The organism is Kitasatospora sp. NPDC004615 (assembly GCF_042873545.1).
Classification (GTDB): Bacteria; Actinomycetota; Actinomycetes; order Streptomycetales; family Streptomycetaceae; genus Kitasatospora.
Window position 1 is genome coordinate 595899 of the sequence record NZ_JBIALQ010000004.1, and the last position, 56247, is coordinate 652145.

Annotated in this window: 56 protein-coding genes and 2 pseudogenes (1 of these 58 cut by a window edge); 36 read left to right on the plus strand and 22 right to left on the minus strand. The window is 73.1% G+C overall.

From position 1 onward, the window contains the following. Positions 1-378 precede the first annotated feature (378 nt). The 4 genes from ACFYS8_RS17400 (at position 379) to ACFYS8_RS17415 (ending at position 5030) form a co-directional block, all read left to right on the plus strand. Positions 379-960 carry a flavodoxin family protein gene (locus tag ACFYS8_RS17400; protein ID WP_387641924.1) on the plus strand — a complete coding sequence of 194 codons (582 nt, stop codon included), beginning with the start codon at positions 379-381 and terminating at the stop codon, positions 958-960. A gap of 1358 nt (positions 961-2318) precedes the next feature. Then, positions 2319-2765, plus strand: coding sequence for a hypothetical protein (locus ACFYS8_RS17405; RefSeq protein WP_387641926.1), 447 nt, complete (start codon positions 2319-2321; stop codon positions 2763-2765). 698 nt (positions 2766-3463) lie between these two features. Beyond that, a complete protein-coding gene (locus ACFYS8_RS17410; RefSeq protein ID WP_387641928.1) occupies positions 3464-3838 on the plus strand; it encodes a hypothetical protein in 375 nt (124 codons plus the stop codon). A 70-nt stretch (positions 3839-3908) separates the two neighbouring features. Further along, positions 3909-5030 (plus strand): NADAR domain-containing protein, encoded by a 1122-nt coding sequence (locus ACFYS8_RS17415; protein ID WP_387641931.1) that lies wholly within the window; start codon positions 3909-3911, stop codon positions 5028-5030. Positions 5031-5533: 503 nt separating this feature from the next. On the opposite strand, the gene ACFYS8_RS17420 is transcribed toward ACFYS8_RS17415, so the two are convergent. Continuing rightward, positions 5534-6178, minus strand: a complete 645-nt coding sequence (locus tag ACFYS8_RS17420; RefSeq protein WP_387641933.1) for a DUF4232 domain-containing protein — start codon at positions 6176-6178, stop codon at positions 5534-5536. 446 nt (positions 6179-6624) lie between these two features. Here ACFYS8_RS17420 and ACFYS8_RS17425 point away from each other — a divergent pair, with 446 nt between their 5' ends. The 4 genes from ACFYS8_RS17425 to ACFYS8_RS17440 all read left to right on the plus strand — a co-directional run bounded on the left by ACFYS8_RS17425 (position 6625) and on the right by ACFYS8_RS17440 (position 9235). Beyond that, positions 6625-6786, plus strand: coding sequence for a hypothetical protein (locus ACFYS8_RS17425; RefSeq protein ID WP_387641936.1), 162 nt, complete (start codon positions 6625-6627; stop codon positions 6784-6786). Positions 6787-7345: 559 nt separating this feature from the next. Further along, positions 7346-8254, plus strand: coding sequence for a lipase (locus ACFYS8_RS17430; RefSeq protein WP_387641939.1), 909 nt, complete (start codon positions 7346-7348; stop codon positions 8252-8254). A gap of 85 nt (positions 8255-8339) precedes the next feature. Continuing rightward, positions 8340-8831, plus strand: coding sequence for a hypothetical protein (locus ACFYS8_RS17435; RefSeq protein ID WP_387641941.1), 492 nt, complete (start codon positions 8340-8342; stop codon positions 8829-8831). A 68-nt stretch (positions 8832-8899) separates the two neighbouring features. Continuing rightward, positions 8900-9235 carry a hypothetical protein gene (locus ACFYS8_RS17440; protein ID WP_387641943.1) on the plus strand — a complete coding sequence of 112 codons (336 nt, stop codon included), beginning with the start codon at positions 8900-8902 and terminating at the stop codon, positions 9233-9235. Positions 9236-9461: 226 nt separating this feature from the next. On the opposite strand, the gene ACFYS8_RS17445 is transcribed toward ACFYS8_RS17440, so the two are convergent. The 5 genes from ACFYS8_RS17445 to ACFYS8_RS17465 form a co-directional block, all read right to left on the minus strand. Then, entirely contained in the window at positions 9462-10283 is an 822-nt protein-coding gene (locus ACFYS8_RS17445; protein ID WP_387641946.1) for a CHAP domain-containing protein, read from the minus strand. A gap of 189 nt (positions 10284-10472) precedes the next feature. Next, positions 10473-11363, minus strand: coding sequence for a peptidoglycan-binding protein (locus ACFYS8_RS17450; RefSeq protein WP_387641948.1), 891 nt, complete (start codon positions 11361-11363; stop codon positions 10473-10475). 425 nt (positions 11364-11788) lie between these two features. After that, complete coding sequence (locus tag ACFYS8_RS17455; protein ID WP_387641951.1) at positions 11789-12250, minus strand: hypothetical protein; 462 nt, start codon at positions 12248-12250, stop codon at positions 11789-11791. Positions 12251-12686: 436 nt separating this feature from the next. Further along, entirely contained in the window at positions 12687-12956 is a 270-nt protein-coding gene (locus ACFYS8_RS17460; RefSeq protein WP_387641954.1) for a hypothetical protein, read from the minus strand. A gap of 9 nt (positions 12957-12965) precedes the next feature. Continuing rightward, positions 12966-13118 (minus strand): hypothetical protein, encoded by a 153-nt coding sequence (locus tag ACFYS8_RS17465; RefSeq protein WP_387641956.1) that lies wholly within the window; start codon positions 13116-13118, stop codon positions 12966-12968. Between the two features lie 276 nt (positions 13119-13394). Between ACFYS8_RS17465 and ACFYS8_RS17470 the strand changes: the two genes are divergently transcribed. Next, entirely contained in the window at positions 13395-14369 is a 975-nt protein-coding gene (locus ACFYS8_RS17470; protein WP_387641959.1) for a LuxR C-terminal-related transcriptional regulator, read from the plus strand. 999 nt (positions 14370-15368) lie between these two features. Then, entirely contained in the window at positions 15369-15836 is a 468-nt protein-coding gene (locus tag ACFYS8_RS17475; RefSeq protein WP_387641961.1) for an OsmC family protein, read from the plus strand. 634 nt (positions 15837-16470) lie between these two features. Here the strand turns inward: ACFYS8_RS17475 and ACFYS8_RS17480 are convergent. Beyond that, positions 16471-18069 (minus strand): serine protease, encoded by a 1599-nt coding sequence (locus ACFYS8_RS17480; protein ID WP_387641964.1) that lies wholly within the window; start codon positions 18067-18069, stop codon positions 16471-16473. Between the two features lie 150 nt (positions 18070-18219). Here ACFYS8_RS17480 and ACFYS8_RS17485 point away from each other — a divergent pair, with 150 nt between their 5' ends. Both ACFYS8_RS17485 and ACFYS8_RS17490 read left to right on the plus strand, forming a co-directional pair. Further along, positions 18220-18972, plus strand: coding sequence for an RNA polymerase sigma factor (locus ACFYS8_RS17485; protein WP_387641967.1), 753 nt, complete (start codon positions 18220-18222; stop codon positions 18970-18972). Beyond that, positions 18969-20069 (plus strand): CU044_5270 family protein, encoded by a 1101-nt coding sequence (locus ACFYS8_RS17490; RefSeq protein ID WP_387641970.1) that lies wholly within the window; start codon positions 18969-18971, stop codon positions 20067-20069. Before ACFYS8_RS17485 ends, ACFYS8_RS17490 begins: the two co-directional genes overlap by 4 nt. Positions 20070-20720: 651 nt before the next feature. Here the strand turns inward: ACFYS8_RS17490 and ACFYS8_RS17495 are convergent. Beyond that, entirely contained in the window at positions 20721-20909 is a 189-nt protein-coding gene (locus ACFYS8_RS17495; RefSeq protein WP_387641973.1) for a hypothetical protein, read from the minus strand. A 419-nt stretch (positions 20910-21328) separates the two neighbouring features. Beyond that, positions 21329-22225, minus strand: a complete 897-nt coding sequence (locus tag ACFYS8_RS17500; protein WP_387641976.1) for a hypothetical protein — start codon at positions 22223-22225, stop codon at positions 21329-21331. Between the two features lie 903 nt (positions 22226-23128). Between ACFYS8_RS17500 and ACFYS8_RS17505 the strand changes: the two genes are divergently transcribed. The 4 genes from ACFYS8_RS17505 to ACFYS8_RS17520 all read left to right on the plus strand — a co-directional run bounded on the left by ACFYS8_RS17505 (position 23129) and on the right by ACFYS8_RS17520 (position 27483). Then, positions 23129-23398: a hypothetical protein gene (locus ACFYS8_RS17505; RefSeq protein WP_387641979.1), complete on the plus strand. Its 270-nt coding sequence runs from the start codon at positions 23129-23131 to the stop codon at positions 23396-23398. A gap of 341 nt (positions 23399-23739) precedes the next feature. Beyond that, positions 23740-25110 (plus strand): FG-GAP-like repeat-containing protein, encoded by a 1371-nt coding sequence (locus ACFYS8_RS17510; RefSeq protein WP_387641981.1) that lies wholly within the window; start codon positions 23740-23742, stop codon positions 25108-25110. A 1163-nt stretch (positions 25111-26273) separates the two neighbouring features. Continuing rightward, positions 26274-27026: a hypothetical protein gene (locus tag ACFYS8_RS17515; RefSeq protein ID WP_387642201.1), complete on the plus strand. Its 753-nt coding sequence runs from the start codon at positions 26274-26276 to the stop codon at positions 27024-27026. A 25-nt stretch (positions 27027-27051) separates the two neighbouring features. After that, on the plus strand, positions 27052-27483 hold the full coding sequence (locus ACFYS8_RS17520; RefSeq protein ID WP_387642184.1) for a hypothetical protein: 432 nt from the start codon (positions 27052-27054) through the stop codon (positions 27481-27483). Positions 27484-27819: 336 nt separating this feature from the next. On the opposite strand, the gene ACFYS8_RS17525 is transcribed toward ACFYS8_RS17520, so the two are convergent. The 7 genes and pseudogenes from ACFYS8_RS17525 to ACFYS8_RS17555 form a co-directional block, all read right to left on the minus strand. Continuing rightward, positions 27820-28860 (minus strand): hypothetical protein, encoded by a 1041-nt coding sequence (locus tag ACFYS8_RS17525; RefSeq protein WP_387641984.1) that lies wholly within the window; start codon positions 28858-28860, stop codon positions 27820-27822. 628 nt (positions 28861-29488) lie between these two features. Further along, positions 29489-29677: a hypothetical protein gene (locus ACFYS8_RS17530; protein ID WP_387641987.1), complete on the minus strand. Its 189-nt coding sequence runs from the start codon at positions 29675-29677 to the stop codon at positions 29489-29491. 367 nt (positions 29678-30044) lie between these two features. Beyond that, positions 30045-30590: pseudogene (locus ACFYS8_RS17535) on the minus strand (LacI family DNA-binding transcriptional regulator); the annotation flags it as partial. Positions 30591-30852: 262 nt separating this feature from the next. Next, positions 30853-31686: a hypothetical protein gene (locus ACFYS8_RS17540; RefSeq protein WP_387641990.1), complete on the minus strand. Its 834-nt coding sequence runs from the start codon at positions 31684-31686 to the stop codon at positions 30853-30855. A 119-nt stretch (positions 31687-31805) separates the two neighbouring features. Next, positions 31806-31934: a hypothetical protein gene (locus tag ACFYS8_RS17545; protein WP_387641992.1), complete on the minus strand. Its 129-nt coding sequence runs from the start codon at positions 31932-31934 to the stop codon at positions 31806-31808. Between the two features lie 550 nt (positions 31935-32484). Next, positions 32485-32991, minus strand: a complete 507-nt coding sequence (locus tag ACFYS8_RS17550; RefSeq protein ID WP_387641995.1) for a hypothetical protein — start codon at positions 32989-32991, stop codon at positions 32485-32487. Positions 32992-33668: 677 nt separating this feature from the next. Beyond that, positions 33669-34040, minus strand: coding sequence for a hypothetical protein (locus tag ACFYS8_RS17555; RefSeq protein WP_387641997.1), 372 nt, complete (start codon positions 34038-34040; stop codon positions 33669-33671). 207 nt (positions 34041-34247) lie between these two features. Here ACFYS8_RS17555 and ACFYS8_RS17560 point away from each other — a divergent pair, with 207 nt between their 5' ends. From ACFYS8_RS17560 to ACFYS8_RS17605, 10 genes are all read left to right on the plus strand, one after another. Continuing rightward, entirely contained in the window at positions 34248-35615 is a 1368-nt protein-coding gene (locus tag ACFYS8_RS17560) for a tetratricopeptide repeat protein (protein WP_387641999.1), read from the plus strand. A 415-nt stretch (positions 35616-36030) separates the two neighbouring features. Further along, the gene (locus tag ACFYS8_RS17565) at positions 36031-36414 is read left to right on the plus strand and encodes a hypothetical protein (protein ID WP_387642001.1); all 384 of its coding nucleotides are present in this window, start codon (positions 36031-36033) and stop codon (positions 36412-36414) included. A 557-nt stretch (positions 36415-36971) separates the two neighbouring features. After that, positions 36972-37742 (plus strand): NUDIX hydrolase, encoded by a 771-nt coding sequence (locus tag ACFYS8_RS17570; protein ID WP_387642187.1) that lies wholly within the window; start codon positions 36972-36974, stop codon positions 37740-37742. Positions 37743-37936: 194 nt separating this feature from the next. Further along, the gene (locus tag ACFYS8_RS17575) at positions 37937-38284 is read left to right on the plus strand and encodes a cupin domain-containing protein (RefSeq protein WP_387642004.1); all 348 of its coding nucleotides are present in this window, start codon (positions 37937-37939) and stop codon (positions 38282-38284) included. A 14-nt stretch (positions 38285-38298) separates the two neighbouring features. Next, positions 38299-39909, plus strand: a complete 1611-nt coding sequence (locus tag ACFYS8_RS17580) for a methionine--tRNA ligase (RefSeq protein ID WP_387642007.1) — start codon at positions 38299-38301, stop codon at positions 39907-39909. 13 nt (positions 39910-39922) lie between these two features. Then, positions 39923-41005 (plus strand): NAD(P)/FAD-dependent oxidoreductase, encoded by a 1083-nt coding sequence (locus ACFYS8_RS17585; protein WP_387642009.1) that lies wholly within the window; start codon positions 39923-39925, stop codon positions 41003-41005. Then, entirely contained in the window at positions 40933-42063 is a 1131-nt protein-coding gene (locus ACFYS8_RS17590) for a hypothetical protein (protein WP_387642012.1), read from the plus strand. Before ACFYS8_RS17585 ends, ACFYS8_RS17590 begins: the two co-directional genes overlap by 73 nt. Then, on the plus strand, positions 42063-42524 hold the full coding sequence (locus ACFYS8_RS17595) for a DUF4178 domain-containing protein (RefSeq protein WP_387642015.1): 462 nt from the start codon (positions 42063-42065) through the stop codon (positions 42522-42524). The genes ACFYS8_RS17590 and ACFYS8_RS17595 overlap by 1 nt, the downstream gene beginning before the upstream one ends. A gap of 34 nt (positions 42525-42558) precedes the next feature. Next, positions 42559-43371 (plus strand): class I SAM-dependent methyltransferase, encoded by an 813-nt coding sequence (locus tag ACFYS8_RS17600; protein ID WP_387642017.1) that lies wholly within the window; start codon positions 42559-42561, stop codon positions 43369-43371. Positions 43372-43376: 5 nt separating this feature from the next. Then, positions 43377-44369: an SIS domain-containing protein gene (locus ACFYS8_RS17605; protein ID WP_387642020.1), complete on the plus strand. Its 993-nt coding sequence runs from the start codon at positions 43377-43379 to the stop codon at positions 44367-44369. 287 nt (positions 44370-44656) lie between these two features. Here the strand turns inward: ACFYS8_RS17605 and ACFYS8_RS17610 are convergent. Then, positions 44657-44929 (minus strand): annotated as a pseudogene (locus tag ACFYS8_RS17610) (DUF1330 domain-containing protein); the annotation flags it as partial. A gap of 528 nt (positions 44930-45457) precedes the next feature. Here ACFYS8_RS17610 and ACFYS8_RS17615 point away from each other — a divergent pair. Continuing rightward, positions 45458-46048 carry a hypothetical protein gene (locus ACFYS8_RS17615; RefSeq protein ID WP_387642022.1) on the plus strand — a complete coding sequence of 197 codons (591 nt, stop codon included), beginning with the start codon at positions 45458-45460 and terminating at the stop codon, positions 46046-46048. A 183-nt stretch (positions 46049-46231) separates the two neighbouring features. On the opposite strand, the gene ACFYS8_RS17620 is transcribed toward ACFYS8_RS17615, so the two are convergent. After that, positions 46232-46462: a hypothetical protein gene (locus ACFYS8_RS17620; protein ID WP_387642024.1), complete on the minus strand. Its 231-nt coding sequence runs from the start codon at positions 46460-46462 to the stop codon at positions 46232-46234. Positions 46463-46867: 405 nt separating this feature from the next. Next, positions 46868-47113: a hypothetical protein gene (locus ACFYS8_RS17625; RefSeq protein ID WP_387642204.1), complete on the minus strand. Its 246-nt coding sequence runs from the start codon at positions 47111-47113 to the stop codon at positions 46868-46870. Here ACFYS8_RS17625 and ACFYS8_RS17630 point away from each other — a divergent pair. After that, entirely contained in the window at positions 47031-47741 is a 711-nt protein-coding gene (locus ACFYS8_RS17630; RefSeq protein ID WP_387642027.1) for an ATP-binding protein, read from the plus strand. The two genes, ACFYS8_RS17625 and ACFYS8_RS17630, sit on opposite strands and share 83 nt — an antisense overlap. 165 nt (positions 47742-47906) lie before the next feature. Here ACFYS8_RS17630 and ACFYS8_RS17635 read toward each other — a convergent pair whose 3' ends face one another. Continuing rightward, positions 47907-48686: a cytochrome c biogenesis CcdA family protein gene (locus tag ACFYS8_RS17635; protein WP_387642189.1), complete on the minus strand. Its 780-nt coding sequence runs from the start codon at positions 48684-48686 to the stop codon at positions 47907-47909. A 1143-nt stretch (positions 48687-49829) separates the two neighbouring features. Between ACFYS8_RS17635 and ACFYS8_RS17640 the strand changes: the two genes are divergently transcribed. After that, positions 49830-50294 (plus strand): hypothetical protein, encoded by a 465-nt coding sequence (locus ACFYS8_RS17640; protein WP_387642029.1) that lies wholly within the window; start codon positions 49830-49832, stop codon positions 50292-50294. Between the two features lie 244 nt (positions 50295-50538). Here ACFYS8_RS17640 and ACFYS8_RS17645 read toward each other — a convergent pair whose 3' ends face one another. Then, complete coding sequence (locus tag ACFYS8_RS17645; RefSeq protein WP_387642032.1) at positions 50539-51288, minus strand: transposase family protein; 750 nt, start codon at positions 51286-51288, stop codon at positions 50539-50541. A 229-nt stretch (positions 51289-51517) separates the two neighbouring features. Between ACFYS8_RS17645 and ACFYS8_RS17650 the strand changes: the two genes are divergently transcribed. From ACFYS8_RS17650 to ACFYS8_RS17670, 5 genes are all read left to right on the plus strand, one after another. Beyond that, on the plus strand, positions 51518-51670 hold the full coding sequence (locus ACFYS8_RS17650; RefSeq protein WP_387642034.1) for a helix-turn-helix domain-containing protein: 153 nt from the start codon (positions 51518-51520) through the stop codon (positions 51668-51670). Positions 51671-51842: 172 nt separating this feature from the next. Further along, on the plus strand, positions 51843-52160 hold the full coding sequence (locus ACFYS8_RS17655; protein WP_387642037.1) for a restriction endonuclease fold toxin-2 domain-containing protein: 318 nt from the start codon (positions 51843-51845) through the stop codon (positions 52158-52160). An 11-nt stretch (positions 52161-52171) separates the two neighbouring features. Beyond that, a complete protein-coding gene (locus ACFYS8_RS17660; RefSeq protein WP_387642039.1) occupies positions 52172-52561 on the plus strand; it encodes a hypothetical protein in 390 nt (129 codons plus the stop codon). Between the two features lie 182 nt (positions 52562-52743). Beyond that, positions 52744-53559, plus strand: a complete 816-nt coding sequence (locus ACFYS8_RS17665; RefSeq protein WP_387642041.1) for a hypothetical protein — start codon at positions 52744-52746, stop codon at positions 53557-53559. Positions 53560-53608: 49 nt separating this feature from the next. Then, positions 53609-54235 (plus strand): hypothetical protein, encoded by a 627-nt coding sequence (locus ACFYS8_RS17670; RefSeq protein ID WP_387642043.1) that lies wholly within the window; start codon positions 53609-53611, stop codon positions 54233-54235. Positions 54236-54291: 56 nt separating this feature from the next. On the opposite strand, the gene ACFYS8_RS17675 is transcribed toward ACFYS8_RS17670, so the two are convergent. Next, a complete protein-coding gene (locus tag ACFYS8_RS17675) occupies positions 54292-55098 on the minus strand; it encodes a hypothetical protein (protein ID WP_387642046.1) in 807 nt (268 codons plus the stop codon). Between the two features lie 271 nt (positions 55099-55369). Between ACFYS8_RS17675 and ACFYS8_RS17680 the strand changes: the two genes are divergently transcribed. Then, positions 55370-55990, plus strand: a complete 621-nt coding sequence (locus ACFYS8_RS17680) for a DNA-binding protein (RefSeq protein WP_387642048.1) — start codon at positions 55370-55372, stop codon at positions 55988-55990. Between the two features lie 5 nt (positions 55991-55995). Beyond that, on the plus strand, positions 55996-56247 hold the start of the coding sequence (locus ACFYS8_RS17685; RefSeq protein ID WP_387642051.1) for a hypothetical protein. The gene runs 1959 nt beyond the window's last position; 252 of the gene's 2211 nt are visible here — the first part of the coding sequence; the start codon lies at positions 55996-55998; its stop codon lies off the right edge, out of view.

Genomic DNA, 56247 nt, shown 5'->3' on the forward strand with positions numbered 1-56247 from the left:
GCCCCGCCCCGCCGCTGCGCCGGCCGAGCAGCCCGCCCCTGCCGTCCGAGGCACCCTCACCGGACCCGGCGACGACCCCGCCCTCCGTCCCGGCACTCGGCCGCGCGAACAGCGAAAGGCCCGCGCCGCGCGTCCACCGCCCGACGGCGGGCCGGGCGCACAAATGCCGCCGCCCGCCGCCTACGTCCACGCCACACCCACGCCATATCCGAGTCGTGCGCGGCCAACTACCCCAGGCCGGAGCGCTGTTGACGGCGCGGAACGCCACGCGGATCACGGAGCCGCCCGCCGGCCGGGGCCCGCGCGTCACCAAAATGCCCCCCGTCCGGCCGGGGTTGGACAGGCGGAACCGACCCGCCGCACCCCCGGAGGCACGCCATGGACCGCTCGTTCCTCTTCCTGCTCGGCAGCTCCCGCACGGGCGGCAACACCGAACTGCTCGCCCGGGCGGCCGCGGACCAGCTCCCGGCCGGCGTGGAACAGCGCTGGCTCGACCTCGCCGCGCTCCGCCTGCCCGACTTCCGGGACGAACGCCACGACACGGACACCCCACCGGCGGGGGACAGCGACGAGACGCTGCTCTACGAGGCGACGACCGCCGCCACCGACATCGTGATCGCCTCCCCGCTGTACTGGTACTCCGTCTCCGCCCCCACCAAGCGCTACCTCGACTACTGGAGCAAGTGGCTGCGCACCCCCGACCCCGGCTTCCGGGCGAAGATGGCCGGCCGCACCCTGTGGGGCGTCACCGCCATGGCACACGCCGAGGAGGAACTGGCCGATCCGCTGGTCCTCACCCTCCACCACACCGCGGCCTACATGGGCATGCGTTTCGGCGGCGTCCTGCTCGGCAACGCCACACGCCCCGGCCAGATCCTCACCGACGAGCCCGCCCTCCTGCGCGCCAAGACCTTCTTCACCCCGACCCCGCCCCTCGCCCACTTCCCCCGCACCCCCTGACCCCACCGGCCGCCCCCGGCGCCCCGCGCGCACCACCACCGGGCGCGGCCGGGAGCGCGGTGACGTCCGGGATCCGCGGCTCGGACGCGGTCCGGGCCCGCGACACCCACCCCGACCCCACCGGCGAGCGGGCCGCCGCCCCGGACCCCGCCGGGGACGACAGCGAGGCGCGCCCGGTGATCGGCCGGGCCCTCGCGGACTGCTTCACCCTCGCGGACTGCTTCAACGGCGGCCCCTGCGGCGGGTTCCCGGCCGGCGACTCCGCGAGATCGCCGGGTTCCGGGTACACCACCTGGTCAGGCGCGATGGTGACTGGGCGTCAAGGCGAAACCCGCCGCTCCGACAACCCTCTCCTCCTCCTTCCCCTTCCCTGTCCTGCTCCGCGGCCGGCCGGTGGGGCGGGACGGGCGGCGTCCGGCCGGCGCCGGCTGCACGATCACCAGTCTCGGCCGCGAGCAGGCCGAGCAGGGGAGATGTTCGCCCCGCCGGTGACCCTTCGCCCCCGTAGCACCTCGCGCCGCGGCACGTCCTGCCCCGACCGGCGCGATGCCCCGCCCCCGCGTGGCGCGGATCCGGACCTCCCGGTGCCGCCCGGCCCGCGCACCACCGGCACCGGGTCCGCACCACCCGCCGTGCCGGCACGGCCGCGGCCCGCGGGGAACCCTCCTCCGCTGTCGTTCACGGCGCCGACCGCCCGGGTTCCTCGACGGCCGCCCGTGTGATCCGCGGGCCTCAACAACCCGTCACCGAGGCCCTCTTGACGGTGGTTCGGGACACCGTGCGGCTACGCACCCCCGGACGGAACCTGCCGGGCGGCACGACGGTAGCCTGCCCTGCCACTTTGTTCGAATGAGAGAACCCCCGTGACCACTCCGCCCATGTCCGACGCCACCACCGACCCCCTCGAACCCGCCGGGCCGGGGGACAGGACCAGAACCCGGCCCGCGCCCGGAGCCGGGTCCGAGCCCGCGTCTGAGTCCGTGTCCGAGCCCGGAGCCGGGTCTGAGTCCGTGTCCGTGTCTGAGTCCGCGTTTGAGCCCGAGCCCGGAGCCGGGTCCGAGCCCGCGTCCGGGGCAGAGCCGGGATCCGGGACGCGAACCGCGCCGGAGTCCTGGGCGGCGGCCGGAGCCGTGTCCGAGCCCGGAGCCGGGTCTGAGTCCGTGTCCGTGTCCGAGCCCGCGTTCGGGTCCGCGCCCGTGTCCGGGTCCGCGTTCGGGGCAGAGCCGGGATTCGGGACACGAACTGCGCCGGAGTCCTGGGCGGCGGCCGGAGCCGAGCCCGAGCCCGGAGCCGAGTCCAGGCAGGGCGTCGGGCCGGAGCCGGTCGAACCGGCCGCCGCGCCCAGGGGCCGCCGCTGGATGTCCGGCGTCCTGAAGTACGGGGGCATGCTCGTGCTGATCGTGGCGGCGCTCCTGGGCGCCGCCTACTTCGCGCGTGACACCCCGGCCGCCGCCAAGGCGGGCGACTGCGCACACAACGCGGGGACCGAGAGCAAGCCCGACGTGAGCCTGGTCGACTGCGGCTCGGCCGATGCCGAGTTCACCGTCCTCAAGGTGGTCCACGGCGCCGACGAGCACGAGTGCGAGACGGAACCGGCGCTCGTGGCCACGTACGTGGAGACACGCCGCAGTTCCGTCCTCGTCCTGTGCCTGGGCATGCGCGAGCGACCCACCGTCACACCGGGCCCCGGAAACGCCCGCCACCGCAGCCCCACGCTGGAACCGGCCCCGCCCGGCACCGGCCGGACCACGACCCCGGCGGACGGGGCCGCCACCCCCGGCGACGACGACCGCGCCGACGCGTAACCGCCCGGGCGGGCGGGCGGGCGTCACCGGCGCCCGCGAACACGGCCCGCAACCGGCATGAGACGTGACCGCCGCGGCCGACACCCCACAGACCCGCCCCGCCCTCCCGTCGCAGACCCCGCCCGCCTGCCCGTCACACGCCGCGCCGCGGTCCGTCCCGGCCGGACCCGAGTACCTGCGCTCAGGCCGGCCGGGACACCCGTCCGTAGCCTCGCGACCGACGCCGGAACGAAGACCGGCCACGAGGCCACGGACGGCACAGATACAGACCGGCGACCGCCCCACGGCCCGCGGGACACCGGCCGCGGCCGGCGCCCCTCCTGCCGCCGGCCGGCACGGCCGTGACCGGAGCGTGGCTCCACCACAGCCACAGCCACAGCCACGGCCACAGCCACGGCCACAGCCACGGCCACGGCCCGCTCGCCGGGCACGACCGGCCCAGAACGGGACGCGGGGAAGGCCCGGGACAGCATCCGGAGCGCCCTCGCCGGGCGCCGCCGGCGCCATCACCCCGCAGGCCGCGCACTTCGACGACCGGCACTACGTGGTCCACCGTCCACCGCACATGGCCGCTCCGGGCCCGGACCGACCCGTCGAAGTACCGGCTCCCCACCGACCGGCCCGCCCAGTACGGGAAGGCGCACGGCTGCAGCGCGGGGCCGTTCCAGAACTTCGCCGGCGCCGACACCCACACCTCCGTGACCGACGAACGCCGGATCTCCGCCACCCCACCCGACGGCGTCCTCCCCACCCCGGAGCCGGACACCCCGGAGCCGGACACCCCGGGCGTGAGCCTGCGGGCCACCCTCGACGGCGTCCGGTACGCGGGCACCGAGGCGTCCGGCAAGGACCCCGCCCGGCCCGGCCGCCGGCCGGGCCGGGCACCCACCCGTACCACCCGGGCCCGCCCTCCCCGCCCGCGGAAGACCCGTACCACCCGGGCCCGCCCTCCCCGCCCGCGGAAGACCCGTACCGGCCGCACCGCCCGTGGCCGCACCGCCCGTGGCCGTCCCGCCCGTGACGGTCCCGCCCACACCCCCCACAGCAACACCGCCGCGACACACCGGACCTGACGACCGCGAGCCACGGCCCGCCCGGAAAAACACGGCGCCCGCACGGCCGGCGCTGCGGCACAATCCCGGGATGACCGGCAACCGGATCACCCATCGCACAGCGGACGGCGTCCGCATACCCGGAACCTGGCGGCACGCCTTCATCCGCAACGGCGGCCACTACTTCCTCACCGACCTCTTCATCTACGCCGACGGACTCGTCGACTGCTGGGGCCTGGCCACCCTCGAGGAGTTCGAGGAGAAGCTCCGCACCGGCTGGGTCGCCACCAGCTTCCCGGAAGGCGGCGAGGCGTCCGCGCACGATCTGGCGGACTGGAAGTTCAACGAGCCGGAGAGCTGGATCACCCCCGAGCTGCTGGTCGCCGAAGTCCGCGACAGCATCGACCAGTTGAACGGCCGGCCCGACTCCACCGGCCGCTGCCTGGCCGCCGTCGACACCTTCCTCGCCGACCGCACCGAAACCAACCGGGCCGCCGCCCGCGCCGCCTTCCTCGCCGTCCCCGAGTCGCAGCGCCGCTACGCGCTGGGCGACATGGACCGCAAGGACTGGCCGCTGCGCGTCCTGGTGGCAGGACCCGGCGGCCGGACCTACCTGCCGTTCGACCAGGCAGTCACGCAGAAGGACTACGACGGCGCCCTCGCGTACTTCGAGGAGAGGGCCCGCTGGATGGCCGAACGGGCCACCAGCGTCCCCGCCGACGGACCGGCGACACCGCACGCACCGGCCCTCCAGCTCTACCACTCCTACCCGAGCAAGCCGGTGGCCGACCCGGGCAAGACCGCCCTGCGCCACGACTACCCCGCCCCGATCACCGTCGCCGACACCGACTACCCCTCCGCCGCCCACGCCTACTGGGCCCTGTCGGCCGCCGAACCCGAGACCCGGCACGCCATCGCGGCCGCGAAGAACGGCGCCGCCGCACGCGCACTCGCCACCCGGGCCCCGCGCCGCGAAGGCTGGGAGGACGCCCGGACCGCCGTCATGACACACCTGCTCCGCGCCAAGTACGACCAGCACCCCGACCTCGCCGAGATCCTGCTGGCCACACACGACGCCACCCTGATCTACGACGACGCGAACTCCGCCTTCTGGGGCGACAACGCCGGCCGCGGCCGCAACTGGGCAGGGCGCCTCCTCGAACTCGTCCGCTCCGAACTCCGGATGCGGCACGCCGGAATCCTCGACACCTGAGCGGACCGGACGCACGACCCCCCAGGCCGCGCGCCGGGCCCCGCCGCCGCGCCCTGCCCGCCGCCGCGCCCTGCCCGCCGCCGCGCCCTGCCCGCCGCCGCGCCCTGCCCGGTGCCCGCCCGCCGGGCCTGGTCCCGCCCGAGCCTCCTGGACGGCCGTCAGGCCACCGCTCCGTCCCGGCCGTCCAGGCCCGCACCCCCGCCGCGGGGGGCCGCCGGGCGCCCGCCGGACCTGCGCCCGCGCGCCTTCCCGCCCCTGCGCCGCGACGACCGCCGCCGGGCGTCCGCCGGACCGTCCGCTGCGCCCGCCGGACCGTCCGCTGCGCCCGCGCGCCTTCCCGCCCCCGCGCCGCGACGACCGCCGCCGGGCGTCCGCCGGACCGTCCGCTGCGCCCGCCGCGGGGGGCCGCCGGGCGTTCGCCGGACCGTCCGCTGCGCCCGCGCGCCTTCCCGCCCCTGCGCCGCGACGACCGCCGTCGGGCCCGGAAACGGGCGCCCGCGGCCCTACTGGCCCTGGCCGGCGCTTCCCATCGGTCCGATCTTCACCGGGGACCCGCCGCCGTCCGTGACGGGCAGTGAGGCGGCGCCGGGCCAGGGCAGGGTGACGGACTGGGTCTCGTCCGGCGGGGTCACCACCAGGCCGGTGATCCGGACACCGGAGCCGCCCGAGGTGTTGGCCGGGTAGCTGATGCCGAAGTAGGTCGACTTGCCGGCCGCCACGACACCCGCGACGACCGGCTCGCCGGAACGCTTCGCGGACAGCGTGCCCGCGGAGGTCTTCAGATCGACGCCCGCGTATCCGGACAGCGTGCAGTCCTTGCCACCGCGGTTCTTCAACTCGACCACGACGGTGTTGTCGGCGTCACCGGTGATGGTGCGGTCCGCGGCGGTGATGGCCAGGTCCGCGGTCCGGCACTTGCCGGCCTTCCCGGCCTCGGCGGCCCCGGCCGGCGCGGTGGCGGGCGGCGTACTGCGGCCGCCCGGCCCGCCGGAGACCGGCCCGCCGCTGGGGGAGGCACCGGTGGACGCGGCCGGAGCGGCGGTCGGGGCGCCTTGCGCGCCGCCCGCCTCCTCGCCGCTCCGGCAGGCGGTGAGCGAGAAGGCGGCAGCAACAGCCAGGGCGGCGACGGCGAACTTGCGGACACGCACGGTGATTTCCTCCGGATCGGACGGCGGTGCCCGGGCCCTCGGCACGAGCGGGTTTCCGAAGACCACCACCGCCCTCCCGGACGAACCGTTCCACCCGCACCACCCCCAGGACAGTGCTGTGACACACACACCCGGACACCCCCGCGCCACACCGCGCCGCACCCCGCCGCCGACCTGCCCGGACACCGCCCCACACCACCACGCCCCCCGCCCACACCACCACCGGCCGCCGGTACGGACCCGTGACCCGGACGGCCTTGACCACACACCGCGACAACCCCGGCCGCCAGGCCCGGGACCGCGCCCCGGCCGGCCCGGCCGGGGGAGCCGGCCGGCCGCCAGGCCTCGCGCGGGCGGGTCGGGTCGCTGCCGGGCGGCCCGGAGCGAGTGCTCATGGCGCTGCCGGGGAATGAACCGTCCCCGAGACGACGAACGGAGGCAGGACGATGCCCGAGTGGCAGGGAGGGGGCGCCGACCCCGGCACGGGCGAACTCCACACCGCAACAGCGGAGAACGAGCCCGCACAGGCCGAGGAGCGCCTCGCCGCCGATCCCGCGACGGACACCGCCGAGCAGACCGACAACGGCACAAGCACACCGACCAGTTGACGCGCCGCCAACCTGCGCAGAACCGGCCGCCCTCCGCAGGCCGGCCGCCACCCCACCCGCCAGGCACCGCAACCGCTGCCCGGACAGCAGCCGCCAACCCAGGCACCGGCCACGCAGCGCCCTCGGAACTGCCGGATCCGCCGGTGCCGCGCCCCCCGGACGGCGGCCGTCCCCGGCCGCGGTGCCGGGCCACCCCCGCCGCGCCAGGAGCCGCCGGCCGCACCCGTTCCCGGCCCCCGCGCTGCCGCGGGTGGGGACAGCCACAGGACGGATACGCCCGCTGGCCGTACTGCGGCACCAGGATGACCGTACGTAGCGTCGGCGACATGAAACCCACCCGCCGGGCAGGCACATCACGGCCCGCGCTCCGCCGCCGCCCGAACCCCGGCACAGCCCCACCCGCCCCACCCGCCCTGGCCGTCCTGGCCGTCCTGGCTGTCCTGGCCGCCGCGACCGCGACCGCGACCGTGACCGTGGCCACGGGGACCCCGAAGGCCGGCCGGCCACCGCCGGCGGGCTGCTGGTACTGCCCCGCGGCGGCGGACACGAACTGCGGACGGTGTCGTTCGCCCACGGCACGACCAGCTACCGCGCCGACGCCCCCTCCGTCATGACCACAGCGGGCTTCGTGTCCTCACCCGCCCTCGCCTACGCGTCCGCCGGGTTCGCCACCGTCGCCCCGGACTACCTCGGCCCGGGCCCCGGCCCGGGACCGCACCCCTGGATGGACGTACCGTCCGAGACGACCGCCTTCCTGGACATGCTTCGCGCGGCCCGCGCCTTCGTCCCGGGCACGGGCCGCACGCTGCGTCACGACGTACTGGTCACCGGGTTCTCCCAGGGCGCGTCGGCGGCGATGGGACTCGCCCGGACACTCCAGGCCGGCGACGACCGCTGGTTCCGGCTCCGGGCCGTCGCACCGGTCAGCGGCGCCTACGGCTTCCGGCACGCCGAACTGCCGGCACTGCTCGACGGCTCCCTCGATGCGAAATCGAGCGTGCTGTACTCCGCGTACCTCCTGGTCGCGTGGAACCGGCTGCACGACCTGTACGACGTGCCGGACGAGGTCTTCCGGGCGCCGTACGACACCACGATCGAGGCACTGTCCGACGGCTCGCACACCGGCCCGCAACTCTTCGCCGGCACCCCCGACACCATCGACGCCCTGCTCACCCCCCACGGCTTCGACCTGCTGCGCCACCCGACCGGCCGCCTGGCCAGGGCCCTGCGGGTGGCCGACAGCACGTGCGAGTGGACACAGGCCGTCCCGGTCCGCCTGTACGCGGCCGACGCGGACGAACAGGCGGCCACCGCCGACACCGGCCACTGCGAGGCCGCCCTGCGCTCGCACGGGGCGAACGCCGAGGTCGTCGGCCTCGGCACCCCCGACTTCGCCGGCTTTAGGCACCTCGGCTCCAACGTCGCCGCGACGGCGGCCGTCGTCCGCTGGTTCGGCCGACTGCCCTGAGCACCGCCGGCCTTGACCACTGCCCGCGCTCTTTTGATCCGGCCCCGGCGGGGGCGGGGTCCGGCCGGGTGCCTAGGGTGCGGTCATGGCTGTTCCCGAGATCATTCCCATCGCCTACGAGCCGGACTTCCGGACGAGTACCGTGGGCCGTTTCCGTGGCGGCCAGTTCCTGGCGTCGATCACCTACGCGTTGCCGGAGGGGTTCGCGAGGGGGGACGGCTGGCAGGAGCGCAAGAGGCTCTTCGTCGTGGTCCACACGTTCGACGATGACGGGTACCACCGGGAGTCCGACATCTGGTGCGCCGGTAGCTGGGCGGAGCAGATGGAACGCCCGTACGGCGAGTGTTCCGTGGTGGCCCGGGCGGAAGCGCGGCTGGCCGCCGCCCTTGCCGGCCTCGCGGAGCGCGAGTACGGCGACATCGCGATCCGCCCGTTCCGCGTCACCGTCGACGGTGTGCTCTTCGGCCTTGTCACGGAATGCCACGCCGATGACGCGGACGGCGAGGAGGACTGGGCCGAGCTGTATCCCGACGGGCTGGGGTTCTCGGCCCCGTGGAACGGCGGGTACGACACCTGACGGACCGGACGCGCGCGGCCCTCAGGCGTCCGGCAGCGGGGTGCGCGGCAGGGCGTGGGGTGTCGGCGGTGTTCGTTCTCGCCGCGGCGGGCATCGTCTGCGGCGACGTCCGGGTGACCGAGACGTGGTACTGGTGTCTGACCCGGAGCCACGAACGCGATCCCGCGCCGGCGGCGGCCACCCGCTCCGTGTGGGCGGTCATGGTGGTTGCGTTGCTGGTGTTCGGCGCGGTGTTCTCTTTCCTGCCGCGCGGCCGGTGGTGCCTGTTGCCGGTGCTGTTCGCTGTTGCCGCGGTGCTGACCTGGTTGTACGTGGTCGGGATGGGATCGCCCGCCCCGTTGCGGCCGGGTGATCCCGGGGAGGGCGCGTGCTGGACCGTGCCGGTTTTTCCTTTCCTCGGTTGAGCCGTTCTCGAAGTCGCCCGGCGCGACCCGGTCCGGCCCGGCGCGACCCGGTTCGGTGGCATGCCGAAGCCCCGTCGGGTGGAGGTGACTTGGAGGGGTCACCTGCCTGACGGGGCTTCGGCGCGTACCGCTGCGGTGCGGGCGGTCGGTGTCATACCGCTGTGGCCCGTGCACTCATGGGATCGCCCTGTGGCCCGGGGTGTGCCGGTGTCGTGCCGGGGGTTGCTCAGAAGTGGATCATCCACTGGAACTCGGACGACGAGCCGACGTGGACGTGGCTGCGGGTGCCGTAGCCGAGGGGGTTGTTCCAGTTGTATTCCTCGACGTCGAAGGAGCCGTCGGAGTAGACGGCGTTGACGTAGGCGACGTGGCCGTAGGAGCCGTGGATGTCGTTGACGGCGATGGAGCCGACGGTGGGGGTGGTGTCGACGGAGATGCCGAGGCGGCGGGCGGCGTCGTCCCAGGTGTTGGCGTTGCCCCAAGTGGTGCCGCCGTAGGAGTTGGTGAAGTTCGGGACGCCGAGACGGCTGGCGATGCGGTACGCCGCGAAGGCGGTGCAGTTGTTGGCGGCGAAGCCGCGGGTGCCGTGGTCGAAGTCGTCGGTGGGGGACTGGTTGGAGCCGCCGCCGCTGCTGAGGAACTGGTGGGAGGCGTTGTTGTTCTTCAGGGTGGTGTTGAGGTTGCCCTTGGCGCCGGGGGCGAAGTCCTGGCTGGCGCCGCCGAAGTTGCTGTTGTAGTAGACGCGGACGGTCTGTCCGGTGCGGTTCCACACCGATGCGGCGTTGTTCTTGACGCAGACGCCCTGGCCGTTGCCGGCGCCCTTGAACTCGTAGCAGGACGGCTGGGTGGCGCCGTAGTCGCCGAGGGAGCCGCTGAAGTCGGAGATCGAGCCCGCGTTGTCGCTGTTGTAGTAGTAGCAGAACTCCCCGGCGTCGCAGACTCCGTCGCGGGACGCGGCGAACGCGGTGCCGGAGGTGGCGCCGACGAGGGGAAGGGCCATGGCCAGTGCGGTGCCGGCGACGGCGAGCGTGGTGCGTATGTTCTTCAAGGCTCTCTCTTTTCGTGGCGTGTCATCGACGGGCGCCCCGGTCGTGCTGGGGCGCCCGTCGTGCTGGGGTGGTGCTTCGCGTGCTGGGGTGGTGCTTCGGCGGTGCTTCGGTCGTGCTGGGGTCGTGCTTCGCGTGCTGGGGTGGTGCTTCGGCGGTGCTGGGGTGGTGCTGGGGTGGTGCCGTGCGCGTCAGTGGGTGCGCTGGTACTGCTCCCAGGTCTGGATGGGGATGCGGGGGCCGTCGTCGGCGCCGTGGTTGGCCAGGCCGTTGAGGCCGAGGTAGTAGTCACCGGTCTGGTTCTGGGCCTGGGTGGCCAGGTCGGTGTCGCTGATCGCCGCGGCGTGGATGTGCCACGGCCAGTTGCCCTGGGTGGGGTTGCGGACCCAGGCGGCGAATCCGACCTGGCGCAGTGCCTGGGCGACGGCGGTGCGGGTGCTGGCGGACATGCCGTCGACGTTGATGTCCACGACGCCGCCGCCGTCGTGGGTGCCGGCGGAGGTGGGATCGCCGCCGGGGTTGTAGGAGCCCTGGTCGAGGGTCAGGTGGGTGCCGCCCAGGAGGCGTTCGGCCTCGGTGAGCATGTTCTGGGTGCGGGTGTTGACGGTGTATCCGTCGCGCTGCAGCTTCGCGCCGGGCCCGATCTGGTGGGTGAGGGTGAAGCGGCCCTGCCCGAGCGCGGTGAGGGAGGTGGTGCCGGGCAGCCCGTTGGCGTCCAGGCCGCTGAAGCCGAGGGAGCGCTGGAAGGCGGCGTAGGCGGAGACGGTGGTGGTGCCGAAGTAGCCGTCCACCCAGCGGGCGTCGAGGAGGCCGCGGGCCTGCAGTGCCTGCTCGACGGCCAGGACCGAGTCGTGGGCGCCCGGGGTCTGCGTGCTGTCGGCGCGTCGGGGGTCGATCTGGGCGGCCAGCACGGTGGCTTCCATGTCCACCACGGGCAGGACGGCGGCGGTGGCCGCGGGTGCCTCGGCGGGGGGCGGGGTCGCGGCGTGGGCCTGTGCGGCGCTCAGCACCAGGCCGCTCAGGACGGCGATGGCCGTGAGCAGTCGGGTGGCGGCGTTCCGGGTCTTGATGACGGATGCCATGCGGTGCTTCCTTCTGGTTCGGTGGAGGGTCGGGCCCGGCCCCGTCCCGTTGCCGGGCAGCGGGCGGGTGGGGCTCCGGCGGAGGGCTCCCGGCCGGGGCGGCGCCTGGCCGTGGCGGCGCCCGGTCGCGCCGCCGGCCGGTGCGGCCGTCGCCGTCGCCGTCGCCGTCGCCGTCGCCGTTGCCGGCGTGGTGGCCGATGCGGTCGCTGACGCGGTCGCCGCGCGGAAGGGCGGCGCCGGGGCGGGTGCGCTTCTGCGCTGCCCCGGCGCGGCCGGGCGACCGGTACGGGTGCCGGTGCCGGTGCCGGTGCCGGTTCGGCGGTCAGTACGGCCCGGGGGGCGTGACCGGCTCCGGGGAAGGGGCCGGAGGGCCGGCGACAGCCGTTTCGGGACCGGGCCCGCGGTGGTGGCCGCGGGCCGGACGGTCAGCAGCGGACGTCGGTCTTGGCGACGACCTCGTTGCCGTAGGGGAGGGGGCCGGTGCCGTTCCAGCCCATGCCCTGGGTGCACTCCGACAGGGTGTCGGCGCCGGACGACCAGATCTCCACCATGTTGGAGTTGCACTGGACGTCGCGGACGGTGGTGCCGGTGAGGATGGACGTGCACGCGTCCCAGCTGCTGTGGGTGTCGCGGTAGCCCTGCCACACGTACAGGTAGGAGTAGTTCTTGCCGCAGCCCTTGTACTGCTTCACCGACGCCATCGTCTGCCCGCCGACGTTGAGGTAGGCGGTGGTGCCGATCTGGGTGACGCTGCCACAGCTGGCCGCGAGGGCGCTGGGGGCGGCGGAGGCGTTGGGGGCGGTGGTGGCGTTGGCGGCCCCGGGAATGGCGACGAGCATCGGCACGGCGAGGGCCGCGACGGCAGCGATCTTGGCGAAAACGCGCATGGTGAACAACCTGCTTTCAGGGAAAGGGAATTGGGGGGGGTGCCCTTGGCCGCGGCCAGGGCGCTGGAATGGGCTTGGGGGCGCGGCAGGCCGCACCGCCCGGTCCCCGGCACCGCGCCGACGGGACGCTCCGGTGCCGGGACGGGTCACGTGACACCGCCTTGCCCCGCCGGCGCGGACCGGCCGGGGACCTCGGGGCGCGCGGACACGGCGGGGCGGGCCGGGGCGCGGGTGACCACCGCGCCGGCCACCGGGGGCCCCGCGGTCGGGTGCGTGTCGTGTCCGGGCGGACGTCAGGTGCGTGTCGTGTCCGGGCGGACGTCAGGTGTCCGGCCGGTCCGGGGTGTCCGGTCCGAGGCGGGCAGGCGGTCGCCGGTCTCCCGGCGCGAGTGCGCTCACGCGGACAGGAGAGCCGTGGGCCCGGCCGGGGGAGGTCTTACGTGAGGACGAGGAACCAGCCGCGCAGGGCCGGCGCGTGCCGCAGAGCGCGTTCGCAGACGCGGCGCAGGTTCGCGGTCGCCGCTTTCGGAGTGTCCGCGATGATCGCGGCGGCGATGCCGTAGCGATTGAGGTCGACACGGGCGCGGACGTGCTCCACCCGGTCCTCGGGCCGGCTGTGGACCCAGATCAGATCGGTGACCGCCTCAGCCGTCAACTGAGAGGGCGCCGGGCCGAGACAGATGAGCGTCACCGAGACCAGGTGCACGGGACCCGGTCATCTCTGCGCGGGCGGCGCGGGGGTGACGACGTCCCAGTCGAAACCCGTGGAGGCGGCAGTGCGCTGGGCCGGGCGATCGGCGACGACGCCGCCCGCGACGACGCCGCCCGCGGCGGCGGAGCCCAGGCCGACGGTGAATGCGACGATCAATCCAGTGCAAACGATACGTATTGAGTGGGCCACGACTGCTCTCTCCTCATTCATAACCATGCTGTGCCCGTGCGCGGTTCGCGGAACTCGTCCCGGTTTCTGTGCGATTTCCGCTCTTGGGGAAGATCCTGCCGTCCGGCCAAGGCGATGTCACGGCCGCAGAGGTGGCACGAAGTAGCTCGGCACCTAAGTGCCAGATCATTTCGTCCACGAAAAGCGTTGCGCCCCCCGCCGCCGGACGCCGATGATGATCATCGACACGGGGAGGGCGGCGCGGTGTTGCAGGCACTCGGACTGAACGCATTGACGGAGAGCGTCTACAGAGCCCTGCTGGCAGACCCGGACGGGGGAGTCGAGCAGCTCGCCACCACCCTGTACCTGTCCGAGGCCGAGGTACGCGAAGCACTCGACGAACTGCTGGAACTGACGCTACTGCGGCCCGCGGCCGACTCCCGCACCCTGCGGGCCGTCAGCCCGGAAGTCGGACTGACCAGGCTGCTCGCCCGCAACCAGAACCAACTGCTCTTCCGCCAGCAGCAATTGGAGAACGCCCGGACCGCGATCGAAGCCCTTTCCGCCGAGTACACCGACCGCCGCACCGACGACGAGATGGTCGTGCGACTGGACTCCCTCGAAGCCGTCCGCGACCGCCTCGAGGAACTCGCGGCCACCGCCACCGAGGAATGCCTGTCCCTGATGCGCGGAGGAGCCGTCCGCCCCGATTCCATCCAGGCCGGCAAACACCCCAACCGACTGGCACTGGAACGCGGAGTGGCCATCCGCAGCATCTTCCAGGACAGCTTCCGCAACGACCCCGACACCCTGCGCTACGCCCGATGGCTGGCCGATCTCGGCGGCCAGACACGAACCGTGCCCGTACTGCCGATACGACTGGTGATCGTCGACCGCAGCATCGCCCTGATCCCGAGCGACCCCGGCGACGGCCGCCGCGGCGCACTGGAACTGCACGGTCCGGCCCTCGTCCAGCCCCTGCGCGCACTGTTCGACGAACTCTGGCGCAACGGAGCCGACTTCGGCCAGCCCGCCCCCCGCGACGACCAGGACCTCACCGGCTCCGAACGCGCCCTGCTGCAACTCCTCGGCGACGGCCACACCGACGAGTCCGCCGCCCGCAGACTGGGCCTGTCCCTGCGGACCGTACGCCGCATGATGCAAGACCTGATGAACCGCCTGGGCGCCGAAAGCCGCTTCCAGGCAGGCGCCCAGGCCGCCCGCAACGACTGGCTGTGACCCCCGCACCACCCGCACCCACCCGGCCAGGCCCCCGCACCACCCCACCCCACCCGAGCCCCGGGGCCGGTGGCCACCCCCACCCCCACCGCGGCCGCGCCCCCCAGGGCCACCACCGGGCCGGCCCCGCCCGCCCCTGCCGCCGAGCCCGGACCGTCACCCCGGCCGTTCCCACCGCCCGGAGAGTCTCGGCCGGGCGGCGCGCCCATGTCTCACCTGAGTGCCGCGCGAGGTTCTGTGATCGTGCGGTTCGGATGGGGTTGCCGAGTGGCGGGCCGTGGCGTTCGGCGAGGCGCGTGTGTGACGTGTCGTGAGAAAAGCCGGCGCGCCGGAGCGAGCCTCCCAAGAGCGCGAAACGCGGTCAGTTCGGCGGCCTTTTTCCATGACGTGCCGGCCCTGCGGGCACCCGTACGTGACGACGGACCTTCCGCCACCTCGGCGCCTGCTCGCACTTCCCGCCCGGTGCCCGGACGCGTGTTCGTCCGGCCGCCGACCGCACCGACCGCCGACGTCCCCCGCGCCCGCGCCCGCGCCCGCGCCCGCGCCCGTATCGGCCGGGTGCCGGACACCTGCCGCGCCCACGGCCCCCGCACGGCGGCCGACCGGGACGGAGCCCCGCTTCCGACCGGCTTCGAGAGCCGGCGCGACGTCAGTACACCTGCCGCTCCCTCGCCCTGTCCGCCGGGGTACCCGCTACAGGCCGTCATGGCGCGCCGGACTCCGCTCGCGGCCGCACCCCACACGGCCGCCGGGCCCCGGCGCCGATCCGTGATCCGCCGCGAGGCACGGGGGGAACCCGGTTGTGCCGGCAGGCGCGTGGCATGCGGTGCGGCACCTCGGGGGCAGATACCGGGCGGGGTACACAGGGAGACGCGGGCACGGGAGCAACGGCGGCCCTGTCGGGGCCGTTCGGCCCTTGGGGCGGCGGCGTTCCGGGCCCGTCAATGGGAGACACAGCCGTACCACCCCCCCGATCCCTTGAACATCCTGGAGCCCGCCATGTCCGCGACCGAGCCCCCCGTCCAGCGCCTCGGGGCGAACGAGCCCCTGCCTTCGGGACGGATCCGGGTGGATCACGCCTCGGGTGACGCCTACGCGGTCGCGATCCGCGGTCACCGGCTGGTGGTGGACCAGCCGGTGGACGCCGGGGGTGACGACAGCGGGCCGACGCCCACGGAGTTGTTCGCGGCGTCCCTGGCCTCCTGCGTGGCGTTCTACGCCGGCCGCTACCTGGCCCGTCACGGAGTGGGGGCCGAGGGCCTGCGGGTGGACGCCGAATTCACGATGGCCACCGACCGCCCGGCCCGGGTCACCGATGTCACCGTCACCGTCGACGTGCCCCCCGGCCTCGACCCGGCGCGCCGCGACGCGCTGCTCGCGGTGGCGTCGAACTGCACCGTCCACCACACCCTGCAGCAGCCGCCGACCGTACACGTCGCGCTGAGCCCCGCTCCCGGCAGGCGGTGAAACCGTTCACCCGCAGCACGGCCGACGTCCGGCGAAGTGTCGGGGCGAGGGAGGGTGCCGGTGCAGTGGCACCGGCGGCCGGGCGACGGTCGGCCCGGGCGGTTGCCGCAAGCAGCAGCGCGCCGACGGCCGCCGGCGCGCGGTTCGCGGCGGCCACCCAACTGTCCGCCCCTTCACCGGTCATCAGCGTGATCACGTCCATCAGCAGACCGAACGCGGTGACCACCGCCACCCCGCAGAGCGCCCGGAGCAGCACCCGTAACGCCGAACGCAGCCCCCAAACGTGCCGCCATCCCGCAGGTCGGGGCCGCGAACGCGCCCACCGCCACGACGACCCCCTCGAGCGCGGCGGTGTGAGGTTCCCCCGAGGTGCGGAAGGTTGCCGGACCTCGGGGGAACCTCACCGCGGCCGGCCCCACCACCGTGACAGCGGCCACCGCCGCGCCGAACGGCGACCACGTCGCACGCGCCTCCGCGGCCGCCGCATCCCACTGCTCCGGTGTCGACCCGTTCGCCCGCAGCACCGCAGCACCGCAGCCACACGCCGCCAGGCCGCTCCCGGCGCCGGCACGGCCCGGAGCGGGGCCGGCACGGCCCGGCGGTTCCCGAAAGCGGCCTCAGGCGGCCGACGGCGTCACTGGGTGCGGTAGGCGTCGGTGATGGTCTGGTCGAGGGTGTTGCCGTCGGCGTCGGTCAGCTCGGCGCGCAGGGAGACACCGGTGCCGGCCGACGGGTTTTGGACCGTCACCGCGCCCGCTTCGAGCGCGAGGCGGGTCCACGAGGCACCGCCGTCGGTGGACGCCGAGACGGTCAGCGAGCGGGTACGCCCGTCCGCGGCGGCTCCCTGCACGGTGACCGGAATCCGGAGCGCACTGCCGCCCGCCGCGGTGCCGGCCGGGCTGAGCTCGGGGGAGAACCGCACGACGCTCACCGGGAGCGCGGTCGGCCCGGCGGTGGTGGCCGAGGCGAAGGTCCACGACGCGTTCACACGGGTGGTCGCGCCGGCCGCGGCCTTGCGGGTCACCGTCGTGGCCAGACGGTAGGAGGCCCTGCCCGAAGGCACGGTGAACTCACCGCGTCCGGGCGCGTCGGACACGGCGCCGACCAGCACGCCGTCGCGGTACAGCGACGTGTGCGCGGTGTCGAACGACGGGCTCCACGGCGCGTGGCCGTCACCGTCGGCGAGCAGCGCGACGTTCGCGGCGATCCGGTCGCCCTCGCGCGAGATGGCGGGACGGTCGGTGAGCGCGGGGCCGAAGACCGGGCCGTCGAAGGTCTGGGTGACCGTGGCCCCGGCCCGTACGGCGATGCGGTCGGCGGCGTAGGAGTTCGGCGCGGTGCCGTCGGCGCGGGGGACGGTGAAGCCGATGTCCCAGGTGCCGCGCTCGGGCGCGACGAGGAAGGTGGCGGTGCCGGGCGTCGGCATGGACCGGGAGACGCCGAGGGCCGCTCCGTCGGTCGGCAGGAGGCTGAAGTGCGCGGTCCCCGTGCTGCCCGGCCCGGCGGCGCTACGGATGTTCAAGGTGGCCAGCTCCTGCGCGGAGTAGTGCCGGGTGAGCCCGGTCAGCGCACGGGTGCCGGTGAAGGTCCGGCCGAGCGCGTAGTTGACGGAGTCGGTCTTCCAGTTGACGTCGATCCACTGCTTCAGCGCCCCGGCTTCGGTCTCGGGCCCAAGGTGGGCCACGCGCAGGTTCGGCGACCCGTTGACGACGTTGCCGCTCCTGGTGACACCCTGGTGCGTGACCTCGACGACCGTCGAACCGTGCACGAAGCTCGCGGAGCCGTCCGGGGGGCGGACGTCGACGGGGACGGTGGTCCGCGCGTCGACGGTGACGGTGGTGTCCCGGTCGAGGTCGAGGCGCGGCTGGACGATCCAGTCCGTCCCGATCGTGCCGTTCGCCCCCTGGGTCGAGCTCATGGTGCTGTCCAGCAGGTACCGGCCCCTGGGCAGCCGCACGGTGGTGACGCCGGAGGCGTCCTGCTGCTCGAGGAACTCCTCACCGCCGTCCTTGAAGACCCCGACGACATGGGTGCGGTACTTCGCGGCCGGCTGGCCGGCCCGGTCCACGTGCTTGATGGTGAGGGTGAACGTCTGCGGCCCCGCGGCGAAGGCCGCGCCACCGAAGGCGGGGGTCGAGGTGCCGACCAGGACGACGGCGACAGCCAGGGCCTGCAGGGCGCTGCGCCGGGGAACCGAACGAGGAGCGGAGCGGGGAGCGGAAGTAGTGATCATGCTCTGTACTGCTCGGACCGGCCCCGGAGTTCCTGTGATCCGGACCACAATCCGCAGCGCCACCACCCCCCGGGGGCGCGGCCGGCACCTGTGACACAAGTCACCGGAACCCGGGCAGCGGACCGGGCAGGGCAGAGCGTGGAAGCACTCATGAGAACGCGTCTTCGCCGCGGCGACCCCGACGCCCTGGGCGAGCTGTACGACGAGCACGCCCAGGTGCTGTACCGCTACGCCCTGCGCGTGACGGGCGACTGGGCGGAGGCCGAGGACGTCGTCTCGACGACCTTCCTGGAAGCGTGGCGGGGCCGGGAGAAACTGCACCCCGACGGTGACGGGCTGCGCCCGTGGCTGCTGGGGATCGCGACCAACATCATGCGCCGCACCGCCCGGGCCCGCCGGCGCCGGGACATCGCGCTCGCCCGGCTCCCGGAACGCGGCTCGGTCCCGGACTTCACCGACGACCTGGTCGCGCACCTCGCGGACGCCGAGCACCTGCGTGCCGCGCACCGCGCGCTCGCCCGGCTCCGGCGCCGCGACCGGGAGGTCTTCACCCTCGTGGTGTGGGCCGGGCTGGACTACGCGAGCGCGGCCGAGGCGCTCGGCACACCGGTCGGCACCGTCCGCTCGCGGCTCTCCCGGGCCCGGGCCCGACTGCGTGAACTCACCGAGGCGGAAGCCAGGGCCCAGGCCAGGGCCGACGCCAAGGCCAGGGCCAGGGCCAGGGCCGAGACCCGCGTCCCGCCGGCGCGGCACCGGCCCACCGGAACCGGAAAGCCCCCCGCGGCGGAAGGACGGACCCCACGGACCCCCTCCGCCGTCACCGCCCTGCCCGTACCGGGCCGCATCCCCGCGCTCCGGCCGTCGATCCGCTCGATCCAGTCGATCCAGGAGAGCCACGGATGAACGCCACCCCACAGCGCGATACGCAGCGTCCGCCCTCCGCGCGGGACGAGCGCCGCGAACTCGCCGAGCTGCTGCCCCCGCCGGCCGTGCCCGGCCTGGACCCGGATCGTCAACTACTGCTGAGACGGGAGGTGTTGCACAGGGCCGCCGCGTCCGCCGCGTCCGCCGGACCGCAGGGCGGCACCACCCGGCGTCCGGCCCGGTACCGGCATCCGGTCCGGATCGCGGTGCCGGCGCTCGCCTGCGCCCTCGCGGTCGTCGGCGTCGTGACAGCCGGCCCCGGGGGTCCGGCCGGGCACGACCGCGCGGCGGTGACCGGGGACGGCACCACCGGTACCTCCCACGCGGTACGGCTGCTCGACCGCGTCGCGCTCGCCGCCGGAGCGGAGCAGTCGACGGTCCGCGCCGACCAGTTCGTCTACGTCGAGAGCAGGGTCGCCTACGCGGCTCAGAGCACGGCGGGCGGTCCCGTGAGCATGGCTCCCGTACACACCCGGCAGGTCTGGCTGTCCGCCGACGGCACCCGCCCCGGCCTGCTGCGCGAGGAAGGCGGGCCCGACACCCGGCTCGGCGAGAACGGACCGGTCCTCCACCTCGACCGGCCGGGGGAGACCGCCCGGCCCGACACCCCGCGCCGGAACGGTCCGTCGGTCGGTGAACCGACCAACGCCTACGTCGCCTCGCTGCCCACCGACCCGGACGCCCTGCTGAAGCTCATCAGGGAACAGACCCGCGGCAAGGGCCAGGACCCGGACCAGCGGGCGTTCACGGCGATCGGCGACCTGCTGGCCGAGACCTGGGCACCGCCACAGGTCAGCGCCGCGCTCTACCGGGCCGCCGGGCGGATCCCGGGAGTCACGGAGGTTGCTTCGGCCGTCGACGCCGCCGGACGCGAAGGCATCGCCGTGGCGCGTACGGCACACGGGCAGCAGACCCAGTGGATCTTCGACCGGACCACGTACGCGTTCCTCGGCGAGCGCACCGTCCTCACCGAGGCCGGCGAGACAGGGCCCACCGGGACGGTGGTCGGCACCTCGGCGGTCCTCACGAAGGCCGCCGTCGACCGGGCCGGCCAACTCCCCTCAACAGACCGGTGACGCGGGCGGCAGCCGACCGACCGGCCCCGCGCCGCCCCCAACTCACCCAACCCCCGAGCCGGCGGACGGGCCGAACGACCGGATCAGCGGACGGTGACCTGGACGCGGTGGCGTTCCAGGCCTGCCGGCGGCGGGAAGCGCGACCTCCAGCTCCGGCCGGCCGGCGCGCACCCTCGCCATCCCCCGCGGCCACAGGAACTGACGCACCCACTGGCCGGCCTGACCAGCACCGGCGGGCGCCCGCACTGCCCGATCAAGAGATCGCCGAGCGGCCCGCGTTTGATCCGCCGTCCGTGGCCCTCGTTTCACCCGCTGCCGACACGTGTGGTCCTGCCTGCCGTGGTTGCCGGACCGGTGAGGTGTGTGGCTGCTCGGACAGTTCGGCCCGTCCGCCGTGCAGGCGGCCCGTCCGCTGTGCAGGCGGCCCGTCCGCTGTGCAGGCGGCCTGGCCGCCTGTTCAGGCCGGGGACGCGCTGGGGTGGCGGAGCGCGGCCGGACGGGAGAGTCGGCGCGGCTGAGTGTGGGGCGGGATGCCTCGGCCGGGCCGGAGGAGGCCGGGGCCCTGGCTCGCGGCGGCCCACGGTCCGGGGCCAGGAGCAGGGGCGTACTGGCGTTCGGGCTGAAGGGGGTGCCCGTGGGCGTGGGCCGGGGCTATTCGGTGATCGGATGGAAGAAGACAACGGCGCCCGCGAAGGTGCCTCCTGCGGTCAGCGCGCCGGTGGCCAGTGCGGCTCCGGCGACTACGGCCAGGATGCCGGCGGCGGTGGCGCACAGGGCCCCGAGCGGGAAGATCATGGCGGCGCGCTGGTTGAGCGGCGGGCGCTGCTGCTTCTTGGTCATGGCAGGCTCCCGGATCGGGGCGAGGGGGCGGCTGCGCCTGGTGCGCGGTGCCCGTGCACCAGCGGTGCAGGCGTCTGACGGGCCGTCACCCCTCGTGTGAAACGCGTCACTTGAGGAAATGTGTGTCGGTGCGGGGGGTGGCTGCCGGGCCGGACCTGTAACCGCCTGTGTCGGGCCGTCAGGGGGCGGGGGGAGACCCGCGGAACGTGATCGTCCCCGGAGCCGCCCACTTGGTGCGGAACCGGGCCGAGAACCCCGCCGGACGCCGGGCCGTCCACGACTTCCCGCTGCGGTAGGGCACGCCCGCGGCCGGGCCTGCCCGGTCGACGGCCGACCCGCCGCCGTCGACCGGCCCGCACAGAACCGCCCCTGACGCCCCTGGCGGACAAGGACACCGTCCCGGCGGGGCCGGCCCCGGGTCAGTCCGGCAGGCCCCGGAACCCGGCGAGCAGTTCCTTCAGTGCCCGCTGCGCGGCCGGGTACGCCTCCTCCACGGCCGGGACGTCGGACGCCGAGCCCGCCGAGGAATGGTTCTGGCCGACCACGGCCACCTCGACCAGGATCCGGCCGTTGGTGCCGTAGAACACGGCCTCGCCGTAGTCCAGGAACCCCGGGCCGGCCGTGCGGAAGGCCGTCAGGTCGCCGTCCGGCGCGAGTTTTCCGTCCGGGCCGACGGTCCAGTTCGGCCCCTTCGGCGCAGCCGTCGCGCCGGCCCCGGGCGCCGACGCGCTGATCACCGCCACCCCCGGACCGTCCGTGCCCATGGTGGTCCACGAGGTGCTCACCACCCGCGCGGAGGCCCGCGACGAGGGGTCCGCGGCCGCCACCGTGCGCGACCCGCACGCCTGACCCGCCGCCAGCAGGTCCACGAGCAGCTTCGAGGTGTCCGCGCCCGGCGCGAGCACGTACACGCTCGCCCACATCCCGTCCGACTCCGCCGGAACCCGCAACTCGTAGAGCGCCGCCGGCACGGGCACCGTCGCAGGCCCGACCCGGATCTTGTCGTCGACCCGCACCCCGGACGCCGGCTGCTCCACCCGGCAGGGCGACAGGGCCAGCGGCTTGCCCTGCCCGGGGCGGAACACCTCTCCGCCGTGCAGCCCCGCCGTGCCGGGCACGTACACCGACTCGACGATCTGCCGAATGTGATCGGACCCGAACTCCGTGCCCTCGGCACCGACCACCGCTCCGGCCCCGGCCGTACCGGTGCCGGAGCCCGCGTCCGCCGCCGGCGAACCTCCCCCCGAACACCCGCTCGCCGCGAAGCAGAAAATCCCCAAGACCGTTGCCAGGCAAAGGCGTTCAGCGATCCGCATGCCCGCACGCTACCGCCGCCGCCCACCCGCCGTCCGCCCAACGGCCAACCCGACCGGCCAACGGGCCCCGCGCCACCCCCGCCCGGTCCAGCGCAAGGGACAGGGTGCTGCGACGGCACTCGGCACGTCACGTCGGAAACGTCGCGGCGCACCGCGGCCGCGCCGCCACAGCGCACCGGCCGGAGCCGGGCACAGCCCGCCGCCCGCACCGGCCCGACGCGGGACGAGGTCTCCCGCCGTCAGCCCGGCGCGCAGCCCCGGACCCCGGACGAGGTCGACGCCCCCGCCCGGCCCTCGACGCCGGCGGGGACGAACTCGCGCCGTTCCACCGCCGGAGGCCGTCCTCCTTGAACGGAACGTCAGGGGCCCGGGCGCCGTCGCTGCGCATCTCGCCGTGGACGAACAGGCCGGTGCGCGCGACCGGCTTCCGGCCCCGCGGCCCTCGGCCTTGCGGACGCCGCCGGCGGCCGTCCCTCGCCGCCGGCGCACTCGTCGGCGGATCCCTTTCCGGATCCGGTCCGGCCCGGTAGCTCTTGAGGGCCTTGCCGCCGTGGACGAGGGACGGCTTCGACCGCACGGGGTTCTTCGAATGCTTGTCGAACCGCAGGCAGCACCACAGGTCTTGCCGGTGGGGGGGGTTCGCGGCGGAGCCGGTGGTGCCCGCCCCGCGAGCCCGACGGCCCTCGACCCCGGCCGGCATCGGCAGGTGCATGACGTCCCGTCCGGTGTCGGACAGTCCGATTGGCGACACCCGGAACGCCTTCCGGCCGGCCGCGCGGCAGACGAAGCTGGTGGACGTCGCCAGGGGGAACCGACCGGGCGGCGCACCGGAGCGAGCGTCGACCGCGGGATGCCGAGCCGGAACCCGCCCGTCTGCCCTTGCCGTTGAGGAGAACCACCGACATGCGCACCCACCCGACCAGGGCCGCCGCGGTCGCCGCCCCCGCCCCACCGCCGCCCCGCACCGTGACCGCCGCCGACGGCAGCCCCGGCCAGGGCCGGCCCTCCGCGGCCGTCGCCCCGCCGACCGCCCCGCCGACCGCGCCGCCGACCGCGCCGCCGACCGCGCCGCCGACCGCGCCGCCGACCGCGCCGTCACGAGGCCGACGCGGTACCGCCGCGGCAAGCAGGCGAAGCCGCCCGCATGCCGCGGGCCCCCGCCCGACCCGCTGACGCCCGCCGGCACACCACCCACCGCGGCCAGGACGACCGGGCGGACCTCCCGCCCCACCTCCTGACCCGCCACCCGCCGACGGCCCGTCAACCGCCGTGCGTCCCACGCACGACCGGCCCGCCCACGCTCACCCACCACCGCCCGTCGCGCCCGCACCCACCACCGCCCGTCGCGCCCGCACCCGGCCGACCGGACGCCCGCCACCGGCCCGAGAAGCCCGAACCCCGCGCCGCGCCGCCGGCCGCCGTCCCCGCGAGGACAGCCGCCGTCCGACGGCCCGCACCGCGCCGGGCACGCCGCACCACTCCACCACCCGAACCCGCCACGAGGGGATCTCGCCATGCCTTCTTCCCGCAGCTCCAAGCTCGTCCGCGTCGCCCTGGCCGCCGCCATTGCCGCCTCCGGCGCGATCGCCACCACCGCCCTCACGGTCGCCACCGCCGCCACCGCCCACGCCGCCTCCGCCGTCGACGGCCAGATCACCCGCAGCGAGGTGATATCCCGGGCCCAGTACTGGCTGGACAAGGGGCTGACGTACAACCAGGGCGGGAGCTACCCGGACTCCTCGGGCCGCAACTACCGCACCGACTGCTCGGGGTACGTCTCGATGGCCTGGCACCTCGGCAGCAGCCTCACCACCCAGACCCTGCCCGGCTACTCGACCGAGATCTCCCGCGCCGACCTGAAGCCCGGCGACATCCTGAACAGCTTCTACGACCACGTCATCCTGTTCGAGAAGTGGGACGACGCCGCCCACACCAAGTTCTCGTACTACTCCTTCGGCTCGACCCCGGTGAAGCACTACTCCAACATCTCCATCAACGCCGCCACCTTCGACTCGCACCCCAACGGCGACTACAAGGCGTTCCGCTACAAGAAGATCGTCGACGACGCGGTGACCCCGCCCAACGGCGGCGCCGCCGCCAAGGTCGACTTCAACGGCGACGGCAAGGTGGACATCGCCGGCAAGCTCTCCGACGGCCAGCTGCTGATGTGGGCGGGCAACGGCAACGGCACCGTGAGCACCAGCGGCTACTCCATGCTCGCCAGCGGCAGCTTCGCCCCCGTCAGCGACCTGGTCGCCGCCGACTTCAACGGCGACGGCAAGACCGACGTGGCCGGCAAGCTCTCCGACGGCCAGCTGCTGATGTGGGCGGGCAACGGCAACGGCACCGTCAGCACCAGCGGCTACGCGATGTGGCCCGGCACCGGCTTCGGCGCGGTCAGCGGCCTGCTCGCGGCCGACTTCAACGGCGACGGCAAGGTGGACATCGCCGGCAAGACCTCCGACGGCCAGCTGCTGATGTGGCCCGGCAACGGCAACGGCACCGTCAACGGCGCCGCCGGGAACACCATGCTCGCCAGCGGCAACTTCGGCCCGGTCACCGACATGGTGGCCGCCGACTTCAACGGCGACGGCAAGGCGGACGTGGCCGGCAAGCTCTCCGACGGCCAGCTGCTGATGTGGGCCGGCAACGGCGACGGCACCGTCAGCGCCAGCGGCTACTCCATGCTCGCGGCCGGCAACTTCGCCCCCGTCAGCGACCTGGTCGCCGGGGACTACAACGGCGACGGCAAGGCGGACATCGCCGGCAAGCTCTCCGACGGCCAGCTGCTGATGTGGGCCGGCAACGGCAACGGCACCGTCAACACCAGCGGCTACACCATGCTCACGAGCGGCAACTTCGCCCCCGTCAGCGACCTGATCTGAGCGACACCCCCCCCACGCACCGCCGCGGCGCAGGACGGAACCCCCGCCCTGCGCCACGGCGCGTCCCGCCCCCCGACCGTCCGACACCGAATCCGGTTCGCGGGGGCGGGAGTTCAGCAAGGCCGGGTCCGCGGGACGAACGCCTCCACCACCCCGCGCCCCGCCTCGTGCACGCGGCCCGGGCACTGCCCCTCCGCCACGGAGCGCTCCCCGCGCACCTGCGCACCCCCGACCAGGTCCCGACACCGGACGGCGACGACCACCGGACCCCTCAGACCCTCCGTCAACGGCGGGCCGACCGGCACGCCGGAGCAGGACGCCGCCGAACCGCCGGGGAGGCCGACCCGACAACCGACCTCCGCGGCCGTCTCCTCCGGCTCACCGAACGACGCCAACCCCGTCGGACGAAGAACCACCACCCCTGAACACCCCTGAACACCCCATGACGCCCCGCCCCGGCGGCCCGCGCGCACTCGACGGACTCCCGCCCGGCCGACGTGACCAAGCGGATCGAGGCGGGCCCCGGCCTGCCAGGCCCCGAGCGAGGAGAGCGCCCGGGAGGACGGCCCGGACGGCAACGGCGCAACGGACCCGCCCCCCTGGCGGCCACTGCCGGACCCGCCACCAGGGAACCCACCCGGCACCTGGAACAGGACACCCAGGAGCGACTGGAGGCCACCCGCACCGCGAACGCCGCGCTGCGCCCGCGCCGAACGTGCCGGGGCTCGATCGGCGGGAAGGCCGGCCCGAAGCCGGAGCCGGAGCCGGAGCCGGAGCCGGAGTCGGGAGCCGGAGCCGGAGCCGGCCGAGAAGGCAGACCCGGCCGGCCGGAGCGCCCGCAGTGCGCCACCGATCGGGAGGCCGAGCGGCTGGGCCCGTCGATGCTGCCCACGCCGACCGAACGGGAGCCGGCGGCCCCGCCTGCGAATCCGCGGTTTGTCGTCGCCGGGGGATCAGCCAGTGCCGCCGGCCCGTGCCTGCGGTGGCGCGTGGAGGCGGGGGAGTGGCGGATGTCACCGGGGGCACGGATGCGCGGAGACATCGGAAGACGCCGCCCGGCGACACCACCGCCCAGATCCCCACGCCGGCCGCCGGCACGCAGCGCCCCGGCTCCGGACGTCGGGCGTCCGGTGTTCAATACCGGGGTGGGGGACCGGGCACGCATGTACGACAGCGGATTCGACGTCGACCGCGTCCCGGCGCTCCTGACCCGGCTGGAACACCGCGACGACGCGGACGCCCGGCAGGAACTGGACTGGCGGCTCGTCCTCGAAGGCGACCTGGTCTTCCCGGCCGGCGTCGCCGCCCTGCCGCAGCTGACACGCCTCGCGCCGCACAGCGCGCCCGCCCGCGCCATGGCAGGGCGGATCCTCGAACGTGCGGCCGGACACCACGACCGCGACGACCTGCCGGCCGACTGCACAGACACCATCACGCAGTTCGGCGAGACGCTGGACCGGCACCTGCGGTCACGGCCGGCCGACTACCTCGTCTCCTTCCGCGCCCTGCTCGCCGTCGCGCAGGAATACCACTGGGCGAACGCCGTCGAAGGCTTCACGGACGACATCTACGAGCGGCAATGCCCGCACTGCGCCGCGGAGACGAAGATCGTCGTCGGCCGGTACGGACGCTACGCACAGGTGTGGGACGGCGCCGAGGAACTGCGAAGCGAACTACGGCCGGCCGTCGCCGAGGAACTCACCGGAACCGGCCGGTGGATGCGCCGGACGGCGGTCCGCGACGGGCAGACGGCGCTCGCCGACGGGATCGCCCACCTCTTCGGCCGCGCGCAATGCCCGGCATGCGCCAGCGTCTTCAACATCGCCCACGAGTACACCCACGCCAACCGCCCGCCCGCATCCACCGACCACGCCCCCTCCCCAACCCGGAACACCGGAGCGGGCGCGGCACCATGATGACGACGAAGAAGACCGCAGCGCCCTGCCACGCCCGCGCCGCCGGCCGCCGGGCACTGCCCGGCGGCAGAGCCGCGCGCCGTCCGACCCGGCTCCTGGCGCTGCTGGAGCGGGTGCGCCGACGGGCCGCTGGGCATGGCCTGCCGGTTCGGCCCGGACGAGGCCGTCCGGCGGGCGATCCGCCTGCTCTCCGTACCGGCACGAACCGGTCAAGGTCGAGAACGGCCGCGGGTATGCGGAGTGCGAACTGTCACTCAAGGGAACCGACGAAGTGGTCGTCCAGGTCGACGTGAAGAAGACCGCGTGGCCCGGCAACAGCGTCGCGAACGGATCCGTCCGCCTGCACTGGACCGACGCCTCGCAGACCACGATCGCGACCAGCCAGACCGACGGCTCCCTCTACGACTGCAAGATCACGGAAGACGGCGGCGCCAAGGTCACCATCACCCTGGTGTGAGACACGCCCCCGCGAGCCGCGCCGGCTTTGCGCACGAGAACCATGGCCGCGAGGGCAGACCGGGCGGTCCTGCGGGGCCGCCTACGGCCGGCTGCGCCGCCGTCCCGGGTCTGCTGTGACTACTCCCGGCCGGGCCTCGCCTGCCTGCCCGCGTCGGCGGTTCCACCTGCCGCGACCAGGGGGCGGCAGGCGGATGAGACGGGCCGGCCGGGGCGGGGCCGCAGGCGAGATGGGCGGCATGGGCGGCGGTGGCCTCCGGCCGGGAGCCGGGCATGATCCGTTCGCCCGTGGGCCCCCGGACGTTCCCCCGCCCGGCGCCCGGAGGAAAACGGAAGCTCAGCCGGCGCGCGCAGCCCACTTCGGCGGCGTCCACAACCGCGCATCGGCGCCGCCGACCTGGATCAGCGTTCCGGTGTGCCGATCCTGACGCGTCGGGCGGAACCCGTCGATCGCGAACACCTGCCGCCCGCCGGTGATGTCGACGCCCCGCAGACCGGCCTCGTCGGCGATCAGCAGATGCTCACCGTCGGTGAAGAAACCGAAATCGCCGACCGGCCAGGGGAACGTCGCGACCGCCTTGATCCATCGGATGCCCGGCGAGCGCAGTTCGACCGAGGCGGGGTCGAGGACGTGGACGGCACCGTTCCGGTCGAACACCGCGATCCGCCGGTCGTCGATCCACACCATGGGCCCGTCCCACTCCGAGACCTCGGGATACACCGCATGGCTGGGCCCGTCCTCGGACTCACGCGGGTTGTCGTGCAGCCAGGCGGTCAGGCTCCACACCGCCGGCATCCCCCACGGGTGCCACACCCAGCCGCCGTCGTAGAGACGACTCCCGTCAGGACTCAGCGACAGCGCGCCGTGGAAGTAGTCGAAGTCGAGCTCCGCACCCTCCCCGTCGCCGTCCGGGCCGTGCCGCGCCGTCAGCACCTCGCCGGACGCGAGATCGGTGACGTCCAACCGGTTCCAGTCCGTGCGATGGACGACGACCGGCCGGCCGCCGTACTCGGCGAACGCCAACGCGAACGGAACCGTTTCACAGCAGTAGTCCCCGCCGTCCAACCCCAACGCCGGCGAACCGGTGGCGAGATCGACCACGACGCCGTACCGACCGCGGTCCTGAACCACCGCCGCCCAACGGCCGCACCGGGACACATGAAGCCGCAGCCGGACGCCGTCACCGCACTCGGACGCCGGCCTCTCCTCCCGATACCGGGCCACGTCCCGCACCTCACCGGTCGCCGGCCACCACCGCGCCAGCCGCCCGCCCCCCGACAGCACCAGCCACGCCGCCCCCGCACCACCGGGGCCCGCCGGCAACGCCGCCACATCCACCACCGGCCGCAACACGTCGGGAACCGCCACATCCACCATGACCGCCGCCACATCAACCCCCTCGCTGCGCCCGTGCGACCCCCCGCGGCAACGCCGGTGAGCGCCGCGACGCCGGTCACGGCGGTGAGGCCGGCACGGATCCGGTCCATGTCGGGCTCATTCTCGCGCAGGCCCGCCCCGGCGCCGTCCGGCGAGAGGCCCCTCCGGCCGTCATGACCGGATCCCAAGGCCCGTGCGTTCGGTGCGGACGGCGGTACGAGTCGCGGGGCGGCGCCAGGCTTCGACGGTGACGCCGTCCGGGGCGGCGCCGTTCGCCAACTCGGCGGTGCGGCCGCGCACTTCTCACGTGAGGACGCGGTGGTCCTGGACGTCCCTCCCGGCGCACGCCGTCCGACCTCGACCTCGAACCCCCGTAGGCGTCCTGGGCGGTGCTGACGCGGACCGTCACGGCGACGGCCCGGTCGAAGAGCGCGCAGCCCATGCCCTCAACCCCGGGGCGCCGCGCAAGGCCACGCCCAGCCGAACGCCGGTGAGCCCCCAAAACGCGGTCGGGGCCGGGCCGCGGCGGACGGCGACGGGGGCGGGCTCCGAGCAAGAATCCTCAACGCGCCGACCGCCGCCGTCGAAAGAATCGCCACGAGCCGGCCGGGCCGGGCCGGGCCGGGCGTCAGCACCAGGAAGCCGACGGGAGAGTCCCCACGTCACGCAACCCGATCACGTCCGCCGCGAAGCGCGCGGCCACCACGGCGGCCGCGGCCGCGCTCGTCCTGACCGCGACGGCGGGGGTCAGCACGGCCGCGCCGTCCGAGAACGCCGCGAAGACCACCACGGCATCCTCGGCCGTCCGCCTCGACACGATCCTCAACCAGTGGAGCCACCGGACACCGGACGCCAACACCTCCAGCCGCGCCGGCCGGCTCCGTCCACCCGCAAGCCCGCCCGCTGCTGCTGAGCGGGTGCCAGATGGGTGCGGACGGGCCGCGCTGGATGAGGTCCCCGATCCGGGCAGCGCCGGCCGGGACGGTGGCGAGCATCTCGGCGACGGTCGGGTTCTCCTCGGCGGCCAGCCGCAGGTCCGTCACCGCGCCGCGCACCCCGGCGGCCGCCGTGCCGACCAGGACCACCAGCAGCCGCGGGAAGGAGCGCCGGCGCCGCTCCCGTGCCCGGCGCCGTGAACCGCCTGTTCGCGCTGGCCGCCAGGGTGCTGCCGCGCCGCCGGGTGCTCACCGCCATGGCCGACGGCTGACCCGGCCGCTCACCGGGCACCGACGGACCGTCAGACGGTCTTGGCCGACGGGCCTCCCGAGGGGGGGGTGGGACGGCGCGGACTGCTGGGTGGTCAGTCCCAGCGACCGGCGGGTGGCGTCCACCTGGTCGTCCCCGAGGTGCTTCATCGCGGCGTCCAGCTCCAGGCGCTCGGTGGCCACGTCCTTGGCGCGCGCGGCGACCCGGAAGTGGTCGGCGGCCTGGCGGCTCTCCGCGATCAGCTTGTCGACCGCCGCCTTGTCCGCCTTCTGCCACGTGGCGCTCTGGAGGCGGTTGCCTTGGAACGAGGCGGCCTCTTGCGCTGGCTCCGTCGGCGACCCGACGGCACCGACCTGACCTATCAGCAGCTCGCAGACAGGCTCGGCGGCGTGCGCCCGGCGGCGGACGTAGCGCAGCTCGCGGGCGGCGGACTCGACGCGGGCGGTGATCGGCGCCGAGACCGGCGCGGACCGGCTCAGCACCCGGGACGCGGTGGCGCTGGACACCCCCGCGTGCGCGGCGAGCTGGGCGAGCGTCGGCCCGTCGGGGTCGGCCCGTCGGGGTCGGGCCGGTCAGGGGCGGCGGGCGGCGTCGCCCGGCAGGGGGCTGACGCCGCTCGGGTGGGGGAGCGGGTGAACGGGCAACGCGGCCGCCCTTCCTGGCGCGGAACGGGGATGCCGTGGCCACCCGCCCGGGGCCACCGGTGTCCGCACCGTAGGTGTTGGTCGGTGCACCGTCAAGGGTGCGCACAGCATCGGAGCCGGCGCACCCTGGCGGAGCGGACGGCTACCAGTTGCCCCAGGTGCCGGTGGACCAGCGGGCGGCGCCGTCGCTGCCGTAGATCACGAAGTTGCCGTCGTCCTGGACCTTCGCCCAGTCGCCGGGCCGGCCCTTGGTGGAGAGCGACCAGGTGGCTCCGGCGCCCTCGGCGTGGACCCACAGGGCGCCGAAGGTCGGCGCGCCCGACACGGTCACGAAGCTGTTCGGGTGGCCGTAGGTGCCGGTGGACCACAGCGCCGCGCCGTCGCGCTTGCGGTAGAGGACCAGGTTCCCGTCGGGCTGCATGAGCAGCCAGACCGAGTTCGACTCGATCCAGCGGCCGTGCGCCATGGTGTTGGGGTTCGGGCCGATCTTGTCGTTGGTGGCGCCGACGGCCGGGGTGACGCCGGTGTCGGTCTGCCAGTACAGCTGCTGGCCGCTGACGGCGAACCAGCCGTTCAGCAGCGAGGCCACCGTGCCCGGGTGGCCCCAGCTCCCGGTGCTCCACAGCGCGCCGCCGGAGTCCGGGCCGCCGCCCTGGCGGTAGACGACGAAGTTGCCGTCGGGCTGCATGTAGGCGTACGCGCCCTGGTTGCCGTAGGTGCCGCTGGACCACAGCACCGGGCCGCGGTGGCCGGTGTCGCCCACCAGGTAGAGCACCAGGTTGCCGTCGTACTGCATCACCAGCTCGGTCTCGCCGCTGACCATGCTCTGTCCTGACAGGAGCTTCTCGCCGCTGCGCAGGCTGGTGGCCTCGTTGGCCGGCGGCTTCGCCGCGGCAGTGCCGGCCGGAGCCGCGACGGCGATGACCGCGGCGCCGAGCAGGGCCGCGGCGGCGCGCTTGAAGACGTTCTTCCGCATCGAGCGGGAAACCCCCTTGTTCCAGGGCCCACGATTGGCGTGGGCCCTGGATTCATACACCCTCACATGGGCTTTTGGGCAAGCGGGTTACCGAGGGGCGGGGTCCGGGGCCGCGCGGATCAGTCCTCGTAGTGGTTGTTGACGACCACGTCCGGGGTGTCGTCGTCGCTGTGCCTGCCCGGCGAGGCGGCCGCCGGCGGCGGCGACCAGGTGCATGCCATCGAGGACCGGTCCCAGCCGGCTGTCATCGTCCTGCCTCTCCGACGACACCGGAAGGACACACAAGAGCGCTTGACGAGCGGGCCCCGTTGACCCAAGCCGCCCCAGACGCTTCTGCCACCGTTGGGCGCGGTGAGCGTTCCGACTCGGCCTCGGTGAGTGCTCGGCCAGCCCGTCGATCGCGGCCTGCCAGTCGGCCAGTTCCGAGCGGGCCGCGCACCAGCTCGTCGACGGCGCGGGCCGGATCGGTGCCGAAGACGCGGGCCTCGGCGGCGGTCTCGGCGAGGGCGTCCTCGTCCAGGTCCTCGGAGCCTCCCGCCACGGGGCTCGGCGGTCCGGTCGAACTCCTCCAGCACGGTGTGCAGGGCGGCCTCGACGGCGGCCGGCGACCACGGCGGCGGAGTGCGGGGCACCCGGACGGCTGCGGCCCGCACAGTGTCCTCGATCGCCTCGGCGACGGCCGCCAGGCCGAGCAGCCGGTACGCGGTCGAGCGGGCGGGCCCGAATTCGGCGAGCGCGTACGCCGACGGTCTCCTGTCAGGTTGTGCGTGTTGAAGTTCGGGGGTGTCAGGCATTCCGTCACCCGCCCCTGCCGGCCTTCTTCCCCTGACTTCCGCGCTTGTTCTTCGCCGGCTGCTTCGGAACTAGTCCCAGAGGCTTCTCCTGAGGCGGAAGCGCCCCCAGGGGGTGGTTCTTCTCAGCCGACTTCGACGCCTTCTCCGGAGGCTTGTCCCAATCGAGGGGCTTCCCCGTGACCGTTCCCCGCATCGGGACCCATGACGACTGACGCCGCAGCATCACCCGCATGATCATGAATGACGGGATGAGTGCCAGGAGGAGCATGCCGAAGGCGACTCCTTGGCAGGCCGGCCGTGGCAGTCCGGCCCATTCCATGGCCCGGTCGAACCCGGCGAAGGTTCCGATGTTGCTGACCGTGAGCAGGGTCAGCAACACGGCAGCACTGGTCGGAGAGTCATCGTGGGCTTTATGGGCCAACTCGATGAGCCGGTTGAAGAGGCTGATCTTGGTCGTCTGTCTACCGTGCTTCAGACTGGCGCCGAGCGCATTGTTGTCGTTGCCGGACATGGTCGCCTCCTTTAAGGGGGCTTGTCCCAGACGGTTGGCGTGGGTCGCGCTGGCCGCGTCCGGCCGCGCCTTTGTCGCATCACCTCACTCTGCGAATGTCACGACCTGGGACAAGCCACGGTCCGTCCCAATGTCCCGATTGTCCAGGAAGGGCAGCCAGCCCTAACCTCGATCTTTCGTGACGGTCCGTCGGTTCATCTGACGGGCCGTTCCGGCTTTGGGGCTGGTGGCAGGCATGCCGGTGGCCCGGCTGTCGCGTCGGGTGGGCGCCGGGTTCCACTGCTCCGGGGGGTGTGGCTGTTGCTCGAGAATGGACGTTCTCGCTGGTCGGCCGGGTGCAGGTAGAGCTTGGAGAGACTCGAATCCAGACGGCGGCCAGGGCCGTTCGACCGTGCCGCCCTGGGAAGACCATGGTGGCGGGGCCCGCCAGCGCAGGGAACCCCCGTGGCGGTCTGCTGACACCGTGATGCGCTGAGGCAGCCTCTTGGGGAAGCCATGTCTGTCCGTCAACGCAGGCGGTCAAAATTGCCTGTCAATCGGCCAGGATCGCTTGTCAGAGGACAGCCGGCGACCGGCTTGATGACCCGTCTCACCGAAGTTTGACGAGTCTCACGGAAGTTTGACCGGCGAGAGTTTGTCTCATTGGAGTTTGACCGCCGCTGGTTCTGGCGGTGTGGTCACGCTGATTCCTGGGTTTTCACCGCCGCCTCGCGTTCGGCGAGGAAAGCGTCGAGGAGCTCGAACAAGACCTCGATGGCCCGCTGCTCGTCCTCGGACGGCAGGTCCCAGATGTTCTCCCATCCGTGGGGGAGAGCGATGTGCAGGACCTGGCCCGGCCAGCCGTGGTTGCAGTCGCGGCCTCGGCGGGTGACCAGCCACTCGTGAAAGCCAGCGAGAGGGTCCGGGCCTCCGTGGCGGTCGGCGTGCGTTGCATAGCCGGCAAGAAATACGGTCACCCTGTCGAACGAGGCCTTGCCCACGACCATGCTTGGACGCTGACCCATGAAGGCGAAGAACTCGCGCTCGCTCATCTCCGACTGTTGCTTCATGCGCGTGAGCCTATTGATCATCGCGTTCCACCGGCGGGGCGGGGTAACCGTCCAGTGCCGTCAAACTTCGTTGAGACGGGTCACTTGATCTGTCTCACCGAGGTCTGATCAGTCTCAGCGAAGTTCGACAGGGCGGATTCGTCTCATCGAACGTTGACTGCGAGCGGATCCGGGGTGTGTCGGGGGTGGTGGCTAGAGTGCGGGGCCGTGGACGCTGCTGATCTCGACTACCGGGCCCGGACCTTGTCGGGCTGTATTCCTTCATCGCTGGTGACCCGGCTTGTGGAGCTTGGCCACGAGCGGGAAGTGGAGTTCCAGGCCGGGCATGGGGAGTGGTTCTGCGCGCTGGAGTGGGCGCGGCTGCTCGGCGGCCGGCAGCAGTACGAGCAGGCGCTGGACGTGCTCGGTCCGTATATCGCGACGGGCTGGTGGCCGGCCGCCCGGGCTCGGGCCGAGCTGCTGGAGGACTGGGGTAGGGCGCACGAGGCGATTGAGCTGTCCCGCCCCTACGCGCAGGCCGGCGACCGACTGGTCCTGGACTTCTTCGCGCGTCTGATGGCCCGCCACGGCCGGGCCGCCGAGGCGCTCGCGCTGCTGTGGCCCGGCGTTGAGGACTGGTTCCTCGCCCTTGCCCTGGTCGACGTCGCCGAAGCCGCAGGCCAGGACGAGGAAGCTGCGGCGCTGCTGGAAGCCCGGATCGAGGCCGCGGTCCCGGCCTGCGACGACCCCGACTGCCATCGGCTCCGCCTGGAGCCGTCCAACGCCTTCGACCTGCTCGCCGTCGTCCGGGAACGGCAAGGCCACATCGACGAGGCGATCGCCCTGCTGCGCCGCCGGGAGGTTACGTCGGTCAACGGCCGGGACGCGCTGGCCGACCTGCTGGCCAGGCATGGACGGATTGAGGAACTGCGTGCGTACGCCGACTCCGAGTACCACGGGCACGCCGCGCAGAGCCTGGCCGAGGTGCTGGAGGAACGCGGCGATGAGGAGGGAGCGACCGCCGTCTACCGGACCTTCGCCGAGAAGCCCCACGGCATGTGGCGCGTAGGCCATCTCCTGTCCCAGCTCTTGGTCCGGCACGGCCGCATCGACGAGGCGATCACGGAGATGCGCGCGCTGGCGGACTCCCCGGGCGGCGCGGACGGCTGCGTGGTTGACGCGCTGTGCACCCTGTATGCCGAGCACGGCCGTGCCCAGGAGGCTCTGGTCTACCTCGACGCCCTCAAGGAGCGGCGTGACGGTGAGGAGGAGTGGGACTTCTTCCAGATACGGCTGCCGCTCATGGCCGACTGCGGCCTACGCGACGAAGCGATCGAGCAGGCCCGGGCGCACCCCGAAGGCGGCACCTGGTACGCGGCCTGGTCCCTCTCACACCTGCTTGCCAAGGCCGGCCGCACCGAGGAGGCCGTCGCTGTCCTCGAACAGCACCCCGGTTCCAACAACACTGTCCTGGCCCACCATCTCATCGACCTCGGCCGCATTAACGAAGCCGTCTCTCTCCTCCAGGTCCGGCCAAGCGCCGCCCCGGTCCCCGCCCCCTGGGACGGCACCTACTCCAACGAACCACCGTTCTGACACCGATCCGGACCGGCCGACTCCAGGACGCCGCGGCCGCTGTCCCGGCCGGCACCGCCGCAGCACCGTTCGTCGCGGCCCTCCCGGAACTCGTCCAGGCCCAGGCCGATGACACCGGCCCGCTTCGTCACCCTGCCTGCCCGGACCGGGATCACCGACCGGAACTTCCCGCCGCGATACCCAACCCAAGTGGTACCGCCACACCCGGCCGGCGACGACACGCCGAAGGCGCCGACCCCCCAAGCGGTCGGCGTGCGCCTTCGGCATGCCGCACGGGGGTTGGAGCGGCTCTGACGGCGGCCTCGGTGGCGAGCGCCCGATGCCACCCGCCCCGCCGCCCGGATGCAGCCGGCCGTACGGAGTGGTCGACTCGAGACGACGGGAAGTCCCGGCCGTCACGGAGAGGAGCCGAGCGATGCCGAAGGTGTCCAAGCAGTCCGCGACGAAGGTCCAGGAGTTCGGTCCGGTGACCGACCGCCGCGAGGAGATGAACGGCTACACCGTCGAATTCGTCTCCTTCGCGGCGGACGCCGACCTGGACGGGCCGCTGCAGTCGCTGCCCGACGGGATGTGCCAGTGCCCGCACTGGGGTTACGTCATCGCCGGGCGCATGCGCTTCGTCTTCGCCGACCACGAGGAGGTGTACGAGGCCGGCGACGCGTACTACCAGCCGCCGGGCCACCGGCCCTACGTCGACGCCGGGACGGAACTGCTGCAGTTCAGCCCCACCGACGCGCTCGCCCGCACCGAGCAGGCCATCACCGACTGGATGGGCCGCCAACAGGGCGGTACGCCCTAACTGCCCGGCCCGGCCCGGCGCGGCCGCCGCATTCCGCCGGTCCGCCCCAAATCCACGGGAGCGGGCCGGCCGGTGGACGCGCACGCCGGCCCGGCCCGCAGCAGAGCCACCGATCGGCGGTGGCGGGCATGAGCCCGACCTCCGGCCCGAGCTGCCCCCGGCACACCCCTGCGCCGCTTCCTGGACCGGGAGACGCCCGCCGGTCCCGAGCCGCCGCGCAGCGGGGTTCGCTCTCCAGCACCCGATGGCGAGACCTGGCGGCCGGGCCGGCTCGCGGCGCTGCCGCGGTCGGGTTCGTTCACCCCGGTTGTGCGGGGCGGTCGGCCAACGTGATGCCGCAGGTGCGGGCGGGCGCCGGGACGCCGTCGACGCTCTCCCCGGCGCGCGGCCGCCGGGCGTACCGGTGGTGCGCCGGGCCGCGGAGCAGGGTCTGGCCGACGCCGGCGCCGCCCCGCGCGCCGACCTCGACCCGACACTGAACGCGTGAAGGCGGCGTGTCCGCGATCGACGGCGGGCAGTGCGCGGATCAAGCGGCTCCGACCGCCCAGCCGCAGCGGGTGCGGTGCCCGATCACTCGGCGCGCTCCCGATGACACTCCCGATGCGGCTCTCCCGTCCCGGCCTGCGCCCGCCGCGTTCGCCGCCATCCTTCCTCACCATGCCGTCTCCGCGTCCGTCCTCGTCACCGACGAGGACCGGCGGATCCTGATGCTCCACCAGGCCCGCCCCTACCCCGGACACCCCGCCTGGTGGCAACCGCCCGCCGGCCTCGCCGACCCCGGCGAGACCCCATTGGCCACCGCCCTGCGCGAACTCGCCGAGGAGACCGGCATCCAGCCCGCCACACCGCTGCGCCCGCTGGCCGTCGACTACCGTTTTGCGGCCGGTGGGTGGCCGCCGGTCATCGACTTCGCGTTCGCGGCCGACCCGGTCCCGGCCGGGACGCCGGTGTACTTGAGTCGGGAGCACGACGCGTTCGCCTGGCGGCCCACGAGGAGTGGCTGCCGTTCCCGCAGCCCGATCCGTCCCGATGTTTCCCGAACTCTCCACCGTGGTCGCTTTCCTGACGGCCAGTCCGACGGCTGCCCGACCGGGCCGCCGACGGCTGAGGCCCTCGAAGTGGAGGCGGCGGACGGGGCCGCTCCCTGCCGGCCGAACGCGCCGCCGCGGCGGCCACCGACCTGTCGGTCGGTCAACTCGTCGAGCGGCGGAAGCGGTTCGCGGATCACGGCCGCCTGCACGAGGGCCTATGGGCCGCGCCCGCCGCGCCGCGGTGCGCGAACTCGCGTCCGGCCGGGAATTCGCGCCTTTTCGGAACGGGCAAGGTGATGGCCTTCCCGGCTCGGAACTGACAGGGTGCCAATCGCCCGACCGATCCAACTCCACTGCTGCTGAAGATCCTTGACAGGTACTCGGCACCACGACGATGATCACACCGCCAACCATCGACGACGAACGGGGTTGACGGGGGAATCGGACCATCGCCGCATTGCCTCGGATTCGCCGGGGGAAGGTGTGCGCCCATGCTGATCCGTCCGATGACCGAGCACGAACTGACCGACGCGTACGGCATCCGCTACCAGCAGCTCTACCCGCACGGCGGGGAGGACCTGGCCCCCTGGGGCTTCGGGAAGGCGGTGGTGGAGCCCGGCGGGGCGACCGAGCCGCACCAGCACGAGGAGAACGAGGTCTTCGTCTTCCTCGACGGCCGCGGCGAGATCACCATCGGCGAGGAGCGCGCGCCCGTCCACCCCGAGCTGTCCGTGTTCATCCCCGGCGGCAGCCGCCACTTCGTGACGAACACCGGCGACACCCGGATGGTGTTCCTCTCCATCTACTGGCCGGACAGCCACGGACCCGTCAGCCTCTGAGGAGCTCATCAGCGATGCCCGTGTTCAGCATTGTCACCGCCGCACCGCCGACACCGAACGGCGATCTCCACCTGGGTCACCTCGCGGGCCCGTACTCCGGGGCCGACGTCTACACCCGCGCCTGCCACCTGCGCGCCGAGGACGCCCTGTACGCCACCGGTTCGGACGTCCACCAGAGCTACGTCCCGGCGAAGGCCCGCACCCTGGGCACCGACTCCCTGGAGATGGCCCAGGGCTTCGCCGACGAGATCGCCGCGATCTTCGACTCGATCGGCTTCGCCGTCGACTCCTACGTCCGCCCCCAGCGCTCGACGGGCCATCAGGAGGCCGTCCGGGACTTCGTGCTGGCCCTGGAGCGGCAGGGCCGCCTGGAGCGCCGCACCGAGGACTGCCTGTACTGCGAGGGCTGCGAGCGCTACCTGTTCGAGGCGTACGTCCGGGGTGGCTGCCCGCACTGCGGCGTGCTCACCGACGGCAGCTCCTGCGAGGTGTGCGCCTGGCCGAACGTCTGCACCGACCTGGCCGACCCGCGCTGCACCACCTGCGACCGGCCGCCGGTACTGCGCTCCTACCAGCGCCTGGTCTTCCCGCTCGGCCGCTACACCGAGCGGCTCGCCGCGTACCACCGCACGGTCGTGATGAGCCCCCGGCTCCGCGCCTTCTGCCTGGAGCTGACCGCGGCCGGGCTGCCGGACATCCCGCTCAGCCACCCCACCGGGTGGGGTCTGCCCGTGCCGGTGGCGGGCTTCGAGGACCAGCGGGTCTACGTCTGGGCTGAGATGGCGCCGGGCTACCTCAACGCGGTGGCCGAGGCCCTCGAGCGGCGGGGCGACGGCACCGACCCCCGGGAGGCGTGGGACGGCGCGGGGATCGTGCAGTTCTTCGGCTTCGACAACAGCTACTTCCACGCCGCGCTGATACCCGCCCTGCTGATGGCCTACGACGAGGGGCTGCGGCTGCCGGACGTGCTGCTGACCAACGAGTTCTACGAGCTCGATGCGGCGAAGTTCTCCACCAGCCGCCGGCACGCGATCTGGGCCACCGACCTGCTGGCCCACGTACCGGCCGACACGGTGCGCTTCGTGCTGGCCCTGGACCGGCCCGAGGACGAGCGGACCAACTTCACCTGGCAGCGCTTCCACGAGCTGGCGGACGGCGAGTTGGCCGGGCGCTGGCAGCCCTGGCTCGCCTCGGTGCTCGACCGCCTGGCGGCCGGCGCCCCGACCGCGCTCACCGGCCTGACCGACGCGCACCGCGCGCAGCTGGCCGAACTGGCCCGCCTCGCCGCCCGCAGCCACGGCGCGTACCTGGCCGGGAGCTTCTCGCCCCGCACCGCCGCCCAAGCCCTGTGCGACCTGGTCCGCGGCACGGCCGAGTTCGCCGCCGCCCACCCGGACGACGCCGCGACGCTCGCGGTGGAGGCCACGGCCGCGCAGCTGCTGGCCCGGCTCGCGTACCCCGTCATGCCGGACTTCGCCGAGCGGCTGTGGCGGGCACTGGGCCGCACCGGGCCGGTGCGCGGGACGGACCCGGGCCCGCTGGCGGCCGAGGGCGCGGCGCAGGCCGGGATCGTCTTCTTCGACCCGCAGCCCGCCGACCTGGAGTCGAAGGTGATGGACCGGTGAGCGGCCGGCCGCAGTGACGTCCGCGCTGGTGGCCGGGGCGGGGGTGGTCGGCCTCTCGATCGCCCGTGAACTCGCCCGCCGCGGGCACCGGGTGACGGTCGTCGACCCCGGCGAGCCCGGCGAGCACGGCCCTTCGGCGGCCGAGTCCCGGATCCTGCGCTGCTCCTACGGCGCGCGCAGCCGGTACACCGAGCTGACCTGGCAATCGGTGCGCCGCTGGCGGGAGCTGGAACGCGAGAGCGGTCAGCAGCTGCTGATCCCGTCCGGGGTGCTCGCCTTCGCGTCGCGGGGGACATCCACGGGCTGGGAGGAACGGTCGCTGGCCGTGCTGCGCGGCCTGGGCGTCCCGGTCGAGCGGCTGTCGCCCCGCGAGGTGGCCCGGCGCTTCCCCGCGGTGGGCACCGAGGACCTGGTGTTCGCGCTGTACGAGCCCGAGGCGGGCGTGCTGCGCGCCCGCCGCGCCGTCCGGGCACTGGCCGCCTCCTGCCGGGCGCTCGGCTGCGAGCTGGTGCGCGGCGAGGCCCGGCCGGCCGGTGCGGGGGTGCTGGTCGACGGCGCCGAGCACCGGGCCCCACTGGTGGTCTGGGCGGTCGGCGCGGCGCTGCCCGGGCTCTTCCCGGAGCTGGCCTGCGGGCGGCCGGCGGGCCAGGTCAGCTACTACCTGGACTCGCCCGCGCTGCCCTGCGGGCCGGCCGGACCGGCCTGGCTCGACCTGGGCCGGGCCATGTACGGCATCGGGGCGCTGAGCGGCGCCGGCGTCAAGGTCGTCCCCGACGTCGAGGCGCCCCCCGGCGCCCGGCCCGCGGCACCGTTCGAACTGCCGGAGCCCGCCCGGGCCTACCTGCGCCTGCGCTTTCCCGCGCTGGCGGGGGCCCCGGTGCTCTCCGCCGAGACCTGCACCTACACGACCACCGAGGACGAGGAGTTCGTCCTCGGGCGGCATCCGGCCGCCCCATCCGTCTGGCTGGTGGGGGGCGACTCCGGCCACGGCTTCAAGAACGCACCCACATGGGGGAGTTACGTATGCGACGTACTGGAGGGAAAAGCCTCGCCGCACCCGCGCTGGCGGCTGCGGCCGAGGACGGCGACCCGCTGACGGCGGCCCTGGACCGGCTCGTCCCGGGCGGGCCCGAGCACGGCTTCGGGGCCGACATCGACGAGGCGCACGCGGTGCTGCTGTCCGCGGCGGCCTCCCCGGAGGACAAGGAGGCGGCGCTGCGCCGCTGGTTCGGCAGGCACCAGCCGTGCGTCTTCGCCAAGGTGGCCTCCCGACCGGGCGCGGACCCGGCCCTCGACATCTGCTGGGTGACCGAGGAAGATCTGGCCCTCGGATCCGAGCACGTCGAGAAGCTGCTCCAACAGGCCCGGGAACGCTGGAAGTTGCGTGCACTGGAAGGCCGGACCAGCAGTCTGCAGGTGATGTTCGGCAGCGCCCGGCTGGCCCACGCCCGGCCGGGGCCGGAACTGGTGGAGGTGTTCCGGCTGCTGGTCGGGCTGTACCTGCCGCAGTGGGCGCCGATCGAGGCCGACACCATCTGCCTGGACGGCGTGCCGCTGCGCCGCCCCGACGGGAGCATCGAGCTGTTCGCGGCCAGCATGACGGTGTTCTTCACCGGCGCCCACCTCACCCGCGCGCACGACCACCGGGTGCCGGGCGGCATGCTGCTCAACATCAACGCCGTGGGCCACCACACCCAGGCCGCGCACGACGCCGGACGGTTCCGCACCCATGCCGAGGCCGTCCGCAACTCCCATGGCACGGCGCTGCGTTCGGTCGGCAACGGCGGCATCGGGCACCCGGCCGGCCACGGCAGCACCTGGCACCTCGGCGGCTCCCGCCCCACGGGTTACGGTGTGCGCCGACCGCCCCGGCCGGGCCACCTGCCGGCCGACGCCGACCCCGAGCGGTACCGCGCGCTGTACCACATCGACGTCACCGTCTCCTCGTACTACGCCGACCCGACGCCCTACCCGCCGCCCGCCGGCGAGCCCGCCCCGGACGAGTGGACCATGATGCTCGACTACTTCACCGCCGACGAGAGCCCGGCGTACCACAACGCCGCGCTGATGGCCGGGCTGCCCATCGGGCCCGGGCAGCTGCACGACGCGCCGTGGCGGCCGGAGTCCCGGCCGAACAGCCGGCGGGAGTTCTGATGGCCGCTCTGCTGCACCTGCTCCCGGGTGACACCCTGCCGGGCGGGCCGACCGTCCTCGGCGCCGTCCAGGTCCGCAGCGCGACCCAGCGCTGGGCCGAGTACCTGCTGACCGGCGGGCCCGGCGGCGCGACGCTCTGGCTGGCGGTCGAGGCCCTGCCGGACGGCACCGAGCGCAGCTCGTACTGGCACCGCACCACCGCCGAGGCGGCCGGCTTCGACCCGGACCGCCCCGCCCTGGAGGGCCGGGCGCTCACCGTGGTCGAGCGCGGCCACGGCGAGTACCGGGCCGCCGGCGAGTTCGGCGGCCTGCCGGGCCTGCGCGCGGGCACCGGCCGCCTGCACTACGTCGACTACACCGGCCCCGGGCTCCGGGCCAGCCTGGAGCACTTCGGACCGGCGGGCCTCGACGCCCCCGGCTCCCCAGGCCTCCTCGGCGTCGAGGCCCGCCCGCCCGCCTGACCCTCCCCCCGCACGACAGAACGGACCGACACCCGTGACCGACCGTCCCACCGACTGGTGGAGCACCTTCTTCACCGACGTCTACACCGGCTCCGACCTGGAGCTGCGCGACACGGCCACCGCCGAGGCGATGGTGCGCTGCGTCACCGGCGCACTCGATCCCAAGCCCGGCGCCACCCTGCTCGACCTGGCCTGCGGCACCGGCCGCCACAGCGTGCCGCTCGGCGCGGCGGGCTTCGAGGTCACCGGCGTGGACCTGATGGAGCCGTACCTGGCACAGGCCCGCGAGCGGGCCGCACGGGCCGGACAGCGGGTCTCCTTCGTACAGGCCGACATGCGCGACCTGAGCGCCCTCCCGGAGGGCTCCTTCGACGCCGTGGTGAGCCTGCACACCAGCTTCGGCTTCTTCGACACCGACGAGGAGAACCTCGCCGTCCTGCGCGAGATCCGCGGCCGCCTGGCCCCGGACGGGCGGCTGCTGATCGACGTGATGAACCGGGACTGGTTCCTCACCCAGAGCGGCGAGTCCTTCGGCACCGCGCCGCAGGAGTTCGTGGTCCGCAACTTCGACTCCAGCACCGGCACCACGTACCTGTACGAGGAGCGGTTCGACGCGCAGACCAGCCGGATCACCTGGAACATCCAGGCCTTCGACCCCGCGTCGGGCACGGCCGGACGCAGCGTCACCGCCGACTACCGTGTCTACAGCGCCCACGAGCTGACCGCCCTGCTCACCCGCGCGGGCCTGGTCCCGGAGGGGCTGTACGGCGACTACGACCTCAGCCCGTTCCACGTCCACTCGCCGCACCTGATCTGTACGGCCGCCCGCCCGGCCGGAGAGGAGTGACCCCCGTGTCCCGCACCTTCCAGCAGACCGCCCTGCACCGCATGGTCCACGCCCAGGCGGAGGCCGTCGACCGGCTGGCCGAGGCCGACCTCGGGCAGGCCGCCGAGCGCCTGGCCGACGCCCGCCGGGTGCTGCTGCTCGGCACCGGCACCAGCCAGCACGCCGCCGAACTCGGCGCCATGATGCTCCATCACGCCGGGGTGGACGCTCGCTGGTCGTCCGCCGCCCAGTTCGCCCGCTGGGGCGCCCCGCTGCGCTCCGACGACGCCGTGGTGGTGATCACCCACACGGCGGAGACGGCCTTCGCGCTGCGCTGCCGGGAGCAGGCTCTCGCGGCGGGCGTGCCGACGGTCTCGATCACCGGCGTCGGCACCGCCGACTGGGCCGAGTCGGTCGAGACGGTGGCCAAGGAGCAGTCCGAGACCTACACCGTCAGCTACACCGCCGCCCTGACCGTGCTGGCCGGGCTCGCCCACCGCCTCGGCGCCGAGCAGTACGGCCCCGAGCAGCTGCACCGCACCGCCGAGGCCGTCCGCGAGGCCTGCCGGGAGCCAGGCCTGGACGCCGTCGCCCTGCCCGCCCGGGCGCTCGCGGTGATCGGCGCCGGGCCCTGGGGGGTGACCGCCCGGGAGGGCGCGCTGAAGGTCCGCGAGGCCGCCCGCATCCTCGCCGAGGGCTACGAGTCGGAGCTGTACCTGCACGGGTCGGCCGTGCCGTTCGGCGCCGCCGACGGCCTGCTGCTGCTCGAACCCGACGCCGACCCGGACGGCCTGACCGCCGCCCTCGGCGCGGCCGCCGCCGCGGAGGGCATCACCGTCAACACCCTCGCCGCGACTCCCGCGGCCGCCGGGCTGCCTCCGGTGCTGGCGCAGCTCCCGCTGACCGTCCGGCTCCAGCTGCTGGCGGGCCGCTGGGCCGAGCTGCGCCACCAGAACCCGGACGTGGCGATCGTCGGCGCCTGGGCCAAGACCGAACTGTGGGCCGCGGGCGCGCCGTAACCTGCCGGGGCGGCCGGCCCGGCGGGTCCACGCCGGCCGGTCGCCCCGGCACCACGCACCACGACGCCCCGGGGTCCGGCGCCTGACGTGTTGCCAGTGGCGCGCAGCCGGACACCGGCGGGGTGCGCACCGTCCGGGCCTGGTGGCGTCGCGTCAGGCCGCCAACGACGCCGTCGCGCTGTACGTCGGCGCCACCGCCGCCGGCACCGCGCCGGGCGCGGCCCGGACGCCTCGGGAGCGGCGAGCCGCTTCGCGGCGCGGTGACCGGCCGGCACGCCCTCGGCGATGATGACGTCGGCCGTCATGTGCCGGGTCCGCAAATTCGACGATGTCCCGGTAGGCGGGCGAGTCGTACCAGGCGAGGGCCCGCTCGTAGTCGGGAACTCGATCAGGATCAGCCCGTACCGGCCCCAACTGCCCTCCATCGTCCGGAACTTGCCGCCGTGGACGACGAAGCGACCGCCGAACGGGTCCAGGGTGGCGTCGATGCGCTGGAGGTACTCGAGGATGTCGGGGCCGAGTTCGACGGAGTGGACCTGGGCGAGGGCGTAGGCGGTCATCGTGCTGCTCGTGGGAGGGCCGAGGCGGGCCTCGACCGTGCCTCGCCCCGGTCGATCACCTCGAACCCCAGAACCGCACACCGACCGCCGAACTCACCTGCCCGGTACCGGAGTTAACCTGCCGTCAGATCGTTCCGCCCGCCCGTGTCCTGCCCTGCTCTCGACGCACACGGGGGCGATTCGGGGGAGGGCCGACGGAGCAGCTCAGTGCTGAACTTCTCATGACGCCGGCGGCCGGAGCGGCCGCCCGGCCGGGGCCGGTACGGCCGAGCCGCCGGGCTCGCCGGCCGCGTACTTCCGCCGTACGCCCGGTCGGCGGCTGGTTCTGCTCGGTCCGGCCGACGCGGGGAAGTCGGTCCTCGCCGCGCGGCGCGCCCGCGACCTTCTGACGGAGCGGCAGGCCGCCGCCACGGGTGCGCAGGGCGGGGCCGAGCCGGTGCCGCTGGTGCTGCACCTCGCCTCCTGGAACCCGGGGCAGGGCCTCGACACCTGGGCGGCCGACCGGCTGGCCACCGAGTACCCGGAGGTGTGCCCGGCGCCGCCCCGGAGGTGGTCGCCGGCCGGGTCATCGGCGGCGGGCGGGTGCTGTCGGTCCTCGACGGCTTCGACGAACTGCCCGCGGCGAGCCGCGGTTCCGCGTTCGACGAACTGGCGGCGCTGCACAGCACCCGGCCCTTCGTGCTCACCAGCCGCCCGGGCCAGTACCGTCAACAGGTCCTCGTGGACAGCGACTTCCTGCGCTCCGAGATCGTCCTGCCGCCGCTGTCCTCCGCCGCCGTCGGACAGTATCTGAGCGCGGGCGGCCGCCGGACGCGGTGGCTCGACGTGGTCGACCGGCCCGTCGACCACGACGACCGGACCCGCGAGGTCGTCCTGCTGCGGCGGGCCCTGGACGTGCCCCTGATGGCCGGCCTCGCCCGGGTCGCGTACGCGGACGGCAGCCACCCGGACGACTGGTCCGGCCGGGCCGGTTCCGCACCGTGGAGGAGGCCCAGGGCCACCTATACACGGCGTACCTGGACGCGGTGTACAGCTCCTCGCGTTCCGAGCAGGCGCTGCGCGGCGGGCGCTCGCCGGAGGAGGCCCGCAGGTGGGCCGAGTTCCTCGCGGGCCGGATGAAGGCGGCGGGCCGCACCGACCCGAGCACCGTCACCGGAGGCCTGTCCAGGATCACCGTGCCCCGTCGGCCCCACTCCCGCAGTCACCACAAACCGTCAGTGGCATCCGCCGGCGCGGCAGACCCCTCCTCGCCGCGTGATCCGGCAACCCGCGAACACATGCGGCCAGGGCTCCGGGGTGTCTTCACAGAGTCTCCTGGCGCCCGGAACTCTGAGCCCCGGCGACCTCGCGCGCAAATTTGATCCACGCGTCGGCAGCCGCCGCATACGCCTGCAGCAGGTTCCCCAACTCGGGAGACATGAATGTCGGGGTCTTGCCTTTCTCCACCTTGGAAGTGTGGTCGAGAACCCGGAGATGGGCAGCTGCTTGCCCCATGGCGTAGTTCCAGTCCGGCAGTTGGGAATAACTGGACATGTAGACCTCCAGACCGCAGGCGAGCACGCGCGCCCCGCCAGTCTCGGGCGCCCGTGATCGCGCCGCCCGCCCGCGTGGGCAGGCCGGGTGAAGCGTCGCGCGAGCCTCCGGGAAGCCGGCGTCCCACGTCGGTGATCAACGGTTCACCTCCAGCCGGGTCGACCCGGTCGATCCGGCAATCCGACCGCAGGACCCCTCCGGGAAGCGCCACGACCGCACAGAGGAACCCACCGGCATTCGACGGCACAGCGCCGCCCGCGGAAAGCGGCCGAGGAAGGCGCTGCACCGGTTGTGCGGCGACTCCGTCACCCGGACAACGCGCGACGCTGCAGAGTCTCCCTCCACATCGGGCTGCGCCCCGAGGGGAGACCGTCATGGTTGAGCCCGACCCAGCTCTTGCGCCGCCTACGACCCCGTCGAGCCGGACCCGCTGGACGCGAAGACCGCGTCTGCCGGCCGGGCGGCTTCGCGGCGAGGTGTACAGACGGTCTCGTCGGGGGCAGACCACGACCGCACCGCCGCTCTGGTGCCGGAGGGGGCGGCCGGGCCGCGCCGGATGAGGTCCTCGATGCGGGCGGCGCCGGCCGGGACGGCGGTGAGCACCCCGGCGGTGACCGGGTTCTCCCCGGCGGCCAGGTACAGGTCCGCCACCGCCGAGCGGATCCCGGAGGCCCGCCGTACCGACCAGGACCACCAGCAGCCGCGGGAAGGACCGCCGGCGCCGCTCCCACGCCCGCCCGGACCCGTCCTCGCCAGGCCTGCTCCCACATCCGCGCACACGCCGCTGGCTGCGCCGCGGTCTGCTCGGCTCCGGCACCGGGGCGGTGGTGCTCGACGAACGCCGGCCGGCACCGCGCTGGACGACCTGGTGGTCGTCGCCTCCGAATTGCTCGCCAACGCAGCCCGCCACGCAGGCCCCGCCCAGTTGTCTGCGCGGCTGTGTTTGGACGAGTCCGGTGCCCGCGTGCGTTTCGAGGTCAAGGACCAGGGCGTCGCTTTGCCCCGGATCGTGGCCGGCCTCGGCGACGACCAGGTCGTCACTGGCCGCGGCCTGCTGATGGTCGAAGCCTCGCTGAACGGTGGGGGACCGATCCGACCAGCACGGCAAGGTCGTTTGGGCCGAGCTCGCCTTACCGGTTCCGATCCCGCCCTGACGGATCGCCACCTGCTCAGAAGTCGTTCACGCCGGTTCCGCCGTTCATCGGCACGTTCAGTGTTGGGTCGATTAGGGGTTGATTGTCAGGATTGGGTTCAAATTTCTGGATATATCGGCGCGTAGTTCCGAGTCGTCGATCGTTTGAAGTCGGGCCGGGGTGATCCGGAGTTGGCATCCGGCGCCCGCCGGGATCAGACAGGCGGGCGCCGGATGCCTTGATTATGGTCGGGTATGGGTGATTTAGGTGCTTGGCGAAATGCGTGATGATTTGAATGCATATTTATGGGATCAGATGTCTATGACCCCTGGGCCGAAGTCGGAAACCCAGGTGCGCGTCAGGTCGACCACCTGGTCCCAGGCTCCAGTGAGCAGCATGATGCCGACGGCGATCAGCATTCCCCCGCCGATATTCATGACGGACCGGTAGTGGCGCTTTACCCGGCCGAAAGCGCCCAGCGTCTTCCGGAAGGCCAACGCCGCGGCAATGAGCGGAAGGCCCAGCCCCATGCAGTAGAAAAATGCAAGGATCGCTCCTCGGCCTGCATCGCTCTGGCTGAGCGCCAGGGACTGAACGGATGACAGCGTCGGTCCCATGCAGGGCGTCCATCCTATGCCGAACACCAGTCCGAGGACAGGAGCCCCCATGAGTCCTACTGCCGGCCGGTGGTGGCTGCGGAATTCGCGCTGCGCGAAACCGGGGAGAACTCCAGCGAATGAGAGTCCCATGAGGATGGTGAATATGCCGGAGATTTGTTCAATGATTCGCTGGTGATCCTGAAGGTTCCGCCCGAAGTATCCGAAAAGCGCGCCTTCCGACACGAATACGGCAGTAAAGCCCAGGATGAAGAGCGCCGCCCCGATAAGCAGGCGGCCGCGCCTTCGGCCTTCCGCATCAGCCAAATCTCCTGCCGAGAGCCCGGTGACGTAGGAAAGGTATCCGGGAACGAGAGGCAGGACGCACGGCGAAAAGAAGGAGACCAGGCCGGCGAGCAGAGCTACAGGGACCGCCAGAACGAGCGCGCCGCTGAGAACCGTCTGCCCGCCATCAACAGCAAGCGTGGTTGACATGGGCCCGGTCACGGATTCACCTGCCCTGCATACGCTTCGGCTGTCCGCTTCAGGCAATCTCCGACCTTGCCCTCGTGCTGGAGGCCGAAGACGCCGTTATGGCGGCTGGCAGGCCTTCCCGTCCAGGAGCAAGTCACCGAGGCGTTCGTGTTGCTCTTGATGTACTTGCGCGCCGTCAACTTCCTTGCAGGTTGCGCGAGGCTGCCGAGATATCGCGGGCCCAGCATCCTGCTGAAGGCCTGAGAGAAGCACATGCGAAGAGCTTCGCACAGCAGATGTGCGTCGTTGCACGGGCCCCTCGTTGTATGACGATGCCTCAGCCACCGCGGCAGGAGCCTGGCTGGTGCTGGCCGCTCCGACTTCCCAGATGCTGCGGCTCCTGGAGGACACCGGTGCCGACGAGGTGTTCGACATCGAGGACAGCGTGGAGGCCGCCGGCTGACAGGGGTGGGCGACCCGCGACTGTCCGTGTGCCGCAACTGCAGCACCATCCTCCCGCCCCGCCCGGTCGGTAGGCCAGGGCTCTACCCGTGCCGCTCGCGCTCTGCTGCCACGGGCACCCAGTGTCGGCCCGGCAGCCGCCTTCGTCTGCGGGGCGCGTCGGCTGGGCGGGTTGGTCCGGCACCGACTGCTTTCGGGGTCGGCCCTGTGGGGTCAGGTCTTCCGTCGGGCCGGGAGCGGGCGGATCCCGCTCCCACTGCACCAGGGCGATCCACCAGCGCCCGCCGAGTGTCCGGCGCCACGCGAGCAGCACACCCGGCCGCCACCGCCGCCGAGTCGGATCCACACGAGCTGCCACCGGTCGAGCTGCTCCGGCTGGTAAGGCTCGTCGACCACCTTGCTCGGGACCGTCTGGGCGTCGTCGGGTCGCACCGGCCCTAAAGTCACCTTGAACACGAATGGACATATGTAGAAATTCGAACGCAACCTTGATTAAGTGGGGCGAATGGGCATATGTAGAAATTCGAGCGCAACCTTGATTAAGTGGGGCGAATGGGCATATGTAGAAATTCGAGCGCAACCTTGATTGAATAGGGCGCTGCAGGATGCATCTCTGCGCGATCTAGTGGTAGAGTCGCAGCCACTCGGGGGAAGGGGTGACTCCCCGGGTTGACTTGGAAACCTTCATTGGGGGGATTTGCCATGAATAAGGCCGGAATGCTCAAGGCCTTGGCGGCGACTGCGATGGTCTCCGCCCTGACGCTCGGACTTGCCGGACCCGCCTCGGCAGATGGAAGCGTCACCTGGAAGAACGGGAAAACCCAATGGTACCTCGCCTCGTCGCCAAATGGCGGCGGCGTGACAACCACGAACTACTACTGGCACTGGCAAGACATCCAGAACAGTGACGGCACGTGGAATGAAGTCGACCAGTTTGGGAACTGCCTGACAGGATACGGCAGTCAGGCCTACACGGAGAAATGTAACTCCGGCCGTGACGGTACGAACCCGTATCAGCGGTGGCGCGAGATCAACACTGGTTCCGGTTGGAAGCTCCAGAACGTCCAGAGCGGCGGCTTCCTGGACGAAAGTGGTAGCGGTTCTGGCTACGGTTCCGTTTATGTGAACGGGACTGACTGGAACAACCAAAACCAGCGCTGGTACTAACCTCGATCTTCGTGACGGCCTGCCAGTTCATCTGGCGGGCCGTTTCGGCTTTCTGGCTGGCGGCGGGGCGTGTCTGCGGCCGGCTGTTGCGTCGGGTGGGCGCCGGGTTCCACTGTCCGGTGCAAGGGTGGTTCGTTGGGACAGGGTGTTTTTGCTGGTCAGTCGGGGTTCGGGAGCGCTTGGAGCCATTCGAACGCGGCGGTGATCACGTCGGTCCAGGGCCAGCGGCGGGTTATTGAGCCTTTCAGCGGTGAAGCTCCAGGGTGAGGACTGCCTTGGCTGCTGACGTCAGCCAGTTCGGACTGCAACGTGCGTGGCGGAAGATTCGCCAGCGCTTGACGGTGGCGACGCCGCGTTCGACAGGGTGACGGAGCCGGGCGTGGGCCCGGTTCAGCGACCGCTGCCCAGTGGTCGGCTCCTTGCGGGCGGGGCGTCTGGTCGGCACGGCGAACGCTCCGCCGGCGCCTGTGTACGCCATGTCGGCCAGGGCCGGGATACGTAGCCGGACGCAGGTCCTGACGATGCGGTGGGTGCGGGCGGCGGTCAGGTCGTGGGTACGGCCGGGCAGGGCGCGGGAGATCCGCACGAGCTTGCCTGTCGGGCCGGTGATGACCTGGTGGTTGACGCCGTGGCGGCGGTGTTTGCCGGAGTAGTCGGCGCGGCCGTCGCTGGCGCGGTCGCACTCGGCGAGGGTACCGTCGACCAGGACGTATTCCGGGTCGGCCTCGCGCAGGGCCCGGGTCAGGCCGGGCGCCTTCCGGGCGAGCAGGTCGGTGACCTGGTGGACGTAGGCATGGGCGGTGCCGACGCTGATCCGGAAGCCGGCGGCGATCTGGGCGAGGGTGTCGTGCTTGCGCAGGTAGACCAGCGCGACCAGAGCCCGTTGAGAGGGCCGGAGTTTGCGGCGGCGGTCACCCTCGCGGGTGACGATGAGCATGGTGACCCACTCGACGAGCGCGTGCGGCAGGTTCAGTGCGGCAGGATAGGTGACCAACGAGGCTCGCTGGTTGGCTGCTTGAGACGTGAGACATCTCGCTCAACCGCCTGGGGAGCCTCGTTCGTTCTGCTCTCATCCCGAGTACCCTGCCGTCACCCGAACGGTGCCCGCCTTGAAAAGGCTCATTGATCCGAAACGGTAAGGTTCCGGGCTCGTTGATCCGGGCGTGACGGATCTGGTGGGGGACACGCGACGGCTGTCGCCGAAGGCTCAGGAAGCTCTGCGGATGCGGGCGGTTGCGGCACTTCGGGCGGGCCGGGATCGGCGCGAGGTCGCCGAACTCCTTGGCGTGACCGTGGAGTCGGTCGACAGCTGGTGGGCCGCCTGGCAGGCCGGCGGCCGGGAGGCGCTGGTGTTCAGGATCCGCAGCGGCGGGTAGGCGAGCACCAGGTGCTCGATCCGGACCGGCAGCAGTGTGTTCGGCGGGCCCTGATCGACCACCGCCCCGAAGACCTCGGCCTGGGTGGGCAGTTCGCCGCCTCCACCTGGTAGCCGGACTGCCGCAGCGGCAACCCAACTACGGCACCCAGGACGATCGGAACTACCAAGTGATGCCCGGCGCCAACGGCGAAACCGTGTGGGCCGACGGCTTCCGCACCACGGACGGCGCGATCATCGACGCCAAAAACGTCCGCCGGCCCGGCTGCAGCCCCCGCTCCCTCGAAGGACTGCAAGAGAACAAGTTCAACACCAACCTGCTGCTCAGCGGGGACGAGTCCGAGCTCGACCGGTACAAGGCCGCCATCGACAACCCCGCCAACCACGCCCAGTACCTCGAGGTGGACACCCCCGACCCGGCCACCGTCGGATACTGGCAGTTCCTACTTGCCGCGCACCATGTGAAGAGCAACGTCCGCGTCGTCCCCTGACGGAGGCACCCATGAATGCGATCTACATCGCCGCCCCCGAGGGCATCACCTGGCCACTCAGCGGCCAGGACGTCGAACGGCACCTGGAGACGCGCTTCCCCGACGTGCAGATCTGGCACAAGTACGCCCCGGTGAGTCGCAGCGCCTATCTCGACTTCGAGATCGACATCGACGGCGAGCCGCGGCACGGCAGCTACTTCGACCACCGACACCTGATCCTCCGCGACGCCGAGCCCGGCTTTTGGGCCGACACCATCGCATGGTTCCTCGGCCTGCTCCCCCCGGGCACGAACGCGGTTGCCATGGTCGAGTCCAATCCGGACGAGATCCGCCCTGTCCCGGCAGTGGCGACAATCCGGCAGATCACGGACCTCCTCGACGGCCTGGCCAGCGACTCCTGACGCCCACCCGCCGTCCTGTCCAGAGCGGAACGACAGCTCTGGCCGGTGCACACCAAGTCGCGGTATCAGGAAGAACCACCTGTCGACGAGGACTTTGCTGCCCACCTTCACTTTCCCCTCACACCGACCTCCGGCTCACGCCAGAATCGCTGCACAGTCGGAACAGCGAGGACGGGCACGGCATGGACGAGTTGAGGTTCGACGGGGGCATCGGGACGTTCACCGTGAACGTCCCGGAGAACACCCTGATGATCGACCGGGCGATGGGCACCCACAGCCTGCAGATGCAGCTGGAAGTCGGCGTCCCGAAGGGCGAGGACGCGGGCCGGGTGCTGCAACTCGACACGGACCTGTTCGCCCCCCGCGATGCCGGCCCGAGGGCCTGGCTCGGCTCGGCATCCCAGGCCCTGGCCTTCGTGCCCGGAGCAGGGCTGCAGCGGCCGACCCTGCGCTTCCTGCTGACCGGCGCTCAGATCCTGGCACTGGAGCAGCACCGCAGTGGTGACCTCCGCCTCGAACTGGAGGCCCGAGCCGTCCTGCCCCAGGCCACCGGGCACCCGGGCAGCACCCAGGCAACCGTGCACATCCACGTCGCGGAGAGCCGCTGGCGCCAGCAGCTGGCCGCGCTCGGCCGCAACCTCGGCGTGGAGATGACCATCCCCTTCCCCGAGGACGACGGACCGGGCCGCGGCGGCGCCGACTTCCTGCGCGAAGCCCAGCGCCTGCTCGGCGCCGGCGAGATCGACCCCGCGATGCTCATGGTGCGCAAAGCCCTGGAGACCATCAAGGAGATCGCCGGCTGGAGCTGGCCGGGCAGCAAGAAGGACAAGGGCCAGATCACCGCGGAAGAGCGGTGGGCACTGATCCGTAGCGCGCTGGAAGACCAGGCCAGCGGCGCCATGCACGTCGACCCCGGCACCAAGGACTACCGCTACAGCCGCACCGAGGTGGAGTCACTGATCGCCATGGCCGCCGCCCTGCTGCGCCTGCTCCCGTGACTCCCGCACCCTCCTACCGCCCCCTTCCAGCGAACGAGAGGCACAGCTGATGTCCCACGCCGACAGCGACTTCGACAAGGCCCGCACCGCCGTTGACGACCTGTACGCCTACTTCATCGACGACGGCCTGGTCCACGGGCTGCTCACCGACCGGCGGGCCGCGCAGGCCGAGATCGCCGACAAGACACTGGCGATCAGCATCAGGGAGCAGGACCCCGAAGCCGACGTGGACGACACCGCCGTTCAGTGCCAGCTGCGCCAGCACGCCCTCGACCGCGCCGCCCGGATCGACATCGCGCTCGACTACGCCGATGCCAGCCGGCTGTGGGCCAGGCTGCTCGTCACCGAGTACGAAACCGGCATCGACGACGACCCGAAGGAGACGGCGGTCAGGGCCACGCGCCTCAAGGACTGGAGCACCCGGTTGATCGACGCCCTGAGGGACGCCTCCAGCACGGAGACGCCGCGAACGGCCCAGGCCGCCCTCGCCCCGCTGCTGGACCGCGACGCCATCTTGCGTCGTGCCCGCGAGAACGCAGCCGATTTCGCGCGGGGCCTGGGCGTGGAGGCGCAGCGGCTCGATTGGCTCGTCGCGCTGCGGGAGGAGTACGCGGACCTGGCGGCCACCGCGCTGGGCATCAAGACGCTCGACACCCAGCGCGAGGGCGGCATCTGAGCTGATCTCCGGCACCGCGGCCGCCAGGCACTGGCCAGGCTGCCGCGGTGCCCGCACTACACGCGATGGCCGGCGCGGGCGAGCTCGCCGCGCACGTCCTGGTCCATGGCCTGGCGGACCTGGGCCACCACCTTCTTGGTCTGCTGGTACATCGTCTGGACGGGGACCGCGCCTGCCGGGCCCTTGACCTGAAGACCGTTGACGGCAGCGGCCAGGCGCAGCAGCCCGGAGACGATGTGGGCCGCGCCTTCGGCGGTGTGGCCGATGTCCGAGTCGAGGACGTGGCCGATCTCGGCAGCCGTCCGGGCCTGGCGCAGGTGCAGGACGGTGGCCCAGTCCTCTCCGCCGTTGACCATCTTGTTGGCGGCGCCGTAGCCGCGCAGGACCGCCGGCACGCTCTTCGGGCCCTTGGCGGCCAGCTGCGCTTCGACAGCACCGAGAAGGGCGCCGAGCACCTCGTTGGACCGCCGCCTGGGACTGACGGCCAGGACGGTTGCCACGAGGTGGTTGGCGTCCTCCGGGTTCGTCAGGTCCAGCGCGGGGCTGGAGGCCGGCGCGGGGTCTTCCTCCAGGAGGCGGTCGGCCCAGTCCTTCGCGCGCTGCTCCCTCTGGTCGCTGTCGGCGCCGGTGACGACGGCGTGTTCGGGGTGCTCGTTCGCATCGACCAGCGAGATTTGCGGCGGCCAGTAGACGTTGGGCGCATGCAGGATGACGGGGCCCAGGTGGCCGTCGCAGACGACCAGTTGCGAGTCGAGGTGCCGGTGGATCACGAACCGCGCCGGTTCGGGGCAGCGCTCACGGTCAGTGGGGCCGCTGCGCTGCGCCTGGCAGGGCTCGGCCTGGGGGTGCGGTGATTCGACCATGTCCGCAGGGTGGCAGGCCTGTGCCCGGGCGGCTGCGGCCGTTGCCGGTGGCGCCTGCGGATCGGCCCGCTCGCCGCTGGACAGCGGGGAGGCCAGGGTGGCGCGGAGATCCCCCGAAGGGCCGGTGGTGAACGAAGGCGCGGGTGTTGACGACACCACCGCACATGCTTGTACGACTTACTAAAAAGGCGTGGACAGTGTCGGAGGGGAGGCGTAGAGTCGCCCTAGCGTTTCAAGTTAGGTGAATAGACGTGGAGTTGTGGGTGTGTTCGTGACGACCGGTCAGGCCGGGACGGCACTGGGGTGCTCGATCCCGACGGTGAAGAAGCTGATGGCCACCGGTGTGGTCCCCGGCGTGCGCGAGAGCGGTCGGCAGGTGTTCCCGCTGGCCGCGCTCCAGGTGCTCCAGGCTCGGCCCGCCGCGGACCTGAGCGTGCTCGGCACGGCCGAGGTCGCGGTCCTGCGCTCGGACGCCCCGGTGAAGGTGGACGAGCCGGGCCGCGACTGGATCGGCTTCGGCACCGCACTGAACGAGGCGCAGCTGCTGGCGGCGCTGTCCGGCTGGTGGCGGTGCGACCCGGCCCGGGTCGCGGCCGGCGGCGTGCTGCCGGTGACGGTGGCCGGGTTCGTCGTCGCGGTGCTGACCGGCCTGACCGAGTGGGAGTCGGACGGCACCGCCGGCACCACGGGCCGGTACCGCTTCCCGAAGGCGCGCCTGGTCGGCTACCTGACCGACCTCACCGCCCCCGCCAACGCCGCCACCCCCACCGGCCCGGAGGACGCCCGCCTGGCGGGCCTGCTGCTCGGCACCCGCCTGGCCTCCGTGTCCGGCGGCCCGATCGCCTACGTCACCACCAACCCGACCACCGACACCGCCGACGAGGGGGAGTAAGCCTGATGGACCGCAAGTCGTACACCGCCGAGCTCGCCTCTCTGCGCGAGCTGCGCACCGAGATCACGGCCGCCGAGAAGACGGTCGCGGCCGCGCAGAAGGAGCTGGACAAGCTCACCGCCCAGCGTGCGCGCCGGGTTGCCGGGCTCGCGGGGTACGAGGCCGCCAAGGCCGACGCGGTGGCCAAGGCCTCCGGGCTGTCGGTCGGCGACGTCGTGCGGATCGCGCCGCTGCTGGACCCGACCCCGGCTGCCGTC

Excerpts from the sequence above, each read along its gene's own strand:
- ACFYS8_RS17400 (WP_387641924.1), top strand. The coding sequence starts at position 379 with ATGGACCGCTCGTTCCTCTTCCTGCTCGGCAGCTCCCGCACGGGCGGC.
- ACFYS8_RS17405 (WP_387641926.1), top strand. The coding sequence starts at position 2,319 with ATGTCCGGCGTCCTGAAGTACGGGGGCATGCTCGTGCTGATCGTGGCG.
- ACFYS8_RS17415 (WP_387641931.1), top strand. The coding sequence starts at position 3,909 with ATGACCGGCAACCGGATCACCCATCGCACAGCGGACGGCGTCCGCATA.
- ACFYS8_RS17425 (WP_387641936.1), top strand. The coding sequence starts at position 6,625 with ATGCCCGAGTGGCAGGGAGGGGGCGCCGACCCCGGCACGGGCGAACTC.
- ACFYS8_RS17435 (WP_387641941.1), top strand. The coding sequence starts at position 8,340 with ATGGCTGTTCCCGAGATCATTCCCATCGCCTACGAGCCGGACTTCCGG.
- ACFYS8_RS17450 (WP_387641948.1), bottom strand. The coding sequence starts at position 11,363 with ATGGCATCCGTCATCAAGACCCGGAACGCCGCCACCCGACTGCTCACG.
- ACFYS8_RS17455 (WP_387641951.1), bottom strand. The coding sequence starts at position 12,250 with ATGCGCGTTTTCGCCAAGATCGCTGCCGTCGCGGCCCTCGCCGTGCCG.
- ACFYS8_RS17475 (WP_387641961.1), top strand. The coding sequence starts at position 15,369 with ATGTCCGCGACCGAGCCCCCCGTCCAGCGCCTCGGGGCGAACGAGCCC.
- ACFYS8_RS17480 (WP_387641964.1), bottom strand. The coding sequence starts at position 18,069 with ATGATCACTACTTCCGCTCCCCGCTCCGCTCCTCGTTCGGTTCCCCGG.
- ACFYS8_RS17485 (WP_387641967.1), top strand. The coding sequence starts at position 18,220 with ATGAGAACGCGTCTTCGCCGCGGCGACCCCGACGCCCTGGGCGAGCTG.
- ACFYS8_RS17490 (WP_387641970.1), top strand. The coding sequence starts at position 18,969 with ATGAACGCCACCCCACAGCGCGATACGCAGCGTCCGCCCTCCGCGCGG.
- ACFYS8_RS17495 (WP_387641973.1), bottom strand. The coding sequence starts at position 20,909 with ATGACCAAGAAGCAGCAGCGCCCGCCGCTCAACCAGCGCGCCGCCATG.
- ACFYS8_RS17500 (WP_387641976.1), bottom strand. The coding sequence starts at position 22,225 with ATGCGGATCGCTGAACGCCTTTGCCTGGCAACGGTCTTGGGGATTTTC.
- ACFYS8_RS17505 (WP_387641979.1), top strand. The coding sequence starts at position 23,129 with ATGCGCACCCACCCGACCAGGGCCGCCGCGGTCGCCGCCCCCGCCCCA.
- ACFYS8_RS17510 (WP_387641981.1), top strand. The coding sequence starts at position 23,740 with ATGCCTTCTTCCCGCAGCTCCAAGCTCGTCCGCGTCGCCCTGGCCGCC.
- ACFYS8_RS17515 (WP_387642201.1), top strand. The coding sequence starts at position 26,274 with ATGTACGACAGCGGATTCGACGTCGACCGCGTCCCGGCGCTCCTGACC.
- ACFYS8_RS17525 (WP_387641984.1), bottom strand. The coding sequence starts at position 28,860 with ATGGTGGATGTGGCGGTTCCCGACGTGTTGCGGCCGGTGGTGGATGTG.
- ACFYS8_RS17540 (WP_387641990.1), bottom strand. The coding sequence starts at position 31,686 with ATGCGGAAGAACGTCTTCAAGCGCGCCGCCGCGGCCCTGCTCGGCGCC.
- ACFYS8_RS17545 (WP_387641992.1), bottom strand. The coding sequence starts at position 31,934 with ATGACAGCCGGCTGGGACCGGTCCTCGATGGCATGCACCTGGTCGCCG.
- ACFYS8_RS17550 (WP_387641995.1), bottom strand. The coding sequence starts at position 32,991 with ATGTCCGGCAACGACAACAATGCGCTCGGCGCCAGTCTGAAGCACGGT.
- ACFYS8_RS17555 (WP_387641997.1), bottom strand. The coding sequence starts at position 34,040 with ATGAAGCAACAGTCGGAGATGAGCGAGCGCGAGTTCTTCGCCTTCATG.
- ACFYS8_RS17565 (WP_387642001.1), top strand. The coding sequence starts at position 36,031 with ATGCCGAAGGTGTCCAAGCAGTCCGCGACGAAGGTCCAGGAGTTCGGT.
- ACFYS8_RS17575 (WP_387642004.1), top strand. The coding sequence starts at position 37,937 with ATGCTGATCCGTCCGATGACCGAGCACGAACTGACCGACGCGTACGGC.
- ACFYS8_RS17580 (WP_387642007.1), top strand. The coding sequence starts at position 38,299 with ATGCCCGTGTTCAGCATTGTCACCGCCGCACCGCCGACACCGAACGGC.
- ACFYS8_RS17590 (WP_387642012.1), top strand. The coding sequence starts at position 40,933 with ATGCGACGTACTGGAGGGAAAAGCCTCGCCGCACCCGCGCTGGCGGCT.
- ACFYS8_RS17595 (WP_387642015.1), top strand. The coding sequence starts at position 42,063 with ATGGCCGCTCTGCTGCACCTGCTCCCGGGTGACACCCTGCCGGGCGGG.
- ACFYS8_RS17620 (WP_387642024.1), bottom strand. The coding sequence starts at position 46,462 with ATGTCCAGTTATTCCCAACTGCCGGACTGGAACTACGCCATGGGGCAA.
- ACFYS8_RS17630 (WP_387642027.1), top strand. The coding sequence starts at position 47,031 with ATGCGGGCGGCGCCGGCCGGGACGGCGGTGAGCACCCCGGCGGTGACC.
- ACFYS8_RS17635 (WP_387642189.1), bottom strand. The coding sequence starts at position 48,686 with ATGTCAACCACGCTTGCTGTTGATGGCGGGCAGACGGTTCTCAGCGGC.
- ACFYS8_RS17640 (WP_387642029.1), top strand. The coding sequence starts at position 49,830 with ATGAATAAGGCCGGAATGCTCAAGGCCTTGGCGGCGACTGCGATGGTC.
- ACFYS8_RS17650 (WP_387642034.1), top strand. The coding sequence starts at position 51,518 with ATGCGGGCGGTTGCGGCACTTCGGGCGGGCCGGGATCGGCGCGAGGTC.
- ACFYS8_RS17655 (WP_387642037.1), top strand. The coding sequence starts at position 51,843 with ATGCCCGGCGCCAACGGCGAAACCGTGTGGGCCGACGGCTTCCGCACC.
- ACFYS8_RS17660 (WP_387642039.1), top strand. The coding sequence starts at position 52,172 with ATGAATGCGATCTACATCGCCGCCCCCGAGGGCATCACCTGGCCACTC.
- ACFYS8_RS17665 (WP_387642041.1), top strand. The coding sequence starts at position 52,744 with ATGGACGAGTTGAGGTTCGACGGGGGCATCGGGACGTTCACCGTGAAC.
- ACFYS8_RS17670 (WP_387642043.1), top strand. The coding sequence starts at position 53,609 with ATGTCCCACGCCGACAGCGACTTCGACAAGGCCCGCACCGCCGTTGAC.
- ACFYS8_RS17675 (WP_387642046.1), bottom strand. The coding sequence starts at position 55,098 with ATGGTCGAATCACCGCACCCCCAGGCCGAGCCCTGCCAGGCGCAGCGC.